Genomic DNA, 57,224 nt, shown 5'->3' on the forward strand with positions numbered 1-57,224 from the left:
GTTGTTCACAAACCGCCAGAACGCCATATTGGCAGCCCAATCGCCCCGGGCCATCTGGCGCAAGCAGACGCTGCGCGTGCAAAGCATAGCCCGGAGAAGCGTCGCCCCCTTTTGTCGAGACGAACGTCCCCGAACTCACCCAAAGACAAATCCGGCTGCATCGCTGGCGCTCCTTCGAATCAAAGCGCCAGTGAGAGAATCATACAACATGCTGCAGAGACGCCACTTCTTGCTGCACCGAGTCAATCTGTCGCGCCCCAAAACCGTGTAGACACGCTAGTGCGAAAGCAGGGACGACGAATGGAGAGAGCTGTGTACTCACCTCCATCGTTCTCAATCCGCCGCCTGTTCCCGCAGCCGTTGCGCGTAGACGTTGATGATCAGCGCCGCGAGCAGGATCAGGCCGCGGATCAGGATCTTCAGGAAGCTGTCGATGTTGACGTGGTCGAGGCCGTTGTTGAGCACGCCGAGCACGAACAGCCCGACGATGGTGTTGCCGATGCCGCCGCGGCCGCCGAACAGGCTGGTGCCGCCGACTACCACGGCCGCGATCGAATCCAGCAGATAGGTGTCGAACTCGTTCTGCTGGGCGCTGCCGAAATGGGCGACGCCGAGCATGCCGCCGATCCCCGAGCACACCGCCGAGATCACCATCACACTGCCGAGGATGAGCTTGACGTTGAGGCCGGCAAATTCCGCGGCCTCGCGGTTGCCACCGACCATGTAAACGTAGCGGCCGAACCGCGTGTAGGTCAGCACCAGATGGCCGCCGAGCAGCATCACCGCTGCGACGATCACGATCCAGGGGATGCCGCCGATCGACCCCGAGCCGAGTGTCGTGATCAGGTCCGGCACCTTGTAGGCGATCTGGCCGCGCACCAGCAGCGCCGAGACGCCGGCCGCGATCTGCATCATGGCGAGCGTCATGATGAAGGAGGGGATGCCGATCATGGTCAGCCCGAGCGCGTTGACGAGGCCGAGCAGCGCGCACAGCGCCAGCGCCAGCAGGATCGCGACGATGCCCGGCATCGGGACATTGGCGATGTTGACGTAGGATTCCTGCAGCGTGAAGTACGCCACCGCAATGCCGGTGACGTTGGCGATGCTGGCGATCGACAGGTCGATCTCGGCGCACAGGATCACGAAGGTGAGGCCGACGGCGATGATGCCGGTGACCGACACTTGCGTGAGGATGTTGCCGACATTGTCGATGGTGGCAAACGACGGGCTCGCGATCGCAAAGAACGCACTGAGGAAGATCAGCGTCAGGAACGGCGCGATGTTGCGCATCTGCGAGCGCAGGAAGGGCGCCAGCCCGCGCGACCGCTGGTGATCCGCTCGCGCCGTCGCGCCGTCACTGCTTGCCATCATGTCTCTCCATCAAGCGCGATGAGGTCGTCATCGCGCCTTCTCTGTTCGTTTGAGCATGGTCTCATCGGAAAAACCGCTTCGCACTTTTCCGGATCATGCTCTAGGCCGCCTCCAGCAGCCGGTCCTTGCTGACCGCTTCGCCCGCGAATTCGCGCACCACCGCGCCGCGCTTCAGCACCAGGATCCGGTCGGCCAGCGACAGCACCGTCTCCGGCTCGGTCGACAGCACGATGATCGCCAGCCCCTTGGCGCGGAGATCGCGCACGATGTTGATCACGTCGTTCTTGGCGCCGACATCCATGCCGCGGGTCGGCTCGCACAGCACCAGGACGCGCGGCGGATAGGCGAGCCATTTCGCCAGCGCCACCTTCTGCTGATTGCCGCCGGACAGCATGCCGAGATCGAGGCCGACCACCGGCGGCCGGATCTGCAGTTGCTCGACCTGGCGCTGGGCGATCGCACGCTCGCGCACCGGCTTGAGCAGCAGCGCCGAGATCCGTTCGAGGATGCTGATCGAGATGTTCTTGTAGACCGGCTCCTGGTGGAACAGCATGGCGCGCCGGCTTTCCGGCACCAGGGCGACGCCGGCCCGTCGCGCCGCCGCGGTGCTGCGAAACGTCTTCGCTGCGCCGTCGACCGCAAGCGTTCCGCCGTCGGGTCGCAGCTTGCCGAACAGGATCCGCGACAGCTCCAACTGCCCGCAGCCCATGAAGCCGTAGATGCCGAGCACTTCGCCGGAGCGGGCCTCGAACGAGACGTCCTGCAGGCTGCGGCGCAGCGAGAGCTGATCGACCTTCAGCACCGCGGCGCCGCCGCTCGATTGCGGGAGCATCAGGTCATCGGTGTAGCTGTGCTCCAGCGCCTCGCCGCCGCGGCCGATCATGGCCTCGATCAGGGCGCCCTTGGTGGTATCCGCGGACGCGGTCTCCGCGATCTTCCGCCCGTTGCGGAACACCGTCACCACGTCGGAGACCCGCAAAATGTCCTCGATGAAGTGCGAGATGAAGACGATGCTGGTGCCTTCGTCGCGCAGCCTGTGCAGCGTCGCAAAGAGGCGTTCGACCTCGGGCGGAGAGAGGGCGGAGGTCGGCTCGTCCAGGATGATGATGCGTGCGCCGGAAAACAGCACGCGGGCGATCTCGATCAGCTGCTGCAGGCCGATCGGCAGGTCGCCGAGCCGCGTCATCGGATCGACGTCGATGCCAAACCGTGCCAGCTGCTCGCCGGCCTCGCGCGCCATCCGCCGCCACTGCACGAAGCCGAGGCGGTTGGTCGGCTGGTTGCCGAGGAACACGTTCTCGGCGACTGTGAGATCCGGCGCGACGCTGAGCTCCTGATGCACCATGCCGATGCCGGCGGCGTGCGCGTCGCGGGTGGAGCGGAAGCGGGTTTCCTTGCCGTCCAGCATGAAGCGGCCGGAGAACTCCGGATGCACGCCGGCGATGATCTTCATCAGCGTGCTTTTGCCGGCGCCGTTCTCGCCGACGAGGCCGTGGATCTCGCCGGCGTGCAGCGCGAAGTCGACCCCACGAAGGGCTTCGACACCGCCGAAGGCCTTCGTGATCTGGTGCAACTCGAGGATCGCCGAGCGTCCCTGCGTCATGAGGCCCGCTCAGATCAGGAAATGATCCTCCATCCATTGCATGCCGGCGGCGTTGGCCTTGGTCACGACGGGACCGTCGGTCACGACATTCTTCGGAATGCCCTGGCCGCTCTTTTCGCCGCCGACCACGGCGGCGACGCCCGCGACGATCGCGCCGCCGTGGATGCGGCAGGACGGATTGCGGACGGTCGCGAACATGCGGCCTTCGCTGACCGCCTGGATCGCCGGCGGCATGGCGTCGACACCGCCGATCAGGATGTTGGTGCGGTTGCGCGCCTTCATGATGTTGTAGGCGGCGAGCGCCATGTCGTCATTGTGGAAGAAGGCGGCGTCGATCTGCGAGTATTTGGTCAGATAGGTTTCCCAGAGCCGGGCGGTCTTGGAGACGTCCCAGTCGGCGGGCTGGGTGTCCAGCACCTCGATGTTCGGGAACTGCTTGATGACCGAGTTGAAGCCCTTGGCGCGGCCCTGTGCGCCGGTGTGGCCGAGCGCGCCCTGGGTCATGATGACCTTGCCCTTGCCGCCGATCGCGTTGCACAGCGCCTGGGTCACCGAGGCTCCCATGAACTCGTTGTCGGGCGCGAGGAACGAGTGGACGTTAATTTGATCGAGAGGAGCAATAAGCGTGTCCATGTCGATCACGGGGGTGCCGGCGTCGATCATCTTCTGCACCGGCTGGGTCAGCGTGCCGATGCCGAACGCCTGGATCGCGACGAAATCCCATTTTTGCGACGCCATGTTGTCGATCGCGGCGCGCTGCTTGACGGCATCGAGCTGGCCGTCGAACCAGGTCACTTCGACGTTGAACAGCTTGCCCCAGAACTCGGCGGCCTGCTTGCCTTGCGCACACCATGTCGCCTGCAGTCCGGCGTTGGAGAATGCCGCCTTCAACGGCTTTTCCGAGCGTCCCGTTTCGGCGGCGAGCGCGGACGTCGTCATGCCCATTCCGCCGAACAGGCCGGCCGCAGCTCCACCTGCCGCCGCCATCTGCAGAAGGTCGCGCCGCGTCGTCGACGCCTTGTCCATCCCCTTGTCGGTCCCTGGCATTGCTTGCTCCCTCTTCGTTTTTCTGACCGTCGGCGTCTATTGCACGCGCCGCGGATAAAGCGAGTGTGTCACAATCGGAACGGTGACGCTACGGCCTCTCGTCCACGAGATGTTTCTGCTGCAGCACGATGGCTTCGATGTCGCCGAGCAGCTTGTGCCACGCAGCATCGATCTCCGCAGACCATTGCTCGCCGAGAATGTCGCGCAGCGTATCGGCGATCACCGCGAAGAATGCGACGAACAGTTCGCGCGGCGTGCCGTAGGCGTCGTGCGAGAACACTTCCGATTCGATCAGGCGAAAATGTCCGCGGCGCTCCCCCGCGAAATCGAGGATGGCTTCGATCGTCAGCGCCAGCATCGAGCCTTTCACCGGCTCGCTGCCTTCGGTGCGAAACATCGCCTGCGTCTCGGGATGTTCGCGAAACAGGCGGCGATAGACTGACGGTGTCAGATCATCGCAAGCCGCTGCTGCGAGTTCAAAGCTGCGTTCGATCGGATTCAATGATGGAGTCATAGCGGATTGCGATCATCACATAAAAAAAGAGCAGGGCTCAAAGCCCTGCTCCAAAAATTGTGTCGACCCTATTTGCCCCAAAAATTCGATTTGATCTTGATTGATGGGGTGACGCTGCTTATGCGCGTCGGGCTCCTCCCGAGACTTGGACCACCAGGACACACCTCGCGGCTGGCCTGAGCCCGAATTGGTAGACTATCTTTCCAGGCTTGTCATCATTTTCGGCAACGATTGTTCAATTTTCGAGCAATTTGCGAAATGATTGGGATGGCGCCACTGGCGGTTGTGACGGGAGATGTAAAACACGTGGCAGGGTAAGGGGATACGATTGATTTCGGAGTTGCCGTGACGCAAGTGCCACGCTCGGTTATTTCCGTCGGCTGGAAGAAACCGGACGCATCGGCGATCTCGACTTCCGGCGCCCATGGTGGTTAGTTCCGTCCCGGATGGTTTTGCGATGCGCCGGCGGCTGAAGAATTTTCTGCCCATCGTCCTGGTTGCCCTGCTGGTGCAGATTCTTGCGCCGATCGGGGCCTGCTGGGCGGCGAGCCTTGCCGCGTCCGATCCGCTCGCGGCCGCCACCATCTGCCACGGCGATGCCGGCTCCGGAGCCGGGCAGGGCGACCAGACCGGTCACGACGCCCATGACGGCTGCTGCTCGGCCTGCAGCGTGCTGCAGACCGGTGCGCCGGTTGATAGCCCGCAAGTTGCGGCCCAGGCCGTCGAACGCCTGCCGAACCCGATCGCCTGGCTTGATTTCGCCTCCGAGCTCGATCGTTCGCGCGCCGGCCTCTCGGCGCAAGCCCGCGCGCCGCCGCTGTTTTCCTGACGACCTTGTCGCTGCCGGTGCGTCCCGCGCCAGCAAGTGCCCTTGAGCAAGCCGGCCGAAGTGCCGGTGTCAGGATTCATCCATGTTTCGCTATCACCCGCTGGAGGCGGCAAGCGTGCTCGCGCTGGGCGCGACGCTTTGCGCATTGCCGGCCGCTGCCGAAGCCCAGGCGCCCAGCACAGAGCTACCCTCCGTCACCGTCGAGGCGCCCCGGACGGCGGCGCGCGCCAAGCCGGCGGCGCCGAAGTCGCGCGTTCGTGCGGCGGCCGTGCGGCGGCCACCGAAGCCGGCGACAGCGCCGGCCGTGACGGCCGCCCCAGCGGGCGGCGCGAGGCCGGGGGAGACGCTTGCCGCGACCCGCGACGGTTTGAACCGGGCGCCGACAGGCCAGACGCAGACGACCATCGACCGCAGCCAGTTCGACAACCGACCGGCGTTCTCCGTCGCCGATGTGCTGCGGGACAGTCCGGGCATCTCGATCAAGCAGGGCAACGGCCCGCGTGATTTCGGCATCTCGATCCGCGGGTCGAATGCGCGGAACGGCTTCGGCATTCGCAACCTCGTCATCTTCGACGACGGTTTCCCGGTGACCCAGCCGGACGGCCTGTCGCGCAGCGACCTGATCGATCCGCATGCCTATGGCGCCATCGACGTGGTTCGCGGGCCGTCATCGGCGCTCTACGGCAATTATGCGACCGGCGGCGCGCTGAATTTCCGGACCCGGCCGGGGGGCACGATCGACGGCGTCGAGTATGGCGTCGACGGTGGCAGCTTCGGTTACCTCAACAACTATCTCGCTGCGGGCAAGAAGGTCGGCAATTTCGAGGGCTCGCTGTTCGCGAGCGACGCGCGCGGCGACGGCTACATCGGCAACAGCTGGTTCAACACACAGACCGTTAATTTCCTCGGCACGCTGCAGGTCACGCCGGACGACCGCTTCACGGTGAAGCTAATCAACAACGACCTGACGACGCGCCTGCCGATCCGCTCCTCGCTCAACCAGTTCTACCAGAACCCGTTCCAGCAGGGCTGCACGACCGGCGCGACGGCCGCGCCGGGATGCGCCACCGTGACGTTGTTCAACAACGGGTTCAACGCGGCGGCAGGAACCGACAAAGAGACTGCGGTTCAGGCGGGCCTCGGGCGCGACGACCGCCGTACCATCGTCGGCGGCCACTGGGAGCACGACTTCGACAACCAGACCACCTGGCGCAACCAGTTCGTGTTCGACGACCGCAACATCAACCAGCCGACGGGATCGACGAGCGCGATCGGCGACTTCCCGTCCTACAACTACATGAGCGACGTCGTCAGACGCGGCGATGTGTTCGGACTGGATTCGACCACCTATTTCGGCGGCTTCTACAATACGCTCACCGCCTCGAGCGATACGCGCAATGTGATGCCGGGCGGAAATGCGACGCTCGGAAGCCTGTCGAGCAATTTGTTCAGCACGACGACAAATTACGGTGTTCGCGCACGCGAGGAACTGAAGCTCACACCTGCGCTGACCGCCGTTGCCGGCATTGGCTGGGAGACCACCAGTCTGACGGGGCGAAACACCGCCTATAGCTATGCCGGCGCGGCCGGGACCAGGACCACGGCGATCACGACGGCGGACCGGCAATTCCAGAATACCGCGCCCGAGCTCGCATTGCTGTACCGACTGAGCAGCGAGTGGCAAGTCCGCGGGCGGGTGGCAACCGGATACGGCACGCCGCAGGTCGGCAATCTGTTCGTCCTGCCGAGTGGCGCCTCGGGCAACAACACCCAGCTGCAGACGCAAAAGAATCTCGGTTACGATGTCGGTGCCGACTGGACACCGAACAACGCGCTCAAGCTCAGCGTCACCGGCTTCTACGAGTTCTTCAAGGACGAGCTCGTTTCTCAGGCCACGCCGCTTGCGGGCATCTCCTACACGTTCAACGCGCCGCGATCGGAGCATCGCGGCGTCGAGCTGGCCGCCGACTGGAAATTCCTGCCGGGCTGGCGGTTCTCGGCGGCCTACACTTATCTCGACGAGGTCTACACGGAATACGTCGAGAACATCACGAACGGCGCGGTGTTCAGCTTCAATCGCGCCGGCAACAAGATTCCCGGCATTTCGCCGAACGAGCTCACGGCGCGGTTGGGCTACGACCAGCTGTCGGGTCAGTTTCAGGGACTTGGCGGGTTCGTCGAAGTGCAGTGGAAGGACAGCTTCTACATGGACAACGCCAACCTCTTGAAGGCGCCGGGCTATGAGCTGGTCAACCTCAATCTGCACTACAAGACCGATCTCGTCTCCGATTATTTCAAGGCGCTGAACCTCTACATCGAGGTGAGGAACGTCTTCGACCGGACGTACGTGGCGTCGGCGAACAACATCTCAAATTCGGTGACCGCGGCAGGCATTCAAAATCCCGCGAGCGTACTGGCGAACTCGACCAACTCGATCTATGCCGGATCGCCGCGCGCCGTCGTGGCGGGCATGAAGATTGCGTTCAAATGAGGAGCGCATCGATGACCTATCGCAAACCGGTCGCCCTGACGCTGCTTGCATCGCTCATGCTCGCGGCCTTGCCGAGCCTTGCCGTCGCACAGATGAGCCATCAGCACGCCTCCGAAGCGGCCTGCGAAGAGACGGCCCTGCGCTGCGCGACCAAGGTCACGCCCGCCTTTGGGCGGGATGGGACATTGTGGCTGGTGTGGATGGCCGGCGGCCAGATCTCCGTCGCGAGCTCAAAAGACCAGGGCAAGAGCTTTTCCACACCGGTGCAGGTCACCCGGGAGCGGCTCAATCTCGATTGGGGACCGGATGCGCGGCCGAAGCTTGCGATCGATGCCAAGGGCAACATGGCTGTGGCCTTCTCGATCTTCCGCGATCAGAATTTCAACGGTCAGGTGCTGACCACGCGATCGACCGATGGCGGGCGCGGCTTTGATGCGCCGAAGCCGATCACCGCGAGCAATGAGAGCCAACGGTTCGAGGCGATCGGTTTCGATCCTGCGGGGGCGGTGTTTGCCGCGTGGCTCGACAAGCGTAACCGCGTGCCGGCGCAGCAGCGCGGCCAGAAATATGATGGTGCCGGATTGTTTTTCGCGTCATCCGGAGATGGCGGAGCAACCTATTCCGACGCGCGGCTCGTCGCCGACAACACCTGCGAGTGCTGCCGCCTTGCGCTGGCATTCGATGGCGCGGGCCGTCCGGTGGTCGTGTTCCGGAACATCTTTGAGGGTGGCGTGCGCGACCATGCGATCGTGACGTTCTCCGACCTGGCTACGCCCGGCGAGATCCATCGGGTGAGCCGCGACGACTGGCAGATCGCGGCCTGTCCGCATCACGGTCCGAGCCTGACGATATCGCGCGAAGGAACCTACCATGTAACGTGGTACACCAACGGCAAGGCGCGCAAGGGATTGTTCTATGCGCGCTCGCGCGACGGCGGCAAAACCTTCTCCGATCCGCTTCCGGTCGGTCAGCCGAACCGCAGCCCGTCACGGCCGCAGATTATCGCGGGGCCGCAGGGGCTTGTCATGGCCTGGAAGGAATTCGACGGGCAGAAGACGACAATCGATCTCATGACATCGCACGACGATGGAGCGACATGGTCGAAGCCAACGGTGATCGCGGATACCGCCGACAGTTCCGACCATCCGCTGCTCGTCTCGGACAGCCGGCAGACCTATCTGTCGTGGATGACGAAGGCCGACGGCTACCATTTTCAAGCGATCGAGGGCGAACCATGAAGCGTTATCTGCTCGCGGCGCTGGTCCTGCTCGCAACGCTGCCGTCCGCATTGGCGGCGGGAGAGGGCGCGCCAAAGCCGTTCGAACGCGGCAGCTGGCAGAAGCTGCTGCATGCGCATGCCGGTCGTCCGACCCTGGTGCATTTCTGGGGAGTGACCTGCGGACCATGCAAGGTCGAGCTGCCGGAGCTTGGCCAGTTCATGAAGGATCATCCCGGAATCGATATCGTCACGATCAGCGCGGATCTGGTTCCCAACCTTCCGGAAGCGACGCGATCGATGCTGGATCGCGCCGGCCTCGGCGCGGCCGAAAACTGGATCTTCGACGACGGCTTTGCCGAGCGGTTGAGATTTGAGATCGATCCGGCCTGGCAAGGCGATATCCCGCGAACCATGCTGATTTCCCGGGATGGAACGATCACGACGATCGAAGGGTCGGCCGAAATCGCCGATCTGAACAAATGGTCCAGCGCCCAGTCGGCAGCAACCCGATGACACTTGAATTTCAACTTGAAAGGAAATCCGTCGCCATGAAGACGCTCCTCCGCATCCTTGCCCTCGCAGGGCTGACCGCTGCACTCGTCTCGACGTCCGCGCGCGCCGAGGACGTCAAGGCCGGCGACCTCGTGATCACGCAGGCCTGGACGCGCGCAACGCCGAACGGTGCCAAGATCGGCGGCGGCTACCTGACGATCGAGAACAAGGGGACGACGCCCGACCGGCTGGTGTCAGGCACCGGCGATGTTGCCGGCAAGATCGAAGTCCACGAGATGTCGATGGACAATGGCGTGATGAAGATGCGTGCGCTCGACAAGGGCCTCACCATCGAGCCCGGCAAGACCGTGAAGCTCGCGCCGGGCGGCTATCACCTGATGATGTTCGATCTGAAGAGTCCGCTGAAGCAGGGCGACAAGGTGCCGGTCACGCTGGAGTTCGAAAAGGCCGGCAAGGTCTTGGTCTCGCTGGACGTGCAGGCCGTCGGCGCGCAGGGGCCGGGCGGCGGTCATTCCGGTCACATGGACATGAAGAAGATGTGAGGCAGCCATGCGATCACAGACGCTCCTCATTGCCACGGCGGCGCTGCTCGCAGCGCAGCCGGCGATCGCGCATATCACGCTCGAAGGAAAGCAGGCGGCGGTCGGATCGTATTACAAGGCGGTGTTCGCCGTGCCGCATGGCTGCGCGGGCTCGGCGACAATCAAGATCCGGGTGCAGATTCCGGAGGGCGTGATCGGAGTTAAGCCAATGCCGAAGGCGGGTTGGACTCTCGATACGGTCACCGGCAAATACGCCGCGCAATACGACTATCACGGCGCCAAGCTTTCCGAGGGCGTCAAGGAAGTCGCCTGGAGCGGTGGCAAGCTTGCGGATCAGAACTACGACGAGTTCGTGATGCAGACGTTTGTCACCGATACCTTGAAGCCCAACACCACGTTGTACTTTCCGGTCGTGCAGGAGTGCGAGCAGGGCGTCAGCCGCTGGATCGATATCCCAGCCGTCGGGCAGGACGGCGAGCACGACCATGGCAGCAAGACACCGGCTCCCGGCGTCAAGCTGCTGCCGAAGTCGTAAGCGATGCGGCTGGTCGCAAACCTCGCAGCGCTGCTGGTGGCGCTGTGTCTTGCGACCTCAGCCCATGCGCATGCCGTCCTGATCGGCGCCGAACCGGCCGACGGTAGCGTGGTGGCTGAAGCACCCAGGACGGTGGTGCTCCGCTTCAACGAAGCGGTGGCGCCGACGGCGGTCAGCCTGCTCGACGCCGCGGGCAAGCCGCGCGACGTCGCGATCCGCGCCGTCGACCAGTCGGTGATGGTGACGCTGCCGGCGGGCCTGCCGCAGGGCACGCAGGTGGTCAGCTATCGCGTGGTGTCGCAGGACGGCCATCCGGTCGCCGGCTCGCTGCTGTTTTCGATCGGCGTCGTCACCGGCTCGGCGGCGCCGTCGGCCGACGGCGTGCTCCATGCACTGATCTGGCTGGCGCGGCTCGGGCTCTATCTGGGCTTGTTTGTCGGCGTCGGCGGCGTGTTCTTTGCCGCCTGGATCGGGCAGGGCCCGGCCGGCGAACGATTGATCATGTGGTCGCTGAAGATCGGCCTTGTCGGCGCGATCGCGTCGCTTGGACTGCAGGGCGTCGACCTCTTGAACCTGCCGCTGTCGGGCATCGTGACGTGGGCGGCGTGGGCCAGCGCCACCGGCACCAGCCTGTTTCCCGCGCTGCTGCTCGCGATTGCCGCAATGCTGATCGCGGCGATCGCCTGGCGCAGCCCGTCGTTCGGTGCAGCCTTTACCTGCACTGCGATCGCAATGATCTGCGTCGGGCTGTCGTTTGCGGTCAGCGGCCATGCCGCCACGGCCTCGCCGCAATGGCTGACGCGGACCGCGCTGTTTATCCACGGCATTGGCGTGGCGTTCTGGATGGGCGCGCTGGCGCCGCTGGCGGTGCTTGCCTGGCAGCGCAAGGATTCACTGTTGCGGGTGCTGCGGCATTTTTCGACGCTCGCGGTGCCGGTCGTCGCATTGATCGCCTTGTCGGGCTTGGCGCTCGCCGTCGTCCAGCTCGAAAGCTTTCACGCGCTGATCGACACCGGGTACGGCAACATCCTGGTCGCGAAACTGGTGCTGGTGGTGCTGCTGCTCGGGCTCGCTGCGCTGAACCGGTTGGTGTTCACGCCGGCCATCGCGCGCGAGTTTCATCGGACACGGCCACTGCAGCGCTCGATCGCGCTCGAATTTGTGCTGATGACCGCCATTCTCGGCCTCGTCGCACTCTGGCGCTTCACGCCGCCGCCGCGCGTGCTGGCGATGTCAGCCGATGTTCCGCTCGCGGTCCACATTCACACTGATGCCGCGATGTTCCAGGTGCTGATCGCGCCGGGCAAGGTCGGGCCGAACGACTTCGTGCTGCAACTGATGAACGGCGATGCCAGTCCGTTCGCGGCCAAGGAAGCGACGCTGACGCTGAGCCTGCCCGAGCGCGGCATCGAACCGATGGAACGCGCCGCCGCGCGCGGTGCCGATGGCTATTGGCACGTGCGCAAGGTGCCGCTGCCGGTGCCGGGCCGCTGGCACATGCAGATCGACGCCCTGGTGACCGATTTCAAGAAAGTGGCACTGGAAGACGATTTCGAGGTCAGGTAAAGCCGCGGTCGGCGCGCTCGGTGCTTCGACGGCACGCAATTCGTTCAAATGGCCGAAAATCGCCTGATTTGAAGGGTTTTTCTTATTTGGCGGCCTTGTGTTTTCACAGCCGATCCGGTTTCACTGCAGCTCTTCCCACGCTTTCCTGATTCCCGAGTAACGCCATGCGATTGTCGCGGTTTTTCCTGCCCATCCTGAAAGAAAACCCGAAAGAGGCGGAGATCGTCTCGCATCGGCTGATGCTGCGCGCGGGCATGATGCGGCAGGAGGCTGCCGGCATCTATGCCTGGCTGCCGCTCGGCTTCCGGGTGCTGAAGAAGATCGAGCGGATCGTTCGCGAGGAACAGGACCGCGCCGGCGCGCTCGAGCTCTTGATGCCGACGTTGCAGCTCGCCGATCTCTGGCGCGAAAGTGGCCGCTACGATGCCTATGGCCCGGAGATGCTGCGCATCCTCGACCGTCACAAGCGCGAGCTGCTGTACGGGCCGACCAACGAGGAAATGATCACGGAGATTTTCCGCTCCTACATCAAGTCCTACAAGAACCTGCCGCTCAACCTCTACCACATCCAGTGGAAATTCCGCGACGAGCAGCGTCCGCGCTTCGGCGTGATGCGCGGCCGCGAGTTCCTGATGAAGGACGCCTATTCGTTCGACCTCGACGAGGCCGGCGCGCGGCGCTCCTACAACAAGATGTTCGTTGCCTATTTGCGCACCTTTGCGCGGATGGGCCTCAAGGCGATCCCGATGCGGGCCGAGACCGGCCCGATCGGCGGCGACCTCAGCCACGAATTCATCGTGCTCGCAGAGACCGGCGAGTCCGGCGTCTACATCAACCGCGATGTGCTGGACCTGCCGGTGCCGGGCGCGGACGTCGATTATGACAGTGATCTGACGCCGATCATCAAGCAGTGGACTTCGGTCTACGCCGCGACCGAGGACGTCCACGAGGCTGCGCGCTTCGAACAGGAAGTACCCGAGGCAAAGCGGCTGAACACGCGCGGCATCGAGGTCGGGCAGATATTCTATTTCGGCACCAAATATTCCGAGACCATGAAGGCGATGGTGGCCGGTCCCGACGGCGTCGACGTGCCGATCCATGGCGGCTCCTACGGCGTCGGCGTGTCGCGTCTGGTCGGCGCGATCATCGAAGCGTGTCACGATGATGCCGGCATCAAATGGCCCGAGGCCGTCGCGCCGTTCCGCGCCGCGATCCTCAATCTCAAGCAGGGCGATGCCGCGGTCGATGGCGCCTGCGAGCAGCTCTATCGCGAGCTGTCGGCGAAGGGCGTCGACGTGCTCTACGACGACACCGACCAGCGTGCCGGCGCCAAGTTCGCCGCGGCCGATCTGATCGGCATCCCGTGGCAGATTCTGGTCGGACCCAAGGGGCTTGCGGACGGCAAGGTCGAAGTGAAGCGTCGCAGCGACGGCTCACGCGACAACATGAGCCCCGCCGACGTGGTCGCGAAGCTCGCGGGTTAAAGTTTATTCACGCCGTGCTGATCGGCGGGGTAATCCGGCCACATTTGGCCCGAATCATGGGATTATCGACAGATGGATGAGACCATGAGCGAGCCAGTCCGTACCCCGCCTTTTGCGCCATTCGAATGGCTGCTGTCCGGACGCTATCTGCGCGCGCGCCGCAAGGAAGGGTTCATTTCGGTCATCGCCGGCTTTTCGTTCCTCGGCATCATGCTCGGCGTCGCCACGCTGATCGTGGTGATGGCGGTCATGAACGGCTTCCGCAAGGAACTGCTGGACAAGATCCTCGGCCTCAACGGACATATTCTGGTGCAGCCGCTGGAATCGCCGCTGACCGACTGGAAGGATGTCGCCGACCGCATCAGCCAGGTGCAGGGCATCCGCCTCGCCGCGCCGGTGGTCGACGGGCAGGGGCTCGGATCGTCGCCGTTCAACGCCGCCGGCGTCTTCATCCGCGGCATCCGCGCCGACGATCTCAACAATCTCACCTCGATCGCCAAGAACATCAAGCAAGGCTCGCTCGAGGGCTTTGATGAGGGGCAGGGCGTCGCGATCGGTCGCCGCCTCGCCGACCAGCTTTCGCTGCATGCCGGCGACATGATCACGCTGGTCTCGCCGAAGGGCGCGGTGACGCCGATGGGCACCACGCCGCGCATCAAGCCCTACAAGATCACTGCGGTGTTCGAGATCGGGATGTCGGAATATGATTCGACCTTCGTGTTCATGCCGCTGACCGAGGCGCAGGCCTATTTCAACCGCAACAACGACGTGTCCTCGATCGAGGTGTTCACCACCAATCCGGACAAGATCGAGACCTATCGCAAGCTGGTGACCGAGGCGGCCGGCCGGCCGGTCTTCCTGGTCGACTGGCGGCAGCGCAATTCGACCTTCTTCAACGCGCTTCAGGTCGAACGCAACGTGATGTTCCTGATCCTGACCATGATCGTGCTGGTCGCGGCGCTCAACATCGTCTCGGGACTGATCATGCTGGTGAAGGACAAGGGCCAGGACATCGCGATCCTGCGGACCATGGGCGCCTCGCAGGGCTCGATCATGCGGATATTCCTGATCACCGGCGCATCGATCGGCGTCGTCGGCACGCTGGTCGGTCTGCTGGTCGGCTTGCTGATCTGCTTCAACATCGAAACCATCAGGCAATTCCTGTCGTGGCTCACCAACACGGAATTGTTCGATCCGACGCTGTATTTCCTGTCGAAGCTGCCTGCTGAAATCGATTTTGGCGAGACGCTCGCCGTCGTGATCATGGCGCTGACGCTGTCCTTCCTTGCGACGCTCTACCCGTCGTGGCGCGCCGCGCGCCTCGATCCGGTCGACGCGCTCCGGTACGAATAAGGAGCGCACATGGCGGAGGGGGCGGAAGACACACCGGTCGTCTATCTTCATGACATCAAGCGGGAATACCGGCAGGGCGAAGCGACGCTGACGGTCCTGAACGGCGCCACGCTCGCGCTGTGGCCCGGTCAATCGGTGGCGCTGGTGGCGCCGTCGGGATCCGGCAAGTCGACATTGCTGCACATCGCGGGCCTGCTGGAGACCCCTGATGACGGCGAAGTCTATGTCGCGGGCACGCCGACCTCGCAGATGTCCGACGTCGACCGCACCCAGATTCGCCGTTCCGATATCGGCTTCGTCTATCAATCGCACCGGCTGCTGCCGGAGTTCTCGGCGCTCGAGAACGTCATGCTGCCGCAGATGATTCGCGGCCTCAAACGCTCCGAAACCATGAAACGGTCGACCGAGATTCTCTCCTATCTCGGGCTCGGCGATCGCATCACCCATCGTCCGGCCGAGCTCTCGGGCGGCGAGCAGCAGCGTGTCGCGATCGCGCGCGCGGTTGCCAATGCGCCCCGGGTGCTGTTTGCGGACGAGCCGACTGGCAATCTCGATCCCGGCACGGCCGACCACGTCTTCAACGCGCTGATGCAACTCGTGAAGGCGACCCGGGTCGCGATGCTGATCGCGACTCACAATCTGGATCTCGCCGCACGAATGGATCGTCGGGTGTCGCTGTCGAACGGACAGGTTGTCGAGCTCGAATAGTGCGCCGTCGCGTGAACTGGCTAGCGGTGCGCGTGAAGAAGCCGCGCTAAGACGAGAGAATCCGGAGCCTTTTTCCGTGTCGCTTCGATCGGAACGAAATGCTTCTGGCTCTCAATAAGCGGGGCGAGGCCGTCTGCCGGATGCTCTCGGCTGCCTGTCGATCGGCGGCCCGGCATAATAGGGGTTGTTGATGCAGATCGCCGCGAGGCCGGACGCCGAAGCCTGGCACTGCGCGATCGAAGTGTAGCCGCAGTCGGTATCCTCACCGCCCCATCGGTAGTTGGTTTTGCAGACCGGCGAGGTCGAATCGTATTTCTGGGCGCTGGCCGGCGCGGCTGCCAAGGCCAGGAGTGTCGGCAAGAGTGCCAGAATCAGACTGCGCATCAGAAATCTCCTCGTCGGCGCCGGCAATGCTGATGCCGAGCGCGCGAATAGGCACCTGTGCGCAGCGCCGGATCAACTCACATTCCCGCGCCGGGGTTGCCGGACCGAGCGTATCAGTGGATGAACAGGTCGAAGAAATTGCCCTCACGGCGGTCCCGCGGGGACACGTGAAGATACGAGCGCGGGTCGTTGTCGCCGGCATAATAGGGGTTGGCGATGCAGTTCTGCCCGATGCCCGAAGCGGTGGCCAAGCACGCCTCATACGATGGATAGGAGCAGTTGCTCAGGCCGGGATAGCGGTCGCCTTGAATGCAGAACGGGTAACGCACACCGACGGCATGCGCGGGCGCAGTCCCCAGCGTTGCAAGTGCAGCCACCGATGCCGCAGCAGCAAGAATCATCGTCCGCATCTGCATTCCTTTTGCTGCGAAGATTCGACCCTGGCGACGATCCAAATCGGACAAGCCGGTTCCGGTCAACGATCTTGCGCCCAGCTGCGCACGCAGATCCGAATTGTGAAGATTGTGCGGCAACTATGTGGCAAAAACTCCAGGAAGTGCCCGTAATACAGTATTAACTTCAAATTTGAGCGAAGTCGTTTGGCCCTGCCTGTTGCCGCGAAGTTACAGCAATTCCGCCGGGGGCTGCTATGACGGTGTCTCGCGGCCTTGGGGGCCTGTAGAAAAAGTTGGAACGGGAAAATGAAAAAGATTTTGCTTGTCACCGCCAGCATGCTCGCGCTCAGCGCGACTGCTGCCTCCGCGGCTGACCTCGCGGCTCGCCCTTACACCAAGGCTCCGCCGCCCATGGTTGCCGCTGTTTATGATTGGACTGGCTTCTACATCGGTATCAACGGTGGTTGGGGCCAGAGCCACGACAACCGTTCGGTCGACGGCTTCGGCGGCGTCGGAAGCTACGACGCCAACGGCGGCACCGTCGGTGGCCAGATCGGCTACCGCTGGCAGGCCGGCGGCTGGGTGTTCGGTCTGGAAGCTCAGGGCAACTGGGCTGACTTCTCCGGCAGCACCGGCAACCTGGTCGTCCCGGGCGGCATCGTTCGCTCGAAGACCGATGCGTTCGGCCTGTTCACCGGTCAGATCGGCTACGCCTGGAACAACGTCCTGCTGTACGCCAAGGGCGGTGCTGCGGTCACCGATCGCAACTTCCAGTTCCTCAACGCGGCCGGCAATCTGGCGTCCGAGACCGGCTTCGACACCCGTTGGAGCCCGACGGTGGGCGTTGGCCTCGAATTCGCCTTCTCGCAGGGCTGGTCGCTCGGCGTCGAGTACAACCACATCTTCGAAGACACCCATGGCGCGACCTTCGTGACCCCGGCTGGTGTTGCCGTGACCGGCTTCCACACCGGTGGCGACACCGACATGGTCCTCGGCCGTCTGAACTACAAGTTCGGTGGCCCGGTCATCGCGAAGTACTGATCGCTCGCTTAATTCAAGCGGCATCGAAAACCCCGGGCTTCAGCCCGGGGTTTTTTGTTGGCCTGGCGGCGCCGGCCCGTCGGCCAGGAGCAGGGGACGGGCTTTGCCCGTCCGCTTCGGGATTCGGGTCGGATTTGATTGGACGAGGCCTTCCGACCGAACGGTCATCGCCGCATATTCCCGGCATGACGGACCTGCAGCTGACCTCCCAACTGACGTGCCCATCCTGCGGCCATGTCTCCATCGAGACGATGCCGACCGACGCCTGCCAGTTCTTCTATGATTGCAAGGGCTGCGGCACTCGCCTGAAACCGAAAGCAGGAGATTGCTGCGTGTTTTGCTCATACGGAACGGTCCCGTGCCCGCCCAAGCAGGCGGGGGGCTGTTGTGGTAGCTAGCTCCCCGGAGCCTCAAGGCACGCTCGTCATCGGATCATTGATGGCGCCGAGACGTCGGCCGGCCGGGAATTAACCACGGAGGTCACTTCTCGAACCGGGTCGCCGGCGTTGCTTGACTCCTAGAACAAAAAAGGAACAATGTTCTGCATACGTTCCGGTTCAGGGAGAGCGGCCATGTTGAAGATTTTCGTGCAAGAAGCTGCAGCGCTGGCATCGATCACGCTGTTCGTCGGGATGATCGCGGTGTGGGCCCAGCTGATCACCCAATTCTGAAAATTCGCCCGCGGGGACCGGGGCATCGCCGGCGGCATGGTCTGCCCCTGGGGAAAAGCGGGAGGACTTGCCGCCACGCCGCGTTCGGCGTGGACTTGGCGGGGGGCAGGCCCCACCATGGGATTGCGAGTCGGGTCTGACACTTTCGAGTTCCGGCCCTGGCGCTCGCTCCATCCCTGACTCAAGAGATTCCGTAAGCAGCCATGCCGAATGCCGGATTCGTTCACCTTCACGTTCATTCCGCCTATTCGCTGCTGAAGGGCTCGATCAAGATCGCCAAGCTGGGCGAGCTCGCGAAGGCCGACCGCCAGCCGGCGCTGGCGCTGACTGATACCGACAACATGTTCGGCGCGCTGGAATTCTCGGACAAGATGGCCGGCTACGGCATCCAGCCGATCGTCGGCTGCGAGCTGGCGGTGGATTTCGGCGACGTCGATCCGAATACGCGGAGCATCCTTGCGACGGCGGGCCCGGCGCGGATCGTGCTGCTGGCGGCGCGCGAGCGCGGCTACCGCAGCCTGATGCGGCTGAACTCGCGGGCGTTCCTGGAGACGCCGGTCAACCAGACCCCGCACATCAAGTTCGATTGGCTCACCGACGACGCCGAGGACCTGATCGCGCTGACCGGCGGCCCCGACGGGCCGATCGCGCTGGCGCTGCGCGCCGAGCAGGCGGCGCTGGCGACCACCCGCTGCGAGCGCCTCGCCAGTCTGTTCGGCGATCGCCTCTACATCGAATTGCAGCGCCACGGGGCCGACAAGGAACGCCGCACCGAGGGCGGCCTGATCGATCTCGCCTACAGCAAGGGCCTGCCCCTGGTCGCGACCAACGAGCCGTATTTCGCCAGCAATGACGACTACGAATCGCATGACGCGCTGCTCTGCATCGCCGGCGGCCATCTGATTGCCGAGACCAACCGCGAGCAACTGACCCCGGATCACCGCTTCAAGACCCGCGCGGAAATGGCGGTGCTGTTCGCCGACATCCCGGAGGCGCTGGCCTCGACGGTGGAGATCGCCGAGCGCTGCTCGTTCCGGCCGAAGACCCGCAAGCCGATCCTGCCGTTCTTCACGGTGGGTGCCGCCGCCAGCGCCGATGCCGCCGCCGACGAGGCCGCCGAGTTGAAGCGCCAGGCCGAGGAGGGGCTCGCGAATCGCCTGCGGGTACACGGTCTCTCGCCGGGAATGACCGAAGAGGACTACAGCAAGCGGCTTGCCTTCGAGCTCGACGTCATCACCCGCATGAAATACGCGGGCTACTTCCTGATCGTCTCCGACTTCATCAAATGGGCGAAGGCGCAGGGCATTCCGGTCGGGCCGGGCCGCGGCTCCGGCGCCGGCTCGCTGGTCGCCTGGGTGCTGACCATCACCGACCTCGATCCGATGCGGTTTGCGCTGCTGTTCGAGCGCTTCCTCAATCCCGAACGCGTCTCGATGCCGGACTTCGACATCGACTTCTGCCAGGACCGCCGCGGCGAGGTGATCCAGTACGTGCAGGAGCGCTACGGCCGCGACCAGGTGGCGCAGATCATCACCTTCGGTACGCTGCAGGCGCGCGGCGTGCTGCGCGACGTCGGGCGCGTGCTGCAGATGCCTTATGGGCAGGTGGATAAGCTGACCAAGCTGGTGCCGCAGAATCCCGCAGCGCCGGTGACGCTGGCGCAGGCGATCGAGGGCGAGCCCAAGCTGCAGGCGTTCCGCGACGAGGATCCGGTGGTGGCGCGTGCGTTCGATATCGCGCAGCGTCTCGAAGGCCTGACGCGCCACGCTTCGACCCACGCCGCCGGTATCGTGATCGGCGACCGGCCGCTGAGCGAGCTGGTGCCGCTCTACCGCGATCCGAAATCCGACATGCCAGTCACCCAGTTCAACATGAAATGGGTCGAGCCGGCGGGCCTCGTGAAATTCGACTTCCTCGGCCTGAAGACACTGACCGTGCTGGACGTCGCGGTGAAGCTGCTCAAGCAGCGCAACGTTCATGTCGATCTCGCGACGCTGCCGATCGACGATGCGCCAAGCTATCAGATGCTGGCGCGGGGCGATGTCGTCGGCGTGTTCCAGGTGGAAAGCCAGGGCATGCGGCGCGCGCTGATCGACATGCGGCCGGACCGCTTCGAGGACATCATCGCGCTGGTGGCGCTGTATCGCCCGGGCCCGATGGCGAACATCCCGACCTATTGTGCGCGCAAGCACGGCGACGAGGAATCGGAATATCTGCATCCGATCCTGGAGCCGATCCTGAAGGAGACCTTCGGCGTCATCATCTATCAGGAACAGGTGATGCAGATCGCGCAGCAGATGGCGGGCTACTCGCTCGGCCAGGCCGACCTGCTGCGCCGCGCGATGGGCAAGAAGATTCGCGCCGAGATGGACAAGCAGCGCGACATCTTCGTCGACGGTGCGATGAAGAACGGCGTGGCGAAGGGCCAGGCCGAGACGATCTTCGAGCTGCTCGCCAAGTTCGCCGACTACGGCTTCAACAAGAGCCACGCGGCCGCTTATGCGCTGGTGTCGTACCACACCGCCTATATGAAGGCGCATTACCCGGTCGAGTTTTTGGCGGCGTCGATGACGCTCGAACTCAACAACACCGACAAGCTCTCCGAATTCCGCTCCGAGGCGCAGCGGCTCGGCATCAAGGTCGAGGCGCCCAACATCAATCGCTCCGGCGCGACCTTCGAGGTCAGCGAGAACACGATCTACTACGCGCTCGCCGCGCTGAAGGGCGTCGGCATCCAGGCGGTCGAGCAGATCATCGAGGAGCGCAACAAGAAGGGCGCCTTCACCTCGCTCGCCGATTTCGCCGCGCGGGTGAGCCCGCGCGCCGTCAACAAGCGGATCATCGAGAGCCTTGCGGCGGCCGGCGCCTTCGACACGCTGGAGCCGAACCGCGCGCGCGTGTTCGCCGGTGCCGATGCGATCCTCGCCGCCTGCCAGCGCAGCCATGAGGCGGCGACCTCGGGTCAGAACGATATGTTCGGCGGCGCGGCGGATGCGCCGAGCATCATGCTGCCGCAGATCGAGCCGTGGCTGCCCGCGGACCGGCTGCGGCGCGAATATGATGCGATCGGCTTCTTCCTGTCCGGCCATCCGCTCGACGACTACGCGACCGCGCTGAAGCGGCTGCGCGTGCAGTCCTGGGCGGAGTTCTCCCGCGCGGTGAAGACCGGCGCCACGGCAGGCAAGGTCGCGGCAACCGTGGTGTCGCGCATGGAGCGGCGCACCAAGACCGGCAACAAGATGGGCATCATGGGCCTGTCCGATCCGACCGGCCATTTCGAGGCGGTTCTGTTCTCCGAAGGGCTGGCGCAGTACCGCGACGTGCTCGAGCCGGGAGCGGCCGTGCTGCTGCAGCTCGGCGCCGAGCTGCAGGGCGAGGACGTGCGGGCGCGGGTGCTGCACGCCGAACCGCTCGATTACGCCGCGGCCAAGACGCAGAAGGGCCTGCGGATCTTCGTGCGCGACACCAAGCCGCTGGATTCGATCGCCCGCCGCCTCAACATGCCGGACGCCGCACCAACCCCGGGCGGCGCCGCAAAGGCACCGGCCGTGAAGCCGGCCGCCGCACCGCCACCGGCGGCGGGGGCCGATGGCGACGTCTCGCTGGTGATGATGCTGGACCTCGAAACCGAGGTGGAGATGAAGCTGCCCGGCCGCTACAAGGTCTCGCCGCAGATCGCCGGCGCGATCAAGGCGGTGGCGGGCGTGGTCGACGTGCAGACCCTGTAAACCGGGGACTCCGGGCGCCAAACAGGGCCGTTTCGGCACGATTTGGGCCCGGCCGGCCGGTGCAACCGGCCGTATTTCCTTGCTTCTGGCGCAGATCGCGCTATATAGCGCGCCATCTCACACGGAAACATGGCTCAAAAGGCCGTCCGGTGGCAGCCGGGCCATAAGGCGCGTCTGCTCACACGTTTCCGGAGGAACCAACCGGAGAATTATCACTATGTCGCTACCCGATTTTTCTATGCGTCAGTTGCTTGAAGCTGGCGTTCACTTTGGCCACCAGGCCCACCGCTGGAATCCGAAGATGCAGGATTACATCTTCGGCGCCCGCAACAATATCCACATCATCGACCTCGCGCAGACCGTGCCGATGCTGCACCGTGCCCTGCAGGCGGTCAGCGATACCGTCGCCAAGGGCGGCCGCATCCTGTTCGTCGGCACCAAGCGCTCGGCCCAGGACGGCGTTGCCGACGCTGCCAAGCGTTCGGCGCAGTACTTCGTCAACTCGCGCTGGCTCGGCGGCACGCTGACCAACTGGAAGACGATCTCGGCCTCGATCAAGCGTCTGCGTCATCTCGACGACGTGCTGTCGTCGGGCGAAGCCAACTCCTACACCAAGAAGGAGCGGCTGACGCTGCAGCGGGAGCGCGACAAGCTCGACCGTTCGCTCGGCGGCATCAAGGACATGGGCGGTCTTCCCGACATGATCTTCGTGATCGACACCAACAAGGAAGACATCGCGATCCAGGAAGCCCAGCGGCTCAACATCCCGGTCGCGGCGATCGTCGACACCAATTCGGACCCGAAGGGCATCACCTATGTGGTGCCGGGCAATGACGACGCCGGCCGCGCGATCTCGCTGTATTGCGATCTCGTGGCGCGCGCCGCCATCGATGGCATCTCGCGCGCTCAGGGCGATTCCGGAATCGACATCGGTGCGTCGGCGACGCCCGTGCAGGAAGACCTTCCGGCGGCTGCGCCGTCCGGCTTCCAGGGCCTCGCCGGCCCGCGCGGCACCGCCGACAACCTCAAGAAGCTCACCGGCGTGTCCGGTGCGATCGAGAAGAAGCTCAACGACCTCGGCATCTTCCACTACTGGCAGCTCGCCGAGCTCGACCACGACACCGCGCACAAGATCGGCGAAGAAGTCGGTCTGCCGAGCCGTGCCGACGCCTGGGTCGCCCAGGCCAAGACGCTCGCCGAAGCGGAATAAAAGTTGCGCGGCGTGGCCGGGTCCCGCCCGGCCGCCGCTTCTATTCCACGAACAACGATCTCCCTGTCGCAGACAGCGGCGCCATCGGGCGCCGCAGTTTCTGTACAGGCAAGAAGGGCATTGAACGATGGCAACGATCACAGCAGCGATGGTCAAGGAGCTCCGCGAGTCGACTGGCGCGGGCATGATGGATTGCAAGGCGGCGCTGACCGAGAACAACGGCGATATGCAGGATGCGCAGGATTGGCTGCGCAAGAAGGGCCTCTCCAAGGCCGCCAAGAAGGCCGGCCGCGTCGCGGCCGAGGGCCTGATCGGCGCGCTGACCTCCGGCACCAAGGGCGTGCTGGTCGAGGTCAACTCGGAGACCGACTTCGTTGCGCGCAATGAGCAGTTCCAGGGCCTGGTCAAGATGATCGCCCAGGTCGCGCTGCACAACAGCGCCGACGTCGAGAAGATCAAGGCGGCCAAGGTCGGCGACGTCACCGTCGAGACCGCGATCTCCGACGCGATCGCGACCATCGGTGAGAACATGACGCTGCGCCGCGCCGCTTCGCTCGAGGTGAGCAAGGGCGTGGTGTCGAGCTATGTCCACAACGCGGTTGTCGAGGGCGCCGGCAAGATCGGCGTGATCGTGGCGCTGGAGTCCGCCGGCAAGACCGACGAGCTCGCGGTGCTCGGCCGCCAGCTCGCCATGCACGTGGCGGCGGCCAAGCCGCTGGCGCTCGACCCGGCCGGGCTCGATCCGGAGACCGTCAAGCGCGAGAAGGACGTGCTGGCCGACAAGTACCGCCAGCAGGGCAAGCCGGAGAACGTCATCGAGAAGATCGTCGATTCCGGCCTGAAGACCTACTACAAGGAGGTCTGCCTGCTCGATCAGGCCTTCATCCACGATAGCGGCAAGTCGGTTGCCCAGGCGGTGAAGGAAGCTGAGGGTAAGGTCGGCGGGCCGATCAAAATCGCTGGCTTTGTGAACTATGCTCTCGGCGAGGGAATCGAGAAGCAGGAAAGCGACTTCGCCGCCGAAGTCGCGGCCGCCAGCGGCAAGAAGTAACCGCTGACACCAAGGCGTCCGGCGCTCTGCGCCGGAGGCCTGCCTGCGCGGGATAAGAAAGCGATCGCATCATGGCTGAGCCGATCTATCGTCGCGTAGTGATCAAGCTGTCCGGCGAATATCTGGCCGGCTCCCACGGGTTCGGTATCGATCAACCGACGGTCGATCGCATCGCCGACGACCTGATCGCAGCCCGCAAGCTCGGTATCGAGGTCGCCGTCGTGATCGGCGGCGGCAACATCGTCCGTGGCGTCGAGGTGTCCTCGCGCGGCGTCTCCCGGCCGACCGGCGACACCATGGGCATGCTTGCCACCATGATGAACTGCCTCGCGCTGGAGGCGGCGATCGAGCGCAAGGGAACCCCGGCGCGGACCTTGTCGGCATTCGTGATGCCGGAGATTTCCGAGCTGTTCACCCGTAGTGCAACGCACAAATATCTCGCCGAGGGACGCATCGTCCTGCTCGGCGGTGGAACCGGCAACCCGTTCTTCACGACCGACACCACCGCCGTGCTCCGCGCGGCCGAAATCGGTGCGCAGGCGGTGCTGAAGGCCACCAATGTCGACGGCGTCTACAGCGCCGATCCGAAGAAGGACCCCAAAGCCAAGCGCTTCGACCGCCTGACCCATTCGCAGGCGATCGAGGGCGGCTACAAGGTCATGGACGCGACCGCTTTCGCACTTGCCCGCGAGACGTCGCTGCCTATCATCGTGTTCTCTATCGCGGAGCCCGGTTCGATCGGTGCGATTCTGCGCGGTACCGGACACGGCACCGTCGTCGCTGGCTGATTGCCGCGCCTCCGGGTCCAGATTTTGGACCCGAGGGCGTCGACAGCCGGTTTCTAGTGAAAGGGAGAAACGTCATGGCCGCAGCTGGTTTTGACATCAACGACCTGAAGCGCCGCATGCAGGGCGCCACGCAATCGCTCAAGCACGAGCTCGGCGGCCTGCGCACCGGCCGTGCCGCGGCCTCCATGTTGGAGCCGGTCCAGGTCGAGGCTTACGGCTCGCATATGCCGCTCAACCAGGTTGCCACCATCAGCGTGCCCGAGCCGCGCCTGCTCTCGGTACAGGTCTGGGACAAGACGATGGTCAAGGCCGTGGAGAAGGCAATCGTCGACTCCAACCTCGGCCTGTCGCCGGCGACCGAAGGACAGGTGCTGCGCTTGCGGATTCCCGAACTCAACGAGGAGCGCCGCAAGGAGCTCGTCAAGGTCGCGCACAAATACGCGGAAGCGGCGAAGGTCGCGGTACGCCACGTGCGCCGCGACGGCCTCGACGTGATCAAGAAGCTCGAGAAGAATCACGAGATCTCCGAGGACGATCAGGAGCGCCTGTCGAACGAGGTGCAGAAGGCGACCGACGGCGTGATCGCCGAAGTCGATCAGCTGCTTGCCGCCAAGGAAAAGGAAATCCTGACGGTCTGAAGGCGCTACGGGAACGAGCCGATGTCGAACGCCGCCGCCCCAGCAACTGACGGACCGGATCGCTCCGGCAGTCCGTTGCATGTGGCCATCATCATGGACGGCAACGGGCGCTGGGCCGCTTCGCGAGGCCTGCCGCGCGTCGAGGGCCATCGCCGCGGCGTCGAAGCGCTGCGCCGCGTGGTGCGTGCGGCCCATGAAATCGGCATCGTCTATCTCACCATTTTTTCTTTCAGCTCGGAAAACTGGTCGCGGCCCGCGAGCGAGATCGGCGATCTGTTCGGCCTGTTGCGCCGCTTCATCCGCAACGATCTGGCGACGCTGCATCGTGACGGGGTGCGGGTGCGCGTGATCGGCGAGCGTGACGGGCTTGACGCCGACATCTGCGCGCTGCTCAACGAGGCAGAGGAGCTGACGAAGAACAACGTCAAGCTCAACCTTGTGGTCGCCTTCAACTATGGTTCGCGGGCGGAGATCGCCGCCGCGGCGCGGCGCCTCGCGCGCGAGGTTGCCGAAGGCAAGCGCGACGCCAACTCCATCGATGCCGACGCGCTCGGGCAATATCTCGATGCGCCCGACATTCCGGATCCGGATCTGATTATCCGCACCAGCGGCGAGCAGCGTCTGTCCAACTTCCTGATGTGGCAGGCCGCCTATAGCGAACTCGTGTTCGTGCCGATTCACTGGCCGGATTTCGACAAGGCGGCGCTCGAAGGCGCGATTGCAGAGTACGGCAAGCGCGAGCGCCGGTTCGGCGGGCTCGCTGCGAAAACCGGATCGTGACCGAGGGCGAGGCCGCGCCGGCGGCAGCAAACGAGCAGGGGTCGCGCAATCTCGCGATGCGCGTGATAGCGGCGCTGGTGCTGGCGCCGGTTGCGATCGCGCTGGCCTATATGGGTGGCGTCGCCTGGTCGCTCCTCGTGACATTGGCGGCGGCCGGATTGTTCGCGGAATGGCTTGGTGTCACCGGACTCGGATGCGAACTCCGTGTCGTGGTGCCCGGCGTGGTCGCGTTGCTGCTCGCCGGACTGTGCCTGATGGCCGGCCGTATCGATGCGGCCCTGATCGTACTCGCCGCCGGTGCGGTTGTTGTGGCGCTGACGTCCGGCGCGCGGCGCAACTGGGCCATTGCGGGATTGCTCTATGCGGCAGGGGCCGAGATCGCATCGGTCCTGCTGCGCCTCGACACGGCGAAGGGCTTTGCCGCGCTGATGTTCGTGTTGCTGATCGTGTGGGTCACCGATATCGGCGGCTATTTCGCGGGCCGCAGCATCGGCGGGCCGAAGCTCTGGGTGCGGGTCAGCCCGAAGAAGACATGGGCGGGCGCGGTTGGCGGCTTCGTGGCGAGCCTGCTGGTCGCTGCCGGCTTTGCCGCCCTTGAGATCGGCTCGACCGGTCCGCTCTTGATGCTCGGCGCCGTGTTGTCGGTGGTCTCGCAACTTGGCGATCTCTTCGAATCCGCGGTGAAGCGGCGGTTCGGCGTGAAGGATTCGAGTCACATCATTCCCGGTCACGGCGGCCTCCTGGACCGCCTGGACGGATTTGTCGCGGCCGTCATTGTGGCGGCGATTTTCGGCTTTCTCCGTGGTGGCGCCGATGGCGTCGGGCGCGGTCTTATGGTTTGGTGATGAGATGAGCGCAGTTCCGTTGCGTAACAACAAGGCCGCGGCGGCATCCGCCCTGCGGACCGTAACCGTCCTCGGTGCTACCGGCTCGATCGGCGACAGCACCATGGATCTGCTGCGCGGCGCGCGCGACCGCTACCGGGTCGAGGCGCTGACCGCGAACAGCAATGTCGAGGGCCTCGCCAAGCTGGCCAAGGAATTCGGCGCGCGGTTCGCAGCCATTGCCGATCCGGCGAAGCTTTCGGAGCTGAAGGACGCGCTGACCGGAACCCGGACCGAATGCGGGGCCGGGGAGAGCGCGATCATCGAAGCGGCCGCGCGGCCGGCCGATTGGGTGATGGCGGCGGTCAGCGGCGCGGCCGGGCTGAAGCCTGCGCTTGCCGCGGTCGATCGTGGTGCCACCGTCGCGCTGGCCAACAAGGAATGTTTGGTCTGCGCCGGCGATATCTTCATGGAGCGGGCCAGGAAGGCCGGCGCCTGCATCCTGCCGGCGGACTCCGAGCACAATGCGCTGTTCCAGGCGCTGGCTTCCGGCAATCGCGAGGAACTGACGCGGGTGATCATCACCGCGTCCGGCGGCCCGTTCCGTACCTGGGCGCCCGCCGACATCGAGCAGGCGACGCTGGAACAGGCGCTGAAGCATCCCAATTGGAGCATGGGGCAGAAGATCACGATCGATTCCGCCTCGATGATGAACAAGGGTCTCGAGGTGATCGAGGCGTCCTATCTGTTCGCTCTGACGCCCGACGAAATCGACGTGCTGGTGCACCCGCAGTCGATCATCCACGGCATGGTCGAGTTCTCCGATCGCTCGGTGGTCGCTCAGCTCGGCACGCCCGATATGCGGATCCCGATCGCGCATTGCCTCGGCTGGCCCGACCGCGTCGTCGGCCCATCCGCCAAGCTCGATCTCGCCAAGATCGGACAGCTCACCTTCGAGGCGCCGGACTTTGAACGCTTCCCGGGGCTGCGGCTGGCATACGAGGCGCTGAGGATGGGGCACGGCGCGACGACGGTCTACAACGCCGCGAACGAGATCGCGGTCGCCGCGTTTATCGCCGGCAAGATCAAGTTCGGCGCGATCGCCCGGCTGGTCGAGGCGACGATGAACGATTGGATCAAGTCAGGGAATCAGCCACCACTGCACTCGGCGGATGATGCGATTTCCGTTGACCATATCGCGCGAAATAAAGCTGCCGCCCTATTGCCTCAAATTGCCTTAAAGGCAACCTAGAGGGTTGGGGACGGAGCCTTTGGCTCTTGTCGAGGGAAAATCGAATGCCCGAGTATTTTATTCATAGTATCAATGCGTTGAGTCATGGGCTTCTCGGTACCATCGTTCCCTTCCTCTTCGTCCTGACCATCGTCGTCTTCTTCCATGAGCTCGGCCACTTCCTGGTCGCGCGCTGGGCCGGCGTGAAGGTGTTGACGTTCTCGCTGGGCTTCGGCCCGGAGCTCGCCGGCTTCAACGACCGGCATGGCACGCGCTGGAAGATCTCGGCGATTCCGCTCGGCGGCTACGTCAAATTCTTCGGCGACGACAGCGAGGCTTCGACGCCGTCCACCGAGACGCTCGCCGCCATGACGGCGGAAGAGCGTGAAGGCAGCTTCCATCACAAATCGGTCGGAAAGCGCACCGCCATCGTTGCGGCCGGCCCGGTGGCGAACTTCATTCTCGGCGCTCTGATTTTCGCGGGCATGGCGCTCTACTACGGCAAGCCGAGCACGATTGCCCGGGTCGACGGCCTGGTGGCCGAAAGCGTTGCCGCGAATGCAGGCTTCAAGGTCGGCGATGTCGTCGTGGATATCGACGGCAGCGCGATCCAGAGCTTCGCCGACATGCAGCGGATTGTAGCTTCGAATGCTGGTTCAGAGCTTGGGTTCAAGGTGAAGCGCGATGGCGCGATCGTCGCGCTCAAGGCGACGCCGGCGCTCAGGGAGGTCAAGGACCCCTTCGGCAATGCCCACCGAATCGGCGTGCTCGGAATCGAGCACAAGGCTCAGGTCGGCGAAGCGACCAGCGCCTCGGTCGGCGTGCTGGAGGCCCTGAAGATCGGCGTCGAGCAGGTTTGGTACATCATTTCCAGCACGTTCAAGTTCCTGGGGTCGCTGTTCGTTGGAACCGGCAATCCGGCCGAGGTGAGCGGAGTCATTGGAATCGCGAAGCTGTCGGGGCAGGCCGCGAGCGCCGGGTTCCAGTTCGTGATCAACCTTTGCGCCATCCTGTCGGTCTCGATCGGTCTGCTGAACCTGTTTCCGATCCCGCTTTTGGATGGCGGACACCTGCTTTTCTACAGCGCTGAGGCGCTGCGGGGACGCCCGTTGTCGGAGCGGACGCAGGAGGTGGGTTTCCGAATCGGGCTGGGTCTGGTCCTGATGCTGATGGTGTTTGCGACGTATAACGACATCCTGAGGATCGCCGGGTCCTGAAACGGGCTTTTTTGTGGCGTTGCCAATGGGCAACGTCTTGGAACGAAAATGGAAATGTTCGGCTCTAGTAAGTTTGCCCCCTTGGCAAATTTGGTTACAAGCTGAGCGGCAGGTTGGGAATCTGTCGGGTCGTTGGGGAACGATCTGGCATCGTTAAGATAAGGGCGCATTGCGCATGATGTTTGGAATGCGAGTGAGGGGGGGGCTGTTCGCCGCCTTGGTCATGTTCGCCGCGCCGGTGGTTGCCACCTTGGCGACCGTAGCTGTGTCTGTGCCTGCGTCGGCGCAGACCGTCGATTCGATCACGGTGGAGGGGAACCGCCGTGTCGAGCTTGAAACCATCCGCTCCTACTTCCATCCCGGACCGGGCGGTCGGCTGGCCCAGGCCCAGATCGACGACGGTCTGAAGGCGCTGATCGAGACCGGCCTGTTTCAGGACGTCCATATCGACCAGCGGGGCGGGCGCCTCGTCGTGGTCGTGGTCGAGAACCCGGTGATCGGCCGCGTTGCCTTCGAGGGCAACAAGAAGATCAAGGACGAACAGCTCACCGCTGAAGTGCAGTCCAAGCCGCGCGGCACGTTCTCGCGCCCGATGGTCCAGTCGGACGCCCTGCGCATCGCCGAAATCTACCGTCGGTCCGGCCGCTACGATGTGCGGGTCAATCCGCAGATCATCGAGCAGCCGAACAACCGCGTCGACCTGATCTTCGAGGTCAATGAAGGCGTGAAGACCGGCGTCCGGTCGATCGAGTTCATCGGCAACAGCGCCTATTCGGCGTCCCGCCTGCGCGACGTCATCAAGACCCGCGAATCGAACATCCTGAGCTTCCTCGGCGGCAACGACGTCTACGATCCCGACCGGGTCGAGGCCGATCGCGACCTGCTGCGTCGCTTCTATCTCAAGAACGGCTATGCCGACGTCCAGGTCGTGGCCGCGCTGACCGAATACGATCCCGAGAAGAAGGGCTTCCTGGTTACCTTCAAGATCGAGGAAGGCCAGCAGTACCGCGTCGCGTCGGTCAACTATACGTCGTCGATCGCAACGCTCGATCCGAACGCGCTGCGCACCTACTCGCGCGTCAATGTCGGCTCGCTCTACAACGCCGAGGCGCTGGAGAAATCGGTCGAGGAGATGCAGATCGAAGCATCGCGCCGCGGCTACGCCTTCGCGGTGGTCCGGCCGCGCGGCGATCGCAACTTCGACAATCACACGGTGTCGATCACCTTCGCGATCGACGAAGGTCCGCGCACCTATATCGAGCGCATCAACATCCGCGGCAACAGCCGTACCCGCGACTACGTGATCCGCCGCGAGTTCGATATCTCGGAAGGCGACGCCTACAACCGTGCGCTGGTCGACCGTGCCGAGCGTCGGCTGAAGAACCTCGACTTCTTCAAGACGGTGAAGATCACCACCGAGCCGGGCTCCTCCAGCGATCGCGTCATCCTGATCGTCGATCTCGAGGAGAAGTCGACCGGCGACTTCTCGGTGTCAGGCGGTTACTCGACCACCGACGGCGCGCTGGCCGAAGTCAGCGTCTCCGAGCGCAACCTGCTCGGCCGCGGCCTGTACGCGAAGGCGTCGGTGACCTACGGCCAGTATGCCCGTGGCTACTCGCTGTCGTTCGTCGAGCCCTATCTGCTCGACTACCGCGTCGCGCTCGGCCTCGACCTCTATCAGCGCCAGCAGCTGTCCAACAGCTACATCGCGTACGGCACCAAGACGCTGGGCTTCAGCCCGCGGCTCGGCTTCAGCCTGCGGGAAGATCTGTCGCTGCAGCTGCGCTACTCGATCTACCAGCAGGAAATCACCCTGCCGTCGACGCTGAACAACTGTAACAACGTGCCGCTCCTGCCGGATGGAACGCCCAATCCCGCGTTCAATCCGAGCCCGGCCTATGCGAACCTGAACGGGATCAGCCTGGTGTCGACCAATGGTCTCGGCTGCTTCTTCGACGGCGAAGCCTCGCTGCCGGTCCGCAAGGAGCTGGCGGGCGGCAAGACCCTCACGTCGGCGCTGGGTTACACGCTCAACTACAACACGCTCGACAATAACAAGAACCCGACCGACGGTCTGATCGTCGACTTCAAGCAGGACTTCGCCGGCGTTGGCGGTGACGTCAGCTACATCAAGACCGCGATCGACGCGAAGTACTACACCCCGCTGGTCTCCGACATCGTCGGCGTGATCCACGCCCAGGGCGGCATCCTGAACAAGCTCGGGACCTCGGACCTGCGCATGCTCGATCACTTCCAGATGGGCCCGAACCTGGTCCGCGGCTTTGCGCCGAACGGTATCGGTCCGCGTGACATCAACCCGTACGGCACCATGGACGCCATCGGCGGCACCAAGTACTGGGGCGTGTCGGCGGAACTGCAGATGCCGTTCTGGTTCCTGCCGAAGGAAGTCGGGCTCAAGGGCGCGGTCTATGCCGACGCCGGCGGCCTGTACGACTACCAGGGCCCGACCTCGTGGGCGGCGACCGGCGAAGTCAACGTGCCTGGCTGTGTCAGGCCGACGAACAATCCGCCGTCTCCGGGTACGTGCCTTGGCCTGAGCTACGATGACAGCAAGGTTGTCCGTACCTCGGTCGGTGTCGGCCTGATCTGGCAGTCACCGTTCGGTCCGCTGCGCTTCGACTACGCGGTGCCGCTGACCAAGGGTGCGTTTGACCGCACGCAAGAATTCCGGTTTGGCGGCGGTACGACGTTCTAAGACCGATTGCCAACCGGACTGCGACGGATGGAATGGCGCAGCCGATCTTCTACAAGAGTCCTCCTTCGTCATCGCTGGCTGAAATAGCCGCGCTGACGAAGGCGCAACTGGTCGACCCCGAAAGGGGCGCGCTTCAGATCAGGGGGCTGGCCTCGCTCGACGAGGCCGGTCCGATGCATCTCGCCTTTTTCGACAATCTGAAATACGCAGACCAGCTTGCCGCGACCAAGGCCGGGGCGTGTCTGGTCAGCCCGCGCTTCGAGGCACAGGTGCCGAAGGGCACTGCCGTGCTGCGGGCGGCGAAGCCGTTCCAGGCGTTCGTCGAGCTCGCCCGCGAATGGCACGCCGATGCCCTGCGGCCGCAATCCTGGTTCGACACCGAGGGCATCGCGCCGTCGGCGATCATCGATCCCAGCGCACGCCTCGAGGACGGCGTCATCGTCGATCCGCTGGTCGTGATCGGCCCGCGGGTCGAGATCGGCTCGGGCACCATCATCGGCGCCGGCGCGGTGATCGGGGCCGACGTCAAGATCGGCCGCGACTGCAATGTCGGCGCCAAGACCACCATTCAGTTCGCGCTGATCGGCAACAACGTCCTGATCCATCCCGGCTGCAATATCGGCCAGGACGGCTACGGCTTCATCTTCTTCGGGCCGGCCGGCCATGTGAAGGTGCCGCAGACCGGCCGCGTGGTGATCCAGAACGATGTCGAGGTGGGCGCCGCCTCGACCATCGACCGCGGTTCCCTGCGCGACACCGTGGTCGGCGAGGGCACCAAAATCGACAATCAGGTCCAGATCGGCCACAATGTGACGATCGGCCGGCACTGCCTGCTGGCGGCCCAGATCGGGCTCGCCGGCAGCCTGACCATCGGCGACAATGTCGCGCTCGGCGCCAAGGTGGGCATCAACAACCACCTCAAGATCGGCGACGGCGCCCAGGTGACGGCGATGAGCGCGGTCAAGGACGACATCCCGGCCAACGGTCGGTGGGGCGGGCATTTCGCCAAGCCGACCAAGCAGTGGTTCAGGGAAATTATCGCAGTGGAGCGTCTGGTGCGCGACAACGAAGCCAAAGGTGAGGGGCAGGAGTGATGGAGGAGGCACCGGTCAAATTCGAGCTGGTGGATATCAACGATATCCTAAAGACGCTTCCGCATCGCTTTCCGATGTTGCTGATCGACCGGGTGATCAAGATCCGCACCGACTACAGCGGCATCGGCATCAAGAACGTCACCTTCAACGAGCCGCCGTTCCAGGGCCACTTCCCGGACCGCCCGGTCTACCCCGGTGTGATGATGATCGAGGCGATGGCCCAGACCGCCGGCGTCATCGGGATCAAGTCGGTCGAGGGCACCGAGAAGCCGCGCGCGGTGTATTTCCTCACCATCGACAAGTGCAAGTTCAGGAAGCCGGTGATGCCCGGCGACACCATCGAGTATCACATGCGCTCGCTCGGCCGGCGCAAGACGATGTGGTGGTTTCACGGTGATGCCAAGGTCAACGGCCAGGTCGTCGCCGAAGCCGATGTCGGTGCGATGCTGACGGATTAGTCCGCGCCGGGCTCACGACGTTGTGCAGGTGTAGCGGCCGTCCGCGCCCGCGATCCGCAGGACGCGATTGAGGAAGATGCCCATCGACGGTGCGTTCATCAGCGCGTCGTAGGTTTCGGCAGGGACGCCGCAATAGTGCTGGTAGCTGCCTCTGACCGCCACCAGCAGCGCGCGCTGATCCGTGCTGTAGCAGACCCGCTGGACGATCGTGCTGCGGTTGATGTCGCGGCATTCGAAGGTCGAGAGGTCGACCGCCGTGCTGTTGCCGAGATCGACCGTCTCCGGGCCGATTGGCGCAGAGAGCAGGCTGAGGATCAGCGCGGCGGCCCGGACCATGGTTCGGTTGCGACCTTCTCTTGCAACAGGCCGTCATCATACGTCACTGGACAGGGCGGGCAAAGTCGCGCTAACGACCGCCCCAATCGACAGCCTGGCGCCTCGATAGCACCTTGGCGCCATTAACGAATTCCGGACCGAAACTTCATGAGCATGATCGACCCGACTGCGCGGATTGCCGATGGCGCTGTGATCGGGGCCGGCACCGAGATCGGTCCGTACTGCATCGTCGGCCCCAACGTCGTGCTCGGCGAGAACTGCAAGCTGATCGCGCATGTCACGATCAGCGGGCATACCAGGATCGGCGCCGGCTGCATCATCTCGCCATTCGCAGCGCTCGGCGGGCCGCCGCAGGATCTCAGCTATCGCGGCGAGCCGACCCGCCTCGAAGTCGGCGAAGCCTGCACCATCCGCGAGGGCGTGACGATGAATGTCGGCACGGTCAAGGGCGGCGGGCTCACCCGCGTCGGCGATCGCGGCTTCTTCATGAACAACAGCCATGTCGGCCATGACTGCATGGTCGGCAATGGCGTGATCTTCGCGACGTCGGCGACGCTCGGCGGCCACTGCGAGATCGGCGACTTCGTCTATATCGGCGGCCTGTCGGCTGTGCACCAGTTCACCCGCGTCGGCTCGCAGGTGATGATCGGTGGCGTCTGCGGCGTTCGCGGCGACATCATCCCGTTCGGCCTCGCCAACGGTCAGTACGCGGTTCTCGAAGGACTCAACATCATCGGCATGCGGCGCCGCCAGTTCACCAAGGCGCGGCTGGCGACGGTGCGCGCGTTCTATCAAAAGCTGTTCCACGGCCCCGGCATCTTCGCCGAGCGGCTGGCTTCGGTGCAGCCGCTGGCGGGCGATGATCCCGCGATTGCGGAAATTCTGGCCTTCATCGAGGGCGGCAAGCTGCGCCCGCTCTGCCTTCCCGCCGATAGCAACTGAGCAGGGGATGGCCGCCAGCATGACGTCAGCGGCTCCCTCGCTTTCCTCGCCGGTCGGCGTCATCGCCGGCGGCGGCGCCATGCCGTTCGCCGTCGCCGACTCCCTGGTTGCGCGCGGCATCACGCCGGTGCTGTTCGCGCTGCGCGGCGCCTGCGATCCGGCGCGCGCGCAGCGGTTTCGTCACCGCTGGATCTCGGTCGGCCAGCTCGGGCGGGCGACCCGGCTGTTCCGCGACGAAGGCTGCCGCGATCTGATCTTTATCGGCACCCTGGTGCGGCCCGCGCTGTCGGAGATCCGGCTCGACTGGGACACGCTGCGCCTGCTCGGCCATGTCGTGCGCGCATTTCGCGGCGGCGACGATCATTTGCTGTCGAGCGTTGGCCGCATCCTCGAGCAGCAGGGCTTCCGCATGGTCGGGATCAAGGATGTCGCGCCCGATCTGTTGATGCCGGAGGGCGCCGTGACGCGCGCGGCGCCCGACAGCACGGCGCTCGCCGACATCGCGCGCGGACGCGGCGTGCTTGACGCGCTCGGCCCGTTCGACATCGGTCAGGCGGCCGTGGTGATCGACGGTCATGTAGTGGCGGTCGAGGATATCGAGGGTACCGACGGGCTGCTCGCGCGCGTCGCGCGGCTGCGCGCCGAGGGCCGCATTCGCGCCAAGGCCGGCCGCGGCGTGCTGGTGAAGGCGCCGAAGAGTCGGCAGGATCTGCGCTTCGATCTGCCGACCATCGGCCCGCGGACGGTCGAGGGCGCGGCAGCCGCCGGTATCGCCGGCATCGCCGTGATCGCCGGCAATACGCTAGCCGCCGAGCCGCAGGCCCTGGTCGAGGCCGCCGACGCCAAGGGGCTGTTTGTCATCGGGCTGGCGGGCTGATGCAGCTGCGCAGCCCCAGCACCGCTCGCAAGATCTTCCTCATCGCGACCGAGGAATCCGGCGACCGCCTCGGCGCGGCACTGATGCAGGTGCTGCGCCAGCGGCTCGGCGATGCCGTGCAGTTTTCCGGCATCGGCGGCCGGGCGATGACTGCTCAGGGAATCGCCCCGCTGTTTCCGATCGAAGAGCTCTCGATCATGGGCTTTGCTGCCGTCGTGAAGCAATTGCCGAAAATCCTGCGATTGATCCGGCGCACCGCCGATGCCGTGCTCGCCGACGCGCCTGACATGCTCGTCATCATCGACAGCCCCGATTTCACCCACCGCGTCGCCCGTCGCGTCCGCGCCCGCAACCCGAACATTCCGATCGTCGATTACGTGTCGCCGTCGGTTTGGGCGTGGCGGCCGGGCAGGGCGCGCGCGATGCGGGGCTATGTCGATCACGTGCTCGCGCTGCTGCCGTTCGAGCCGGAGGAATATCGCAAGCTGCAGGGACCGCCGTGCAGCTATGTCGGCCACCCCCTGACCGAGCAGCTCGCCTCGCTGCGGCCGAACGAGGACGAGCAGAAGCGGCGCGATGCGCAGCCTCCGGTGCTGTTGGTGCTGCCCGGAAGCCGGCGCAGCGAGATCAGGCATCATCTGGCGCTGTTCGGCACGGCGCTCGGCCAGCTCAACAAGCAGACGCCGTTCGAGCTCGTGCTTCCCACCATGCCGCATCTCGAGGCGATGGTGCGCGAGGGAGTCGCGTCGTGGCCGGTGGTGCCGCGGCTCGCGATCGGCGAGACCGAGAAGCGCGCCGCGTTCCGTGTCGCCCGCGCTGCGCTCGCGAAGTCGGGCACGGTGACGCTGGAGCTCGCGCTGTCAGGGATTCCCATGGTGACGGCCTATCGCGTCGGCGCCGCCGAGGCGTTCATCCTGCGCCGTGCGATCCGGGTCTCCTCGGTGATCCTCGCCAATCTCGTGATCGGCAGCGATATCATTCCCGAGTTCCTGCAGGAGGACTGCACGCCGGACAAGCTCGCAGCGGCGCTGGGCGACGTGCTTGCGGATACGCCCGATCGTCTGCGGCAGCTCGTGGGATTCGCGACGATGGACGGGAAGATGTCGACCGGCGACCAGCCGCCGAGCGTGCGCGCCGCCGACATCGTGCTGGCGGAAATGGGCCGCCGTTCGGCCTAGCCAATCGATGGTGTCCTCGCTCTGTAGCGACATCCCGCCGCGACGATCCCGCTTGCGCCGAATATTTAGACCGTACTAATATTAGTAATAGCTAATATAGATACGGAGCCTGCCATGAAGATCGACCCGGTCGCCTATGTCGGAGCCGTCATTCGCGAAGTCGCGTTCCGGGAACGCGACGGCAAGCCAGCGCGGGCGGTGATCGCGACCCGCAGCTACGACACCGACATCGCCGATCTCTGGGATGTGCTGACCAACCCCGAACGCATTCCGCGCTGGTTCCTGCCGATCTCGGGCGACCTGAGGCTTGGCGGCCGCTATCAGTTCCAGGGCCATGCGGGCGGCGAGATCACGGCGTGTGAGCCGCCGCGCCGGCTTGCCGTCACGTGGGAGTCCATGGGCACGGTCAGCTGGGTTACCGTGACACTGGCCGAGAACGGTCCGGACGCCACGCGCTTGGAATTGGAACACCTCTCGGTGATCGAGGGCGACTTCTGGGACCGCTACGGGGCCGGTGCCGTCGGCGTCGGCTGGGATCTCGCGCTGCTCGGGCTCGCGCTCTATCTGGCCATGCCGCCCGGCGAGGAATTCGACCGCGCCGCCGCGTCCGCCTGGCCAGCCACCGACGACGGCAAGGAATTCATCCGCCGCGCCAGCGAGGACTGGTGCAGGGCCTCGATCGCGGCGGGCACCGAGGAGGCTGCGGCGCGCAGATCGGCCGCAAACACCACGGCGGCCTATTGCGGCGAGCCGGAGCCGGGGAGCGGAGGCTAGAGCATGATCCGGAAAAGTGTGAGGCGGTTTTCCCTCGCGACAAACGCGAAGCGCGTTTGCGCGGAGATCATGCTCAAACAAAGAGCTAAAGCGGGATGACGACGCAGTCTCATCGCGCTTTAGCGACCTTGCACGCCTTCGACATCCTCGGCGATCCCGTCCGCCGGCGCATCCTGGAACTGCTTGCGACCGGCGAGCACAGTTCGGGCGACGTCGTTGCGGTCGTGCAGCGCGAGTTCGGCATCACCCAGTCGGCGGTGTCGCAGCAGCTGCGGATCTTGCGCGACGCCGGTTTCGCGTCGGTGCGCGCCGAGGGCACGCGCCGCATCTATGCGGTCGAGCCGGCGCGGCTGCGCGAGGTCGACGACTGGCTCGACCGGTTCAGGGCGTTCTGGCTGCCACGCCTTGACGCGATCGCGACCGAAGTTGCACGGGGCAAACGAAAACGGCGCCATCAGGAATGATGGCGCCGTCCCGGATTCTCTTCAGCGATGCAGCTTACTTGCGCTTGTCGATCTGCACATAGTCGCGGCGCGCGACGCCGGTGTAGAGCTGGCGCGGACGGCCGATCTTCTGCTGCGGGTCCTCGATCATCTCGCTCCACTGGCTGATCCAGCCGACGGTGCGGGCGACCGCGAACAGCACGGTGAACATCGAGACCGGGAAGCCCATCGCCTTCAGCGTGATGCCCGAATAGAAGTCGACGTTCGGGTAGAGCTTGCGATCGATGAAGTAGGGATCGCTGAGCGCGATTTTCTCGAGCTCCATCGCGACCTTGAGCATCGGATCGTCGCCGTGGCCGGTCTCCTTCAGCACCGCGTGACACATCTTCTGCATGATCTTGGCGCGCGGATCGTAGTTCTTGTAGACGCGGTGGCCGAAGCCCATCAGGCGAACTTCGCTGTTCTTGTCCTTCACCTTGGCGATGAAGTCCGGAATGTTTTCGACCTTGCCGATGTCGTAGAGCATGTTGAGCGCGGCCTCGTTGGCGCCGCCATGCGCCGGGCCCCACAGGCAGGCGATGCCGGCCGCGATGCAGGCGAACGGGTTGGCACCCGAGGAGCCGGCGATGCGTACCGTCGAGGTCGAGGCGTTCTGCTCGTGGTCGGCGTGCAGGATGAAGATCTTGTCGAGCGCGTCGGCGAGCACCGGGTTGATCTTGTAGTCCTCGCAGGGCACCGCGAAGCACATGTTGAGGAAGTTCTCGGCAAACGAGAGCGAGTTCTTCGGATACACGAAGGGCTGGCCGACCGTGTACTTGTAGGCCATCGCTGCCAGCGTCGGCACCTTCGCGATCATGCGCATCGAGGCGATCATGCGTTGACGCGGATCGTTGATGTCGGTGGAGTCGTGATAGAACGCGGCCAGCGCGCCGACGGCGGCGACCATGATCGCCATCGGATGAGCGTCGCGGCGGAAGCCCTGGAAGAACCGCGCCATCTGCTCATGCACCATCGTGTGATGGATCACGCGATGGTCGAAGTCCTTCTTCTGCGCCGGGGTCGGAAGATCCCCGTACAGCAGCAGGTAGCAGGTCTCGAGGAAGTCGCCGTGCTCGGCGAGCTGCTCGATCGGATAGCCGCGGTATTCGAGCACGCCGGCGTCGCCGTCGATGTAGGTGATCTTCGACTGGCAGCTGCCGGTCGAGGTGAAGCCGGGGTCGTAGGTGAACACCCCGGCCTGGCCGTAGAGCTTGGCGATGTCGATGACATCAGGCCCAACCGTGCCGCTCAGGATCGGGAAATCGTAGTTCTTGTTGCCGATGGTGAGTGTGGCTGTCTTGCTGGATTTTGCGTCCATCGTGATATCCCCGATGAATTCGTTGCGAAAACCGACCTTGCCCAGTCGCTAAATTGCGGCCCATGGCGGGGCGGAACGGCTTGTGGAGAAAGCGTCCGGGATTGGGTAGCTCATTGCCATGTGCGCTGCAAGATGGACCCTGGAGGGGGTCCATGCAGGATCACGCCGCCTGATCGGCGAGGCGGGCAAGGCACTCCCGGCGTCCCAGCACGGCCAGCACGTCGAATATGCCCGGCGACGTCGTGCGTCCCGTCAGTGCCACCCGCAGCGGCTGGGCGACGGCGCCGAGTTTCAGGTTGTTCTGCTCGGCGAAATTCCGCATCGCGGTCTCGGTGGTTTCCGCCGTCCAGTCGTTGACGGCTTCCAGCGCGGTGCGCAGGCGGCCGATCAACGCACGCGTTTCCGGCGTCAGCAGCGCCACAGCTTTCGGATCGAGCGCGAGCGGACGATCGGCGAAGATGAAGTAGGCGCCCGAGATCAGCTCGATCAGCGTCTTGGCGCGCTCCTTCAGGCTCGGCATCGCCCGCAGCAATTGCGCGCGGGTGGTGTCGTTGAGCTTGGCCTTCAGCGCGGCGCCCTCGGGAACATAATCCAGCACGCTCTCGAACTGGGTCACGAGGGATTGATCGTCGCTCTGCCGGATATAGTGACCGTTGAGGTTCTCCAGCTTGGCGAAATCGAACCGTGCCGCAGAACGGCCGATGCCCGAGAGGTCGAACGCGTCGATCATCTCCTGGGTCGAGAAGATCTCCTGATCGCCATGGCTCCAGCCGAGCCGGACGAGGTAGTTGCGCAAGGCGGCCGGCAGGTAGCCGAGGGCGCGGTAGGCGTCGACGCCGAGCGCGCCATGGCGCTTCGACAGTTTCGAGCCGTCGGGACCGTGGATCAGCGGAATGTGGGACATGCTCGGCAGTTCCCACTCCAGGGCGTCGTAGATCTGCTTCTGGCGCGCGGCGTTGATCAGGTGGTCGTCGCCGCGGATGATGTGAGTGACGGCCATATCGTGGTCGTCGACCACGACCGCGAGCATGTAGGTCGGGGTGCCGTCGCCGCGCAGCAGGACGAGGTCGTCGAGGTTCTCGTTCTGCCAGACCACGCGGCCCTGCACCTGGTCCTCGATCACGGTTTCGCCGGTCTGCGGCGCCTTGAGGCGGATGGTCGGCTTGATGCCGTCGGGGGCGGTGGCCGGATCGCGGTCGCGCCACATGCCGTCATAGAGGCGGGTGCGGCCCTCGGCGCGCGCCCTCTCGCGCATCGCGGTGAGCTCTTCCGGCGAGGCATAGCAGTAATAGGCGCGCCCGGCGGCGAGCAGGCTCTCGGCGACCTCGCGATGGCGGGCGGCGCGGCTGAACTGGTAGATGACCTCGCCGTCCCAATCGAGCTCGAGCCACTTCAGGCCGTCCAGGATGGCGTCGATCGCCTCCTTGGTCGAGCGTTCACGGTCGGTGTCCTCAATCCGGAGCAGCATCTTGCCGCCGAGCTTCCTGGCATAGAGCCAGTTGAACAGCGCGGTGCGGGCACCTCCGATATGGAGGAAGCCGGTCGGAGAGGGGGCGAAGCGGGTAACGACGGGTTTGGTCATGATCGAGCGAGACGTATGCGGGAACGGCGGTGGTGTATATCAGGAACCGGACATAACTAAACCCCCGGCTGACCTTTTGCCCATCAAACCAGCCCTCAAGCCAGACTTGAAAGCAGACTTGAAACCAGGCTTGGCCGGACGGCACGAATTTGGCAGAAGGTTGAGCTGACTCCTCCAGGGAACCCTTTGATGACGACTGACACGACGGCAGAGGCAGGGCGCGACTTCATCCGCGACATCGTCCAGGCCGATCTCTCCTTCCACAAGCACGACCGGATCGTGACCCGTTTTCCGCCGGAGCCGAACGGCTACCTGCATATCGGCCACGCCAAGTCGATCGCCCTGAATTTCGGCATCGCGCAAGAGTTCGGCGGCCAGTGCAATTTGCGCTTCGACGACACCAATCCGACCAAGGAGGAGCAGGAATACATCGACTCCATCCAGGCCGACGTCCATTGGCTCGGCTACGACTGGGGAGCCAACCTGTTCTTTGCGTCGGACTATTTCGAGCGCCTGTACGATTGGGCCGAGGGTCTGATCAAGGCCGGCTATGCCTATGTCGACGATCAGTCCCAGGAGGAGATCCGCACTTCCCGCGGCACGCTGACCGAGCCCGGCAAGAACTCGCCGTTCCGCGACCGCTCGGTCGGGGAGAACCTCGATCTGTTCCGCCGCATGAAGGCCGGTGAGTTCTCGAACGGCGCCCGCGTGCTGCGCGCCAAGATCGACATGGCCGCCGGCAACATCAACCTGCGCGACCCCGTGCTCTACCGCATTCTGCACGCCCACCATCCGCGCACCGGGGACAAGTGGTCGATCTATCCGAGCTACGACTACGCGCACGGCCAGTCGGACGCGATCGAGGGCATCACCCATTCGATCTGTACGCTGGAGTTCGAGGATCACCGCCCGCTCTATGAGTGGCTGCTCGACAAGCTGCCGGTGCCCTCGAAGCCGCGCCAGTACGAAATGGCACGGCTCAACCTGACCTATACGCTGCTGTCCAAGCGCGTGCTGACCCAGCTCGTCCGTGACGGCCACGTCTCGGGCTGGGACGATCCGCGCATGCCGACCATTGCCGGCTTGAAGCGGCGCGGCGTGCCGCCGGCCGCGGTGCGCGAATTCATCAAGCGCATCGGCGTCGCCAAGGCCAACAGCGTGGTCGATGTCGGGATGCTCGAATTTTGCATCCGCGAAGAGCTGAACCGCACGGCGCTGCGCCGCATGGCGGTGCTGCGGCCGCTCAAGGTGGTGATCGAGAATTATCCGGAAGGGCAGGTCGAGGAGATCGAGGCGATCAACCATCCCGACAATCCGGAAGCCGGCACCCGCAAGATCGCGTTCGGCCGCGAGCTCTATATCGAGCGCGACGACTTCATGGAGAATCCGCCGAAGAAGTTCTACCGCCTCTCGCCCGGCAACGAGGTGCGGCTGCGCTATGCCTACTTCATCAAATGCACCGGCGTGGTGAAGAACGATGCCGGCGAGATCGTCGAACTCCGCGCGACCTACGATCCCTTGACCAAGGGCGGCAATGCGCCCGACGGCCGCAAGGTCAAGGCGACGATGCACTGGTTGCCGGCGGCGCAGTCGAAGCCGGCGGAGATCCGCATCTACAACCAGCTGTTCGCCAATCCGAGCCCGAACGCGGCCGATTTCGCCGCCGACCTCAATCCGCAGTCGCTCGAAGTGCTGAAGGATGCGTGCGTCGAGCCGGCGATCGCCGAGAGTAATTCGTCCGACCCGATGCAGTTCGAGCGGCAGGGCTATTTCGTGCGCGATGCGGATTCGACGCCGGACCGGCTGGTGTTCAACCGCACCATCGGCCTGCGCGACACCTTCGCCAAAGAAGTCGGCGGCAAGGGCTAGCCGAGAGGAAGCGCGTCCCGCGCGGACAAGCGGACGGGGGGATCGATGCCTGACGAATCCGACGAGGTCGCCTCCGCCGTCATCGCCAGATGGTCGGCGGGTTTCAGCAGGCTCGATGCAAATGCGTTAAGCGCGCTCTATTCGAAGAGCGCGTTCTTCTTCGGCTCGAACCCGACGCTGTATCGCGGCCGCGACGGCGTCAAAGCCTACTTTGACGGTCTGCCGCGCTGGCACGCGCCGCGCGTTCAGTTCAGCGATGTCAGGGCAGAACGGGTCAACGCCGATCTCGTCAACGTGGCGGGCATCGCGTCATTCTTCCTCGACGGCGATGCGCCCTCGCTCGCCGTCAAGATCACCTGGGTGATCGCGCGCGAGGACGGCGACTGGAAGATCGTCTGCCACCACGTCTCGTCGCAGACGCCGCTGATCTAGGCCTGGCGCTGGAGCTGACACAAAAAGTCGAGGGCCGGCGGGCCCTCGTAGTCAGGGAGGGTGCGCGGGGCCGGGCGCCTCGCGGCTGCACCCAACTCGCAGGCTATCCGGATCGCGCTGCATTGCGAGGAGGGACCAAGGTCGTAGGCTGCGGAGCGCGGCTTCTGGGCGCCCGGACGGCAGCATGGTCGTCGGCTCGCGGATCAGCAGCGGCAACACATCGCAGGTCGGATAGATGCTTTTTTGTCCGCGCCGCACCATATCTTCGGAAGAAGGAGGTGAGGATCATGCGCATTCAACACTGGCAGGATGCTGCCAGCCTGTTGGTAGGCGCCTGGCTGGTCGCATCGCCGTTTGCACTGGGCTTTTCCGGGGCAGCTCTCTGGATCTCCATCGCGCTCGGATTGGGCGTCGTGCTGTTCGCCCTGGAGGCATTCATCATTCCGTCCTATCTGGAGGAATGGGGCGAGATGCTGATGGGGTTGGCTCTGGTGGTCGCACCCTGGACGTTCAACTACCAGCAGGGATCGGTCACGACGAGCAGCGTGCTCGCCGGGGTCGCGGTGATCGTGCTCGCGTGCTGGGAGCTGACGATGGATCGTGATTTCGCCACCTGGTGGCACGATCGCTGGCATCACCGAGCTGGCTGAGAGGAAGCTGACTGAGACGTTGGCCTGACCGCCAACCAAAGGCGGCCGGAGCGGGGATTTGCGTGGCGCGGGATCCCCTCTGCCGCCCGATGCAGGTTCTACAGAGACATCACGCCAGAGACGGCGGGTACGGGACGATTCAGAAGCGTCGTCCCGCACGCGCTGGACGGCGGCCATGGCGCCTGCAGGGTGAGAGCGCTTTCGGGCGACGTGGATACTGGTTCGCGTAAGGAAAACGCGTCAAAACAAGATTCCACGGGCCCGTTCCGATCCCATCGGAACGGGGCTCTGGTCGCCCGTCAGCAAGGTGACTCCGTCACGATGCGGCTTTCGCCTCGATCTGCTCCCAAATTCTGGTCTTGCGTGTCTCGGGCATGATGAAAACGGCGATCACGAAGCACAATGCGGGAACGACAATCGGGTAGATCAGCGCATAGCCGATGCTGCCGGTCGCCGCGAAGGCGGCTGATGTGATGAACGGCACCAATCCGCCGCCCCAACCATTGCCGATATGATACGGCACCGAGACCGAGGTGTACCTGATCCTGGCCGGGAAAAACTCCGCCAGGAACGCGCCGACCGGCCCATACACCATCCCGACGTAGCAGACGAGGATGAAGATGATGAAGACGGCGATCGGATAGTTGATGTGTCCCGGCTGTGTGACCATGCCGAGCCACAGATACAGCGGATAGTAGGTGATCGCGGCAAGCAGCATTCCTCCGAGGATCACGGACTTGCGGCCGATCTGATCCGACAGCCAACCAAAGAAGATCAGGCTCGGCGTTGCGATCAACAATGCGGCTCCCACGATGTAGGCCGAGGTAACCGCATCGACCTTGGAGACCTGCTGCAGGAAGTACAGTGCCCAGAATTGACCACTGTACCAGACCACGCCCTGTCCAATCAGGACGACGATGGCGATCAGGATGTACTTGATGTTGGCGCTCAGGAAAGCTTCCCGCCAGGGATTCCTGGTCATCTGTCCCTGTGCCTTGATCTCCTGGAAAATCGGCGTCTCCTGGAGCTGCAGGCGGATGTAGATGGCGATGGCCACCAGCACGAACGAGACCAGGAACGGTACGCGCCACGCCCATTCGTCAAAGGCCTGATTGCCGGCCCAGGTTCGGGTCAGAACGATCACCGCCAGCGACACCACGATCCCGAGCGTCGGCGAGGTTTGTAGCCAGCCCGTGTAGTAGCCGCGGCTGTCGTCCGGAACATGCTCGGCGACGTAGGTGATGGCGCCGCCATATTCGCCGCCCAGGCAGAGACCCTGGATCATCCGCAAGCCGAACAGAACGAATGCGGCCGTCAGGCCGATCGACTGATAAGTTGGGATCAGTCCGATCGCTCCCGTTCCCAGGCCCATTCCGCTCAGCGTAATGAGGAATGTATATTTGCGGCCGACCCGATCGCCCATCCATCCGAACAGGAAGGCCCCCAGCGGGCGGATCAGGAATCCCGCAGTGAACAGCGCGATCGTGCTCAGCAGGGCTGCGACGGGGTGGGATTGCTCAAAGAACTTGACCGACAGAACCGCGGCCAGGCTGCCAAAAATATAAAAGTCGTACCATTCAATGATGTTTCCCACTGACGCAGCGACAATCACGCGGCGAAAATCGCTTGGTACTTGAATTGCCATGTGCTGCTCCTCTCAAAAGCAAACGCTACTCCTCGCGTTTTTCAGCGATCTATCCGCTCGCGGAGTGCGCGTGGTGCGCGGCGTTACAGGCGAGATTTGCGCGTTCGTCCGCAACGCCTGATCTCAGGGGAGTTGTGGCCACCTGAGAGGAGCTCCAGCGGCCTTCAAGTGCCGCGAGCCGTCACTGCCTCATCCCCGTCTCTTTGGGAGTGGAGGCATCGGAACAGTCTATTCCTAATGTGATCGGTATCTTAGTGAGACTTTCGGCTCGATCGATTTGACGCAGGCGGCAGCCGTGGCCCGGCGCGAGCTAGGCAAGGTCCAGGACGATCCAGGTACCCGGGCGTTGCCGGCCCGTATTCTGCATCCGTTCCGCTAGTCGGGTGACGGGGCCATCCGCTAGCCTGCCGCCCGGCAGAGATCGCAAGCGGAATGGCGGAGCAGGGCACGACGCCGGGCGGCAAACGCGGCTACGCGGGGACGTGGCCGCCGCGCACGGCTGCGCCGGTCGGCGGCTTTCTCTCGGCGCGCGCCGGCATCTGGAAGCCTCTCGTCGAGACATTGCGGCAATGGGCGCGCGCCGAGGCCGGCGCTGGCCGCCTGTTGCCCTGGGTGCCGGTGGCGTTCGGCACCGGCATCGCGTTCTATTTCGCGGCCGAGCACGAGCCGGTGCTGTCGGTCGCGGCCACCGTCGCAATCCTGCTCTGCCTGCTGGCGCTGCTGCTGCGGCGGCGCAGCGTGTTTCCCGTCATCGCGCTGCTGGCCGCGGTGGCCGCGGGCTTTGCGACGGCGACCTGGAAGACGGCGCGCGTCGCTCACACGGTGCTGGCGCGGCCGATGTTCTCGGTGGCGCTGACCGGCTTCGTCGAGACGCGCGACATCCGCGAGAAGACCGATCGTTTCGTGCTGCGCGTGGTTTCGATGGAGAGCCCGCGCGACATGACGAAGCTCAATCGGGTCCGGCTCTCGGTGAAGAAGGGCACCGCGCCTGATGTCGGCAGCTTCGTTGAGTTGAAGGCGCGGCTGTTGCCGCCGCTCGGGCCGCAGCGCCCGGGCTCCTATGATTTCGGCCGTGACCTGTATTTCCAGGGCATCGGCGCCTCCGGCTTCGTGATGGGCGCCGTCAAGACCAGGGAGCCGCCTGCGACCGGCGGCTTTGCGCTGCGCTACGCCGCCTTCATGCAGGGCCTGCGCGACGCCATCGACGCGCGGATTCGCACCACGCTCGACGGCGACCAGCGCGCGATCGCAACCGCCTTGCTCACCGGCCGGCGCGATGCGATCTCGACGCCGGTCAACGATGCGATGTTCATCTCGGGGCTCGGCCATGTGCTGTCGATCTCCGGCTACCACATGGCCGTGGTCGCCGGCGTCGTGTTCTTCGCGGTGCGCGCGCTGCTCGCGCTGTTTCCGGCGCTGACGGCGGGGCATCCGATCAAGAAATGGGCCGCGGCGGCCGCGCTGGTCGCCGCGGCGTTCTATCTGTTGCTGTCGGGCGCGGAGGTCGCGACGCAACGGTCGTTCTTCATGACCGCCGTGGTGCTGCTCGCCGTGATCGTCGACCGCCGCGCGATCACCTTCCGGACGCTGGCGGTGGCGGCGCTGATCGTGCTCGCGATCGCGCCGGAGGCGCTGGTGCATCCCAGTTTCCAGATGTCGTTCGCCGCGACGCTCGGGCTGGTGGCGCTGGTGCAGATCGGGCTGCCGAACCTGCTGGCGTCGCCCGACCATTCGGCGACCGCGCGCGTCGCGCTGTGGGGCGGGCGCGAGCTCACGATGCTGATGCTGGCCTCGCTGGTGGCGGGGCTGGCGACGACGCCCTATGCCGCATTCCATTTCCACCGCGTGACGCCCTACGGGCTGCTCGCCAACCTCGCGGCGATGCCGGTGGTCTCGGCGGTCGTGATGCCGGCCGGCCTGCTGGGGCTCGTCGCCATGCCGTTCGGCTTCGACGGCGTGTTCTGGGCGATCATGGGTCTTGGCATCGACTGGATGATCCTGGTGACGCAATGGGTCGCCGCACTCCCGGGCGCGGTCGGCCGCATGGCGGCGTTCGGCATCGGGCCGCTGATCGCAGCGAGCGCCGGCATCATCCTGCTCGGGCTGCTGCGCACGCCGCTGCGCTGGTCAGGCGCGGTGCTGCTGCTGGTGGCCTCGGTCTGGGCGCTCAGGGTGCCGCAGCCGGACGTGCTGATCTCGGGCGACGGCCGCAATGTCGCGGTGCGTGGCGGTGATGGACGGCTGCATCTGATGCACAGCGCCAAGGATGCATTTTTGGTCAAGGAGTGGCTGGCGGCGGACGCCGACGCGCGCACCGCCACCGATGCGTCGCTCGGCGAGGGCGTCTCCTGCGATGCCGGCGGCTGCGTGACCCAGGGACCCGGCGGCGCCTTCGTCGCGCTGGCGACCCGGCCGGAGGCCCTGGTGGACGACTGCGAGCGCGCAGGCCTGATCGTGACGACGCGGCCGGCGCCGCAGGGCTGCGCGGCATCGGTGATCGATGCCGAGCGGCTGCGCCGCCACGGCGCGCTGGTGCTGCGACGGAGCAGGGACGGCTACGCCGTCGATGCGGTCAAGCCCGGCGGGATCGACCGGCCGTGGTCGCCGGCGGTTCCCGGCGACGGCGAGAGCGAGACGACGCTACGCGCCCCCGCGCCGCGGCCTGCGGTGGATGCGACGCCGGCCGAGACCGATCTGCAGGGCGATGATTAGCCGTGGTCCGGCAAGGGCGCGCTCGGCAGCTCGAACAGGCCGAGATGGTATTCGTCGGAGTCGGGGCCGGCGTCGGGCTTCTTGACGAGGGTGAAGGAAGCCTCGGGAAATTGCTCCCAGACTTTCAGGTCGTCGGCCGTTACCGTCAGCCAACCGAACCGGAACATGTAGCGGCCCGGTTCCGTGACGCGTCCAGCCTTTTGCCATGTGACCTTATCGACCACCGCGCACGTCCTCCGTGCCCGATGATGCGCCAAGGTGCCGGCCGACGCAAATCTCCTTCTGCGCCCCGGAAGCGGGAGTCCGGGGTCGCCCGAAATTGCTTAGGTCATCCGCCGCCGAACAGCTCATTCCGCGGCGACGATGCGCTCAACCCAAAAACAGCGTTGCGAATGCGGAGGGCCGCCGCTCCACAACCTTCGGCTTCTGCTCGACCGGCGGATGCAGCGCCGGCAATTGCAGCACGCTAACGCGCTGTCCCTCGACCAGCTGGGTCACCAGCACATGGCTGCCGTCGGGGAATTCGACCGCGTCATGATGCCGATCAGGCACGTCGGGCTCGACTTCGTTGAACACGCCGACGCGATAGTTCAGCGTCTTGGTCCAGATCCAGCGGCTGTCGTAGCGAACGTTCTCGGCGAAAACGAGCTCGGTGCCCGGCAGCATGCAGACCGCGACAGTGGGGTCATTCTCCGAAGCAAAGCCGCGGGTCGACGTGCCGCGGAACGTCGTCGTGATCAGCGTCTCTCCGACAATGGCGGGGCGCGATGCCACGGCGTGCAGACTATAGTCACACATCGGATGGCTCCTCATTTCGAGGTAGCGACCCGTGCCTCTCCTTGAGGCATTAGGGCCTCTACCAGAGTGGACGATAGCGAACGAGCGTCTGCTCGTTTCTGGGCGATTGTACGACTGGTCCGAGATCGCTCCGATCACAAACACGCGACGCTGCGCGAGAGGTATCGGAGCGCATCGGGCAGGCCGTACGCTACACTATCATGCAAGGAACGATCCGACGTGTTGCTCGTTCCCGGCCGCCGCAAGTATTTGCAATTCAGTATTTGCGATAAAGGCCGATCAGCTTGCCCTGGATGCGGACCCGGTTCGGCGGCAGGATGCGCACTTCATAGGCGGTGTTGGCCGGCTCGAGCGCGATCGATGCGCCGCGGCGGCGGAAGCGCTTCAGGGTGGCTTCCTCCTCGTCGATCAGCGCCACCACGATGTCGCCGGTATTGGCGACGTCGTTACGCTGGATCAGCGCCATGTCGCCGTCGAGGATGCCGGCATCGACCATCGAGTCGCCGCGCACCTCGAGCGCGTAGTGCTCGCCGGCGCCGAGCATGTCGGGCGGCACGCTGATGGTGTGGCTGCGGGTCTGCAGCGCCTCGATCGGCGTACCGGCGGCGATCCGGCCCATCACGGGGACCGCGACCGGACGATTGCCGTCGTCCTCGGCAATTGGCGGCGTGCTGGCGCGCCGGCCGAGGGTGCCTTCGATGACACTGGGCGTGAAGCCGCGGCGACCGTTGCCGCCGCCGGCCGAGAGTTCGGGCAGCTTGATGACCTCGATGGCGCGGGCGCGGTTCGGCAGGCGGCGGATGAAGCCGCGCTCCTCCAGCGCAGTGATCAGGCGGTGGATACCGGACTTCGAGCGCAGGTCGAGCGCATCCTTCATCTCGTCGAAGGAGGGCGGTACGCCGGCCTCTTTCAGACGTTCATTGATGAAACGCAGTAGTTCGTACTGTTTGCGCGTGAGCATCTCGAGTATTCCCCCGGTTGATAGCGTCGTTCGATTCCGAGACTCTTCTGGTGGGGCCTGCAGGCCGGGCCTGACCTCATGAGCATGCGCTCGATGCACCTGCTTCCACGCGGCTTCCCGATTGTAGACACCAGTACTAGAAACAAATCATGAACGGACACTATATGTTCGATATGTGTTCCGCAACCACTTAATTTCCGGTGAACGTGTCGGGCAACGCACAATCGGCGGGGCGCGAAAACCCTATTCGGGCAGTGTCAGGATCTCGCATTCGCTGCCTTCGACGGCCGCCGCCGCGAACGGCGGGCGCACGAGAAGTGCCCGTGCCGCAGCGAGATTCCCGAGCAACGACGAGTCCTGCTGCGTCACCGGCGTTGCGATCAACGTGCCGTCCTCGCGCGCTTCGAGCCGTGCACGCAGATAGTCCTCGCGCTGGTCGTTGGCGGCGAGGTCGCGGCCGAGCAGGGCGCTCGTGCGGCGATGATGAATCACTTTCCGGCCGCTCAGCGCCCGAATCAACGGCACCAGGAACAGGAAGGCGCAGACATAGGACGACACCGGATTGCCGGGCAGGCCGATCACCCGCATCGCGCCGAGCCGGCCATGCATCATCGGCTTGCCGGGCCGCATCGCAATCCGCCAGAACGTCATGTCGACGCCCTCGGCTTCCAGCGACCGCTTGACGAGATCGTGGTCGCCGACCGAGGCGCCGCCTGTCGTGATCAGGACATCGGCACCGGCCTCGCGCGCCCGGCGGATGCCCGCCGTGGTCGCCTCCACCGTGTCGGCGGCAACGCCGAGGTCGACGGTCTCGGCGCCCTCGGCGCGCGCCAGCGCTCGCAGCGCGTAGCCGTTGGAATAGACGATCTGGCCGGGGCCGGGCTGCGAGCCCGGCATCACCAGCTCGTCGCCGGTCGCCAGCACCGCGACCTTCGGGCGGCGGCGCACCGCAAGTTCCGGATAGTTCATGGCGGCCGCCAGCGACAGCGCGCGGTCGGACAGGCGGCTGCCGCCGGCGAGCAGCACCTCGCCCGCACGGAAGTCGACCCCAGCCGGGCGGATGTGCCGCCCGACGCTGGCGGCCTCAGTGATCGTGATGTGGTCGCCGTCGACGGCGGTGTCCTCCTGGATGATCACCGCGTCGGCGCCATTGGGGATCACGCCGCCGGTGAAGATCCGCACCGCCTCGCCGGCGCCGACCGTCCGCTCGAACGGCCGGCCGGCGGCGACTTCGCCGATCACCTTGAGCCGGGCCTTTAGATCAGCCGCATCGGCGGCGCGCACCGCATAGCCGTCCATCGCCGACATCGGCTGCGGCGGCTGGGTGCGGAGCGCCGCGAGGTCGTGCGCAAGCGTGCGGTGGTAGGCGGCATCGAGCGCGACCATCTCCTCCGGCAGCGGTTCGGCGCCGGCGAGGACGGCGGACAGGGCATCGGCAACCGGCATCAGGGCCACGCTCAGAGCTCCTCAATTCTTAATGTTCAAATTCCAAGTGCGGTCAAAGCCCTTGCCACGTCATCCGTCGACGTCACGTGGATAGCATGAAGGCCGCGCGCCCGCGCACCTTCGATATTGGCGGCCAGGTCGTCGAAGAACAGGATCCGCGACGCCGGCACGCCGATGGCTTTTACCACATGATCGTAGGCCTCGGCGTCGGGTTTGCGGAAGCCGATGCTCGAGGACAGGAAGACGTTGCGGAAATGGCTGAGCAGCTCGGCATGGGTGACCGAGAAATGCGCGACATGGGCCGGATTGGTGTTGGAGAAGGCGTAGAGCGGCATCCGCTCGGCGGCCGCCGCGAGCAGCGGGGCGATGCCCGGCATCTCGCCGGTGAAGATCGCATTCCAGCCTTCGAGGAACTGGGCGTCCGTGATGTTGATGCCGAGCGTCCGGCGCAGGCTTTCGAAGAACGCCGCGTCGTCGATCCGGCCGATCTCGTGATGCTTGAAACTGTCGTCGACGACAAAGCGCGTGGCGAGCTCGGCGGGCGCACAGCCGGCATGCTGCGCCCAGTGCGCCATCACCTTGTCAAAGTTGATGTCGAGCACGACGCGGCCGATATCGAACAGCAGCACGTCGACGGAGTTGGGAGAGAATTGCGAGGTCATTGCATGAAACCGTGTACGAGAATTGCGGGCAGGCGGCAATGTCCTCGATTTCAGTGACCGGTGTGTGGATTGTACGTGGCGTTGCATTCATCGCGAGACTGTTCCCGCGCACACCACCGTCGTCCCGGCGAAGGCCGGGACCCATAACCACCGCATTTGATCAGGAACGGGATCGTGGCCCCAGCGTCGCGCAACAATTGAGATTTGGGGTAATGGGTCCCGGCCTTCGCCGGGACGACGGCGGGTGTCGTCGCTTGTGCGTCAAACATCCGCATTCTCGCGACATGATCTGTCCGAGCCTTGCTCTTTTCACCCTATATTTTGCTGCGGGGCTTGGCTTGCCGCGTCGGGCAACTCAGTGGCACGCACGCACTAGCTTTCAGCGCACCAAGCGACTTGATGCTTGCCGCGGCCTGACGCCCGCCGGCGGCTTGGTGCCCGCCGGCGTCGCTCTCACATCCTGGACAGCGCCAGGCCGAGGTAACCGATCAGCGCACCGGTGCTGAGAATGATGACGACGAGCGCCTGTTCCGAGCGTGCTTGCAAGGTTTTCCGGGTCACGGCGTTGGACGCTCCGTCTTCGAGATCATGCGGTCCAACGAACAGCATCAATTTCCGTTCCGGTCCTTCCCCCGGGAACCTTCACGACCTGCCGAGTGACGCGACGAATGCGGAACAGGAATGCGGGTCGGCCGCCTATGAGGGCGGTGCGATCCCCGGAACGGGGAAAGCGCGGCACATCTCGACGCTGTTCGACCTCAGTCGCTTGACGACCGCTGCATCGCCCTTCGACCGGAGGGATTCCGCAATGAGTTCGGCGATCAGGCGCATTTCGGGCTCGCCCATGCCGCGCGTGGTCGCCGCCGGCGTCCCGAGGCGAATGCCGCTCGGCTTGAGCGGCGGACGCGGATCGTCGGGAATGATCTGCTTGTTTGCGGTGATCCCGACGGCGTCGAGGATGTTCTCGGCCGCGCCGCCGTCCACGCCGACGCTGGCCACCGTATCCACAACCATCATGTGATTGTCGGTTCCGCCGGTGATCAACGTCATGCCGCGTTCCATCAACGCTTCGGCCAGGACCTTCGCGTTGCGCATGACCAGTCTTGCATAGGCCTGAAAATCGGACGTCGATGCCTTCTTCAGCGTGACCGCGGTTCCGGCCACAACGTTCATGTGCGGACCTCCCTGCAGCCCCGGGAACACCGACGCGTCGATCTTGCCGGCGAACTCCCGGCGACAGAGAACGATGCCGCCGCGCGGCCCGCGAAGCGTCTTGTGCGATGTCGTCGTCATCACGTCGAAACCCGCATCGAGCGGATTGCGCAAGGCATTGCCGGCGATCAGGCCGCCGTAATGGCTGACGTCGGCCATGGTCAGTGCACCCACCTCATCGGCGATGCTCTTGAAGGACGCATAATCCAGATCGCGCGGATAAGAGCTGTAGCCGCACAGCACCAGCTTCGGGCGGACGTGCCGGGCCATGGCGCGGAGCTTATCGAAATCGATGGCGCCGCCGTTTGACGGCTGCGTCTTGTAGCGGGCGAAGTTGAAGAGCCGCCCCATGTGCGACACCGGCGCGCCATGGGTGAGATGGCCGCCGTGTGACAGGTCCATCGCCAAGATCGTATCGCCGGGCTGCAGCAGGCCGAGATACACGGCCTGGTTCATCGGCGACCCGGACAGAGGCTGAACGTTGGCATGTTCGGCGCGAAACAGCGCGCAAGCGCGCTGTCGGGCAAGGTTCTCTATCTGGTCGGTAAATTCCTGGCCGCCGTAATAGCGGCGTCCCGGATAGCCCTCGGAATACTTGTTGGTGAACACCGATCCCAGCAGCTCGAGAACCTCGGGATAGGTGTAGTTCTCCGACGGAATCAGCTCGACGCCGTCTTGCTGGCGGCGCTCTTCGCCCTCGAGTGCAAGGGCAACTTCGGAATCGTTGAGGTGGAGTTCATTGCGGAATGACGGCATGGTCCGGGCTCCCTAAGACGCTGGATCATCAGCTGAACGGGTTGCCCAGGCGAACGGCGTTGGAACCCTTCGCGCTTCACCGTGGTCAATTCCACGTAAGCTCGCCAGTCGCGCGAGGGGCGAATGAGCTTGCGAAGCTCATCGCGAGCGGAAGGCTATCCAATCCCCGGCCGGCTCGCAAGGGTTGGTTGCTGGCGCCGCCGCGGGTCAGCGCTCGCCGAGATCGATCTGCGTCAGGATGCCTTGCCGCAGCGCGAGGCGGACCAACTCGATATCGGTGCCGACGCCGAGCTTGTCCTTGATAAGGGAATGCAGGTTCGCGACCGTCTTGGGACTGAGGTGCAGCGCCTCGGCGATCTCCTCGGTGGTGTTTTCTGCGAGCAGCATGCGCAGCACCTCGAATTCCCGCGCGGTCAGGAGGTCGGCTGCCTTGGTCTCGCCGGCAAGGTGGCTGAGCGCGAGCTCGTGGTCGATATCCGGGCTGATCGCGATCTTGCCCGACAGCGCATCCATCACGGCGTGCACCAGCGTCTCCGGCGGGCTGGTCTTGGTGACATAGCCGCTCGCGCCGGCGCGGATCGCCTGCACGGCAAAGGCCGCGTTCTGGTGCATGGTGAACACCAGGATTTTTGCACGCCTGTCCCACTGCCGGAGGCGGCGGATGGCCTCGATGCCGCCGATGCCGGGCATCGACAGGTCCATGATGACGAGGTCGGGCCCGGTCTCCTTGTAGAGGCGGTAGGCCTCGACGCCGTCGGAGGCTTCGGCGACGACGCTGAGGCCCGGCTGCTTCTGCAGCATCGCCCGGTAGCCTTCCCGAACGACGGCGTGGTCGTCGACCAGCATGATGGTGCGCGCCGTATGGCTCATGCCGCACGCTCCACCACCGGTGCGGCCGCTCGGCTAACCGCGACGGGAACGATGACGCGGAGCGAGGAGCCGTTGGGCTGTCCGGTCTCGAAGCTGAGCCGCCCGCCCAGCGCGGCGACCCGTTCGCGCATGCCGAGCAGGCCGAGGCCGGACCTGAGTTGGGAATCGCCTTTGGGATCGGGATCGCCGGGCTGGCCGTCATCGTCGATCGCGAGCACGATCGCGCTGTCGCCGCCGCCGGGCGCCGCCTCGCGCATCTCAAGCCGCAGCATCACGCGCGTGGCGCCGGCATGCTTGGCGGCGTTGGTGAGCGCCTCCTGCACGATGCGGTAGAGATTGGCGCTGACGGAGGCGACAAGGCGCTCGAACGATCCCGATATGGTGATCTCGAACCGTGGCTGTCCGCGGCTGCGGCCGTTCCAGCCGGCGACCAGGCCCTCGAGGCTGGCCGCAAGTCCGAGTTCGTCGACATCGGGCGGGCGGAGCCGGAAGAGGGCGCCGCGCAACGTCTCCATCATGTCGGTCGCTGTCCGCGCGATGCCGTCGCATTCGGCGAGCAAAGGCGGGCAATCCGCCGCCGCGGTCTGGCGCGCTGAGGCGGCGAGCGCACGGATGGCGGCCAGCGACTGCCCGAACTCGTCATGCAGCTCGCGCGCGAGGTGGCGGCGCTCCTCGTCCTGCACCAGGATCAGTTTCTGCGTCAGCGCGTTGCGGTCGGAAAGCGCGGCGGCGAGGCGCTCGGCGAGCTGGTTGAAGACGTCGCCGATCGCGGACAGTTCGGCGAGATCGAACGGCGGCAGGCGCGCGGCGAGGTCGCCCGCAGCGATCCGCTCGAGCCCGTCGCGGATCTGCCGCGTCGGACGCAGCGCGCGCGCCAGCGCCGCATAGACCAAAGCGCAGAGCAGCGGCAGCGCGATCATGAACACCGCCATCAGCCGGCCGGCATCGTGCCAGGCCTCGGCGGTCGGCACCGCCGGATCGATCCAGGCCACCGCTTCGCCGACGGCAATGCCGCGCGAAACCACCTGCTGCACCGCCTCGCGGCCGGGATCGAACAGGCGGCGATAGAGCGCCGCGAAGGCCAGCGGCGGCGCGGCCGTGTCAGTCTGCGCGCCGCCGCAGAAGCGTTGGCTGATCTCGCCGCTATTGCTGCGAAAGGCGATGCACAGTCCCGGCGTCATGACCGTCGCGGCAACGCTGTCGAGATCGGGAAAGTCGGAACGCGCATTGTTCAGCCACTGGATCTTGCTCTGCTGCAGCTCCAGCGTCTTGGCGGCGACATCGGCAACGGCCGCGATCCGCCCGCGCACCGAGCGGTCGGCCTCGATCAGGAAATAGCCGGAGATGACGGCAAAGCAGAGCGTCGAGACGATAGCCACGCGCAACGTCAGCCGCAGTTTCAGATCGCTTCCGAACCAATTCCACATTGGCGTATCCTCAAGATCGAAGGCGGGCTTCGGCGCGCGATCGCGGGCAGGGCCGTCACGCACATTAAACGGCAGAACGGAGGCGTCGAGAAGCGTTGCCATAGGCGTTCTTTCGGCGCGGACCATCGTCGTGAAATTTTCCCGGCACGGGGCGGGAGGCACTCCGCTGCGGCGCGGCGGCCAGTTGGCCCAGGATGCGACCGACCCGCCCGCGCCAGCACCCGAAAGGCCCAGACCATGCGTCAATCCCGTCTTGTCTTGCTCGCCCTCGCGTTGATCGGCCTTCTGGCCGGA

General features: G+C 64.9%; 53 protein-coding genes and 1 riboswitch (1 of these 54 running past the window's edge). Of the genes, 34 read left to right on the forward strand and 19 right to left on the reverse strand.

Annotated features, from left to right (window positions below):
• Nucleotides 1-333: 333 nt before the first annotated feature.
• The 4 genes from J6525_RS30505 to J6525_RS30520 form a co-directional block, all read right to left on the reverse strand.
• Complete coding sequence (locus tag J6525_RS30505; RefSeq protein ID WP_038385101.1) at nt 334-1,368, reverse strand: ABC transporter permease; 1,035 nt, start codon at nt 1,366-1,368, stop codon at nt 334-336.
• Nucleotides 1,369-1,471: 103 nt separating this feature from the next.
• Nucleotides 1,472-2,974 (reverse strand): sugar ABC transporter ATP-binding protein, encoded by a 1,503-nt coding sequence (locus J6525_RS30510; RefSeq protein ID WP_092077471.1) that lies wholly within the window; start codon nt 2,972-2,974, stop codon nt 1,472-1,474.
• A gap of 9 nt (nt 2,975-2,983) precedes the next feature.
• A complete protein-coding gene (locus J6525_RS30515) occupies nt 2,984-4,021 on the reverse strand; it encodes a sugar ABC transporter substrate-binding protein (protein ID WP_057016480.1) in 1,038 nt (345 codons plus the stop codon).
• Nucleotides 4,022-4,109: 88 nt separating this feature from the next.
• Nucleotides 4,110-4,535, reverse strand: a complete 426-nt coding sequence (locus tag J6525_RS30520) for a globin (protein ID WP_225647463.1) — start codon at nt 4,533-4,535, stop codon at nt 4,110-4,112.
• Between the two features lie 427 nt (nt 4,536-4,962).
• Here J6525_RS30520 and J6525_RS30525 point away from each other — a divergent pair, with 427 nt between their 5' ends.
• From J6525_RS30525 to J6525_RS30570, 10 genes are all read left to right on the forward strand, one after another.
• Nucleotides 4,963-5,364, forward strand: a complete 402-nt coding sequence (locus J6525_RS30525) for a DUF2946 domain-containing protein (protein WP_225647465.1) — start codon at nt 4,963-4,965, stop codon at nt 5,362-5,364.
• Nucleotides 5,365-5,446: 82 nt separating this feature from the next.
• The gene (locus tag J6525_RS30530; protein WP_225647466.1) at nt 5,447-7,855 is read left to right on the forward strand and encodes a TonB-dependent receptor family protein; all 2,409 of its coding nucleotides are present in this window, start codon (nt 5,447-5,449) and stop codon (nt 7,853-7,855) included.
• Nucleotides 7,856-7,866: 11 nt separating this feature from the next.
• On the forward strand, nt 7,867-9,093 hold the full coding sequence (locus tag J6525_RS30535) for a sialidase family protein (RefSeq protein ID WP_225647467.1): 1,227 nt from the start codon (nt 7,867-7,869) through the stop codon (nt 9,091-9,093).
• Complete coding sequence (locus tag J6525_RS30540) at nt 9,090-9,587, forward strand: TlpA family protein disulfide reductase (RefSeq protein ID WP_225647468.1); 498 nt, start codon at nt 9,090-9,092, stop codon at nt 9,585-9,587. Before J6525_RS30535 ends, J6525_RS30540 begins: the two co-directional genes overlap by 4 nt.
• Nucleotides 9,588-9,622: 35 nt before the next feature.
• On the forward strand, nt 9,623-10,129 hold the full coding sequence (locus J6525_RS30545; protein ID WP_225647470.1) for a copper chaperone PCu(A)C: 507 nt from the start codon (nt 9,623-9,625) through the stop codon (nt 10,127-10,129).
• A gap of 7 nt (nt 10,130-10,136) precedes the next feature.
• Nucleotides 10,137-10,664 (forward strand): YcnI family copper-binding membrane protein, encoded by a 528-nt coding sequence (locus J6525_RS30550; protein WP_225647472.1) that lies wholly within the window; start codon nt 10,137-10,139, stop codon nt 10,662-10,664.
• 3 nt (nt 10,665-10,667) lie between these two features.
• Nucleotides 10,668-12,230 carry a copper resistance CopC/CopD family protein gene (locus J6525_RS30555; protein WP_225647473.1) on the forward strand — a complete coding sequence of 521 codons (1,563 nt, stop codon included), beginning with the start codon at nt 10,668-10,670 and terminating at the stop codon, nt 12,228-12,230.
• A 164-nt stretch (nt 12,231-12,394) separates the two neighbouring features.
• Nucleotides 12,395-13,714: a proline--tRNA ligase gene (gene proS, locus J6525_RS30560; RefSeq protein ID WP_225647474.1), complete on the forward strand. Its 1,320-nt coding sequence runs from the start codon at nt 12,395-12,397 to the stop codon at nt 13,712-13,714.
• A 72-nt stretch (nt 13,715-13,786) separates the two neighbouring features.
• Complete coding sequence (locus J6525_RS30565) at nt 13,787-15,067, forward strand: lipoprotein-releasing ABC transporter permease subunit (protein WP_028339647.1); 1,281 nt, start codon at nt 13,787-13,789, stop codon at nt 15,065-15,067.
• A gap of 9 nt (nt 15,068-15,076) precedes the next feature.
• Nucleotides 15,077-15,775, forward strand: coding sequence for an ABC transporter ATP-binding protein (locus tag J6525_RS30570; protein ID WP_225647478.1), 699 nt, complete (start codon nt 15,077-15,079; stop codon nt 15,773-15,775).
• Between the two features lie 111 nt (nt 15,776-15,886).
• Here the strand turns inward: J6525_RS30570 and J6525_RS30575 are convergent, their stop codons facing one another.
• Both J6525_RS30575 and J6525_RS30580 read right to left on the reverse strand, forming a co-directional pair.
• Nucleotides 15,887-16,159 (reverse strand): DUF3551 domain-containing protein, encoded by a 273-nt coding sequence (locus J6525_RS30575; RefSeq protein WP_057016489.1) that lies wholly within the window; start codon nt 16,157-16,159, stop codon nt 15,887-15,889.
• Between the two features lie 113 nt (nt 16,160-16,272).
• The gene (locus J6525_RS30580; RefSeq protein WP_225647479.1) at nt 16,273-16,623 is read right to left on the reverse strand and encodes a DUF3551 domain-containing protein; all 351 of its coding nucleotides are present in this window, start codon (nt 16,621-16,623) and stop codon (nt 16,273-16,275) included.
• Between the two features lie 237 nt (nt 16,624-16,860).
• Between J6525_RS30580 and J6525_RS30585 the strand changes: the two genes are divergently transcribed.
• The 14 genes from J6525_RS30585 to fabZ all read left to right on the forward strand — a co-directional run bounded on the left by J6525_RS30585 (nt 16,861) and on the right by fabZ (nt 34,001).
• On the forward strand, nt 16,861-17,595 hold the full coding sequence (locus J6525_RS30585) for an outer membrane protein (protein WP_057016491.1): 735 nt from the start codon (nt 16,861-16,863) through the stop codon (nt 17,593-17,595).
• Between the two features lie 185 nt (nt 17,596-17,780).
• A complete protein-coding gene (locus J6525_RS30590; protein WP_376708575.1) occupies nt 17,781-17,993 on the forward strand; it encodes a GDCCVxC domain-containing (seleno)protein in 213 nt (70 codons plus the stop codon).
• Between the two features lie 476 nt (nt 17,994-18,469).
• On the forward strand, nt 18,470-21,994 hold the full coding sequence (gene dnaE / locus J6525_RS30595; RefSeq protein ID WP_225647480.1) for a DNA polymerase III subunit alpha: 3,525 nt from the start codon (nt 18,470-18,472) through the stop codon (nt 21,992-21,994).
• 217 nt (nt 21,995-22,211) lie between these two features.
• Nucleotides 22,212-23,204: a 30S ribosomal protein S2 gene (locus tag J6525_RS30600; RefSeq protein WP_057016493.1), complete on the forward strand. Its 993-nt coding sequence runs from the start codon at nt 22,212-22,214 to the stop codon at nt 23,202-23,204.
• A 127-nt stretch (nt 23,205-23,331) separates the two neighbouring features.
• Nucleotides 23,332-24,255 (forward strand): translation elongation factor Ts, encoded by a 924-nt coding sequence (gene tsf, locus J6525_RS30605; RefSeq protein WP_225647482.1) that lies wholly within the window; start codon nt 23,332-23,334, stop codon nt 24,253-24,255.
• Between the two features lie 71 nt (nt 24,256-24,326).
• On the forward strand, nt 24,327-25,043 hold the full coding sequence (pyrH, locus tag J6525_RS30610; protein WP_028334006.1) for a UMP kinase: 717 nt from the start codon (nt 24,327-24,329) through the stop codon (nt 25,041-25,043).
• A 74-nt stretch (nt 25,044-25,117) separates the two neighbouring features.
• The gene (frr, locus tag J6525_RS30615; RefSeq protein ID WP_092077420.1) at nt 25,118-25,681 is read left to right on the forward strand and encodes a ribosome recycling factor; all 564 of its coding nucleotides are present in this window, start codon (nt 25,118-25,120) and stop codon (nt 25,679-25,681) included.
• 21 nt (nt 25,682-25,702) lie between these two features.
• Nucleotides 25,703-26,461 (forward strand): isoprenyl transferase, encoded by a 759-nt coding sequence (locus tag J6525_RS30620; protein ID WP_092077416.1) that lies wholly within the window; start codon nt 25,703-25,705, stop codon nt 26,459-26,461.
• Nucleotides 26,458-27,306, forward strand: a complete 849-nt coding sequence (locus J6525_RS30625) for a phosphatidate cytidylyltransferase (RefSeq protein ID WP_225647483.1) — start codon at nt 26,458-26,460, stop codon at nt 27,304-27,306. Before J6525_RS30620 ends, J6525_RS30625 begins: the two co-directional genes overlap by 4 nt.
• 4 nt (nt 27,307-27,310) lie before the next feature.
• A complete protein-coding gene (gene dxr / locus J6525_RS30630; RefSeq protein WP_225647484.1) occupies nt 27,311-28,537 on the forward strand; it encodes a 1-deoxy-D-xylulose-5-phosphate reductoisomerase in 1,227 nt (408 codons plus the stop codon).
• A gap of 44 nt (nt 28,538-28,581) precedes the next feature.
• The gene (rseP, locus tag J6525_RS30635) at nt 28,582-29,733 is read left to right on the forward strand and encodes an RIP metalloprotease RseP (RefSeq protein WP_028339659.1); all 1,152 of its coding nucleotides are present in this window, start codon (nt 28,582-28,584) and stop codon (nt 29,731-29,733) included.
• A gap of 175 nt (nt 29,734-29,908) precedes the next feature.
• Nucleotides 29,909-32,449 carry an outer membrane protein assembly factor BamA gene (gene bamA, locus J6525_RS30640; RefSeq protein ID WP_225647485.1) on the forward strand — a complete coding sequence of 847 codons (2,541 nt, stop codon included), beginning with the start codon at nt 29,909-29,911 and terminating at the stop codon, nt 32,447-32,449.
• A 32-nt stretch (nt 32,450-32,481) separates the two neighbouring features.
• On the forward strand, nt 32,482-33,543 hold the full coding sequence (lpxD, locus tag J6525_RS30645) for a UDP-3-O-(3-hydroxymyristoyl)glucosamine N-acyltransferase (protein WP_225647486.1): 1,062 nt from the start codon (nt 32,482-32,484) through the stop codon (nt 33,541-33,543).
• Nucleotides 33,543-34,001 carry a 3-hydroxyacyl-ACP dehydratase FabZ gene (fabZ, locus tag J6525_RS30650; protein WP_016841580.1) on the forward strand — a complete coding sequence of 153 codons (459 nt, stop codon included), beginning with the start codon at nt 33,543-33,545 and terminating at the stop codon, nt 33,999-34,001. Before lpxD ends, fabZ begins: the two co-directional genes overlap by 1 nt.
• Nucleotides 34,002-34,013: 12 nt before the next feature.
• Here fabZ and J6525_RS30655 read toward each other — a convergent pair whose 3' ends face one another.
• Complete coding sequence (locus J6525_RS30655; RefSeq protein WP_225647488.1) at nt 34,014-34,337, reverse strand: KTSC domain-containing protein; 324 nt, start codon at nt 34,335-34,337, stop codon at nt 34,014-34,016.
• A gap of 147 nt (nt 34,338-34,484) precedes the next feature.
• Here J6525_RS30655 and lpxA point away from each other — a divergent pair, with 147 nt between their 5' ends.
• The 5 genes from lpxA (at nt 34,485) to J6525_RS30680 (ending at nt 38,572) form a co-directional block, all read left to right on the forward strand.
• Entirely contained in the window at nt 34,485-35,279 is a 795-nt protein-coding gene (gene lpxA, locus J6525_RS30660; RefSeq protein WP_225647492.1) for an acyl-ACP--UDP-N-acetylglucosamine O-acyltransferase, read from the forward strand.
• Nucleotides 35,280-35,298: 19 nt separating this feature from the next.
• A complete protein-coding gene (locus J6525_RS30665) occupies nt 35,299-36,156 on the forward strand; it encodes an LpxI family protein (RefSeq protein WP_225647493.1) in 858 nt (285 codons plus the stop codon).
• Nucleotides 36,156-37,334, forward strand: a complete 1,179-nt coding sequence (gene lpxB, locus J6525_RS30670; protein WP_225647494.1) for a lipid-A-disaccharide synthase — start codon at nt 36,156-36,158, stop codon at nt 37,332-37,334. The genes J6525_RS30665 and lpxB overlap by 1 nt, the downstream gene beginning before the upstream one ends.
• A gap of 114 nt (nt 37,335-37,448) precedes the next feature.
• Complete coding sequence (locus J6525_RS30675; protein ID WP_225647495.1) at nt 37,449-38,108, forward strand: SRPBCC family protein; 660 nt, start codon at nt 37,449-37,451, stop codon at nt 38,106-38,108.
• A gap of 95 nt (nt 38,109-38,203) precedes the next feature.
• Nucleotides 38,204-38,572 carry an ArsR/SmtB family transcription factor gene (locus J6525_RS30680; RefSeq protein WP_225647496.1) on the forward strand — a complete coding sequence of 123 codons (369 nt, stop codon included), beginning with the start codon at nt 38,204-38,206 and terminating at the stop codon, nt 38,570-38,572.
• Between the two features lie 34 nt (nt 38,573-38,606).
• Here the strand turns inward: J6525_RS30680 and gltA are convergent, their stop codons facing one another.
• Entirely contained in the window at nt 38,607-39,908 is a 1,302-nt protein-coding gene (gene gltA, locus J6525_RS30685; protein WP_225647497.1) for a citrate synthase, read from the reverse strand.
• Nucleotides 39,909-40,068: 160 nt separating this feature from the next.
• Nucleotides 40,069-41,490, reverse strand: a complete 1,422-nt coding sequence (gene gltX, locus J6525_RS30690; protein WP_225647499.1) for a glutamate--tRNA ligase — start codon at nt 41,488-41,490, stop codon at nt 40,069-40,071.
• Between the two features lie 189 nt (nt 41,491-41,679).
• On the opposite strand from gltX, the gene J6525_RS30695 reads away from it, so the two are divergent.
• From J6525_RS30695 to J6525_RS30705, 3 genes are all read left to right on the forward strand, one after another.
• Nucleotides 41,680-43,359: a glutamine--tRNA ligase/YqeY domain fusion protein gene (locus tag J6525_RS30695; RefSeq protein ID WP_225647500.1), complete on the forward strand. Its 1,680-nt coding sequence runs from the start codon at nt 41,680-41,682 to the stop codon at nt 43,357-43,359.
• Between the two features lie 45 nt (nt 43,360-43,404).
• Nucleotides 43,405-43,791 (forward strand): YybH family protein, encoded by a 387-nt coding sequence (locus J6525_RS30700; RefSeq protein WP_225647502.1) that lies wholly within the window; start codon nt 43,405-43,407, stop codon nt 43,789-43,791.
• A 287-nt stretch (nt 43,792-44,078) separates the two neighbouring features.
• Complete coding sequence (locus tag J6525_RS30705) at nt 44,079-44,441, forward strand: SPW repeat domain-containing protein (RefSeq protein ID WP_225647504.1); 363 nt, start codon at nt 44,079-44,081, stop codon at nt 44,439-44,441.
• A gap of 316 nt (nt 44,442-44,757) precedes the next feature.
• On the opposite strand, the gene J6525_RS30710 is transcribed toward J6525_RS30705, so the two are convergent.
• Nucleotides 44,758-46,086 carry an MFS transporter gene (locus tag J6525_RS30710; RefSeq protein WP_225647506.1) on the reverse strand — a complete coding sequence of 443 codons (1,329 nt, stop codon included), beginning with the start codon at nt 46,084-46,086 and terminating at the stop codon, nt 44,758-44,760.
• Between the two features lie 432 nt (nt 46,087-46,518).
• Between J6525_RS30710 and J6525_RS30715 the strand changes: the two genes are divergently transcribed.
• Nucleotides 46,519-48,798: a ComEC/Rec2 family competence protein gene (locus J6525_RS30715; protein ID WP_225647507.1), complete on the forward strand. Its 2,280-nt coding sequence runs from the start codon at nt 46,519-46,521 to the stop codon at nt 48,796-48,798.
• Here J6525_RS30715 and J6525_RS30720 read toward each other — a convergent pair.
• From J6525_RS30720 to J6525_RS30760, 9 genes are all read right to left on the reverse strand, one after another.
• Nucleotides 48,795-49,022: a hypothetical protein gene (locus tag J6525_RS30720; protein ID WP_076825420.1), complete on the reverse strand. Its 228-nt coding sequence runs from the start codon at nt 49,020-49,022 to the stop codon at nt 48,795-48,797. The genes J6525_RS30715 and J6525_RS30720 overlap by 4 nt on opposite strands.
• 145 nt (nt 49,023-49,167) lie before the next feature.
• Complete coding sequence (locus J6525_RS30725) at nt 49,168-49,596, reverse strand: hypothetical protein (RefSeq protein ID WP_225647508.1); 429 nt, start codon at nt 49,594-49,596, stop codon at nt 49,168-49,170.
• A 256-nt stretch (nt 49,597-49,852) separates the two neighbouring features.
• Nucleotides 49,853-50,557 carry a transcriptional repressor LexA gene (gene lexA / locus J6525_RS30730; protein WP_016841600.1) on the reverse strand — a complete coding sequence of 235 codons (705 nt, stop codon included), beginning with the start codon at nt 50,555-50,557 and terminating at the stop codon, nt 49,853-49,855.
• Between the two features lie 243 nt (nt 50,558-50,800).
• The gene (locus J6525_RS30735) at nt 50,801-52,012 is read right to left on the reverse strand and encodes a molybdopterin molybdotransferase MoeA (protein WP_225647510.1); all 1,212 of its coding nucleotides are present in this window, start codon (nt 52,010-52,012) and stop codon (nt 50,801-50,803) included.
• 26 nt (nt 52,013-52,038) lie between these two features.
• On the reverse strand, nt 52,039-52,665 hold the full coding sequence (locus J6525_RS30740; protein WP_225647511.1) for an HAD family hydrolase: 627 nt from the start codon (nt 52,663-52,665) through the stop codon (nt 52,039-52,041).
• A gap of 453 nt (nt 52,666-53,118) precedes the next feature.
• Nucleotides 53,119-53,274 carry a hypothetical protein gene (locus J6525_RS30745; protein ID WP_162832422.1) on the reverse strand — a complete coding sequence of 52 codons (156 nt, stop codon included), beginning with the start codon at nt 53,272-53,274 and terminating at the stop codon, nt 53,119-53,121.
• Nucleotides 53,275-53,361: 87 nt separating this feature from the next.
• A complete protein-coding gene (glyA, locus tag J6525_RS30750; protein WP_225647512.1) occupies nt 53,362-54,633 on the reverse strand; it encodes a serine hydroxymethyltransferase in 1,272 nt (423 codons plus the stop codon).
• A 36-nt stretch (nt 54,634-54,669) separates the two neighbouring features.
• Nucleotides 54,670-54,755, reverse strand: a riboswitch (ZMP/ZTP riboswitch).
• 85 nt (nt 54,756-54,840) lie between these two features.
• On the reverse strand, nt 54,841-55,503 hold the full coding sequence (locus J6525_RS30755) for a response regulator transcription factor (RefSeq protein WP_225647513.1): 663 nt from the start codon (nt 55,501-55,503) through the stop codon (nt 54,841-54,843).
• Complete coding sequence (locus J6525_RS30760) at nt 55,500-56,930, reverse strand: sensor histidine kinase (protein ID WP_225647515.1); 1,431 nt, start codon at nt 56,928-56,930, stop codon at nt 55,500-55,502. Before J6525_RS30760 ends, J6525_RS30755 begins: the two co-directional genes overlap by 4 nt.
• Nucleotides 56,931-57,167: 237 nt before the next feature.
• On the opposite strand from J6525_RS30760, the gene J6525_RS30765 reads away from it, so the two are divergent.
• On the forward strand, nt 57,168-57,224 hold the start of the coding sequence (locus J6525_RS30765; RefSeq protein WP_225647516.1) for a DUF3280 domain-containing protein. It continues 879 nt past the right edge of the window; 57 of the gene's 936 nt are visible here — the first part of the coding sequence; its start codon is at nt 57,168-57,170; the stop codon falls past the right edge of the window.

The organism is Bradyrhizobium australafricanum, from assembly GCF_020329495.1.
Classification (GTDB): domain Bacteria; phylum Pseudomonadota; class Alphaproteobacteria; order Rhizobiales; family Xanthobacteraceae; genus Bradyrhizobium; species Bradyrhizobium australafricanum.

Bases quoted from the DNA above. Each gene is read 5' to 3' on its own strand.
- J6525_RS30505 (WP_038385101.1), bottom strand. From the start codon at position 1,368: ATGGCAAGCAGTGACGGCGCGACGGCGCGAGCGGATCACCAGCGGTCG.
- J6525_RS30510 (WP_092077471.1), bottom strand. From the start codon at position 2,974: ATGACGCAGGGACGCTCGGCGATCCTCGAGTTGCACCAGATCACGAAG.
- J6525_RS30515 (WP_057016480.1), bottom strand. From the start codon at position 4,021: ATGCCAGGGACCGACAAGGGGATGGACAAGGCGTCGACGACGCGGCGC.
- J6525_RS30520 (WP_225647463.1), bottom strand. From the start codon at position 4,535: ATGACTCCATCATTGAATCCGATCGAACGCAGCTTTGAACTCGCAGCA.
- J6525_RS30530 (WP_225647466.1), top strand. From the start codon at position 5,447: ATGTTTCGCTATCACCCGCTGGAGGCGGCAAGCGTGCTCGCGCTGGGC.
- J6525_RS30535 (WP_225647467.1), top strand. From the start codon at position 7,867: ATGACCTATCGCAAACCGGTCGCCCTGACGCTGCTTGCATCGCTCATG.
- J6525_RS30540 (WP_225647468.1), top strand. From the start codon at position 9,090: ATGAAGCGTTATCTGCTCGCGGCGCTGGTCCTGCTCGCAACGCTGCCG.
- J6525_RS30545 (WP_225647470.1), top strand. From the start codon at position 9,623: ATGAAGACGCTCCTCCGCATCCTTGCCCTCGCAGGGCTGACCGCTGCA.
- J6525_RS30550 (WP_225647472.1), top strand. From the start codon at position 10,137: ATGCGATCACAGACGCTCCTCATTGCCACGGCGGCGCTGCTCGCAGCG.
- J6525_RS30555 (WP_225647473.1), top strand. From the start codon at position 10,668: ATGCGGCTGGTCGCAAACCTCGCAGCGCTGCTGGTGGCGCTGTGTCTT.
- proS (WP_225647474.1), top strand. From the start codon at position 12,395: ATGCGATTGTCGCGGTTTTTCCTGCCCATCCTGAAAGAAAACCCGAAA.
- J6525_RS30565 (WP_028339647.1), top strand. From the start codon at position 13,787: ATGGATGAGACCATGAGCGAGCCAGTCCGTACCCCGCCTTTTGCGCCA.
- J6525_RS30570 (WP_225647478.1), top strand. From the start codon at position 15,077: ATGGCGGAGGGGGCGGAAGACACACCGGTCGTCTATCTTCATGACATC.
- J6525_RS30575 (WP_057016489.1), bottom strand. From the start codon at position 16,159: ATGCGCAGTCTGATTCTGGCACTCTTGCCGACACTCCTGGCCTTGGCA.
- J6525_RS30585 (WP_057016491.1), top strand. From the start codon at position 16,861: ATGAAAAAGATTTTGCTTGTCACCGCCAGCATGCTCGCGCTCAGCGCG.
- J6525_RS30590 (WP_376708575.1), top strand. From the start codon at position 17,781: ATGACGGACCTGCAGCTGACCTCCCAACTGACGTGCCCATCCTGCGGC.
- dnaE (WP_225647480.1), top strand. From the start codon at position 18,470: ATGCCGAATGCCGGATTCGTTCACCTTCACGTTCATTCCGCCTATTCG.
- J6525_RS30600 (WP_057016493.1), top strand. From the start codon at position 22,212: ATGTCGCTACCCGATTTTTCTATGCGTCAGTTGCTTGAAGCTGGCGTT.
- tsf (WP_225647482.1), top strand. From the start codon at position 23,332: ATGGCAACGATCACAGCAGCGATGGTCAAGGAGCTCCGCGAGTCGACT.
- pyrH (WP_028334006.1), top strand. From the start codon at position 24,327: ATGGCTGAGCCGATCTATCGTCGCGTAGTGATCAAGCTGTCCGGCGAA.
- frr (WP_092077420.1), top strand. From the start codon at position 25,118: ATGGCCGCAGCTGGTTTTGACATCAACGACCTGAAGCGCCGCATGCAG.
- J6525_RS30620 (WP_092077416.1), top strand. From the start codon at position 25,703: ATGTCGAACGCCGCCGCCCCAGCAACTGACGGACCGGATCGCTCCGGC.
- dxr (WP_225647484.1), top strand. From the start codon at position 27,311: ATGAGCGCAGTTCCGTTGCGTAACAACAAGGCCGCGGCGGCATCCGCC.
- rseP (WP_028339659.1), top strand. From the start codon at position 28,582: ATGCCCGAGTATTTTATTCATAGTATCAATGCGTTGAGTCATGGGCTT.
- bamA (WP_225647485.1), top strand. From the start codon at position 29,909: ATGATGTTTGGAATGCGAGTGAGGGGGGGGCTGTTCGCCGCCTTGGTC.
- lpxD (WP_225647486.1), top strand. From the start codon at position 32,482: ATGGCGCAGCCGATCTTCTACAAGAGTCCTCCTTCGTCATCGCTGGCT.
- fabZ (WP_016841580.1), top strand. From the start codon at position 33,543: ATGGAGGAGGCACCGGTCAAATTCGAGCTGGTGGATATCAACGATATC.
- J6525_RS30655 (WP_225647488.1), bottom strand. From the start codon at position 34,337: ATGGTCCGGGCCGCCGCGCTGATCCTCAGCCTGCTCTCTGCGCCAATC.
- lpxA (WP_225647492.1), top strand. From the start codon at position 34,485: ATGAGCATGATCGACCCGACTGCGCGGATTGCCGATGGCGCTGTGATC.
- J6525_RS30665 (WP_225647493.1), top strand. From the start codon at position 35,299: ATGACGTCAGCGGCTCCCTCGCTTTCCTCGCCGGTCGGCGTCATCGCC.
- lpxB (WP_225647494.1), top strand. From the start codon at position 36,156: ATGCAGCTGCGCAGCCCCAGCACCGCTCGCAAGATCTTCCTCATCGCG.
- J6525_RS30675 (WP_225647495.1), top strand. From the start codon at position 37,449: ATGAAGATCGACCCGGTCGCCTATGTCGGAGCCGTCATTCGCGAAGTC.
- J6525_RS30680 (WP_225647496.1), top strand. From the start codon at position 38,204: ATGACGACGCAGTCTCATCGCGCTTTAGCGACCTTGCACGCCTTCGAC.
- gltA (WP_225647497.1), bottom strand. From the start codon at position 39,908: ATGGACGCAAAATCCAGCAAGACAGCCACACTCACCATCGGCAACAAG.
- gltX (WP_225647499.1), bottom strand. From the start codon at position 41,490: ATGACCAAACCCGTCGTTACCCGCTTCGCCCCCTCTCCGACCGGCTTC.
- J6525_RS30695 (WP_225647500.1), top strand. From the start codon at position 41,680: ATGACGACTGACACGACGGCAGAGGCAGGGCGCGACTTCATCCGCGAC.
- J6525_RS30700 (WP_225647502.1), top strand. From the start codon at position 43,405: ATGCCTGACGAATCCGACGAGGTCGCCTCCGCCGTCATCGCCAGATGG.
- J6525_RS30705 (WP_225647504.1), top strand. From the start codon at position 44,079: ATGCGCATTCAACACTGGCAGGATGCTGCCAGCCTGTTGGTAGGCGCC.
- J6525_RS30710 (WP_225647506.1), bottom strand. From the start codon at position 46,086: ATGGCAATTCAAGTACCAAGCGATTTTCGCCGCGTGATTGTCGCTGCG.
- J6525_RS30715 (WP_225647507.1), top strand. From the start codon at position 46,519: ATGGCGGAGCAGGGCACGACGCCGGGCGGCAAACGCGGCTACGCGGGG.
- J6525_RS30725 (WP_225647508.1), bottom strand. From the start codon at position 49,596: ATGTGTGACTATAGTCTGCACGCCGTGGCATCGCGCCCCGCCATTGTC.
- lexA (WP_016841600.1), bottom strand. From the start codon at position 50,557: ATGCTCACGCGCAAACAGTACGAACTACTGCGTTTCATCAATGAACGT.
- J6525_RS30740 (WP_225647511.1), bottom strand. From the start codon at position 52,665: ATGACCTCGCAATTCTCTCCCAACTCCGTCGACGTGCTGCTGTTCGAT.
- J6525_RS30745 (WP_162832422.1), bottom strand. From the start codon at position 53,274: ATGCTGTTCGTTGGACCGCATGATCTCGAAGACGGAGCGTCCAACGCC.
- glyA (WP_225647512.1), bottom strand. From the start codon at position 54,633: ATGCCGTCATTCCGCAATGAACTCCACCTCAACGATTCCGAAGTTGCC.
- J6525_RS30755 (WP_225647513.1), bottom strand. From the start codon at position 55,503: ATGAGCCATACGGCGCGCACCATCATGCTGGTCGACGACCACGCCGTC.
- J6525_RS30760 (WP_225647515.1), bottom strand. From the start codon at position 56,930: ATGTGGAATTGGTTCGGAAGCGATCTGAAACTGCGGCTGACGTTGCGC.